A 44,548-nucleotide genomic window follows, 5' to 3' on the forward strand; every position below is an offset into this window, starting at 1 on the left:
TCCTCCTTTCCACGCAAGTGAGGCGAGTGATTCTCTATATAAAGCAAAACTAAATGTCGCTTCGTTCTTCTTAATTGGTACTTTCCTAGGAGTTATTTTCTTTATCGGTGCTGGCAGTGTTCTTTACTTCCGAATGTATACAGATTTAACAAATGAGCAAGAAAAGTATGTAACGATTACAAAAATTGGTTTAACAGAAGCCGAAATGAAACGATCTGCTACAATTCAACTTGCGATTCTATTCTTTGTCCCGTACATTATGGCATCAATTCATACGATGTTTGCGACAAAGATGCTGCAAGAAGTTTTACATCTCTCGTTCTTCGCTGAGATTACAGTCGTACTAATGATTTTTGGAACAGTTGAAATTTTATTTTTCCTTTTAATTCGTTCCTTCTATATGCAAAAATTATCACAACACATTAAGTTTTAAAATTAGAAAGGTGATTATTATGGAAGAAGTATTACACATAAAAAACGTCTCAAAAGTGTATGAGGGGAAAGTTCCTCATACTGCTTTAAAAAACATAAATTTACATGTAGATAAAGGTGAATTCGTTGCGATCATGGGACCATCTGGTAGCGGTAAATCTACATTTTTAAACGTTATCTCTACCATTGATTCTCCGACTGCTGGCGATGTCGTGATTAACGGAAAAAAACCGCACACATTTCGTAGAGAGAAGTTAGCTATTTTCCGCCGCCAAGAGTTAGGATTTGTTTTCCAAAACTTTAACTTACTAGATACATTAACAATCGGTGAAAATATCGTACTACCTTTAACATTAGATAATGTTCCTTTAAAAGAAATGGATGAAAAGCTTGATAACATTTCAAAAAAGCTTGGAATTGATCATATTTTAGACAAGCGTATCTTTGAAGTGTCAGGAGGACAAGCACAGCGTACCGCAGTAGCACGTGCTGTTATTCATCATCCTTCTCTTCTACTTGCCGATGAACCGACAGGAAACTTAGATTCAAAAGCGGCAATTGACGTAATGGAGCTATTTACGAAATTAAACAAAGAAGAAGATGCAACGATTTTAATGGTTACGCACGATCCGTTTGCAGCAAGTTATTGCAACCGCGTCATTTTCATTAAAGATGGCGAACTTTACAATGAACTACACCGCGGGCTATACCGAGAGAAATTTTATCAAGAAATATTAGATGTTCTAGCATTATTAGGAGGAAGACGTGGATGACATTTTGGCAATTCGCATTTAAAAATGTCTCGCGTAATTCGAAAGCATATTTCGCTTATTTTGTAAGTAGTGCGTTCTCTATCATGGTTTTCTTTTCATTTACTGTATACGCGTATCATCCACGCTTACAAATTATAAATAAATTACAGGAACAAGATCCGCTCATGAACTTGGCTGGCATGGCACAGTTTGTTATCGTTTTGTTCTCGTTCTTCTTTCTCTTATATTCTATTGGGACGTTTTTAAATGTACGGAAACAACAATTTGGCGTTTTAACTGTTCTCGGTATATCTCAAAAACAATTAAAACGTCTTTTGTTTACTGAAAATATGATTATTGGAATGCTAGCTATCTTTGCTGGTATTCAAGGCGGTCTTGTGTTCTCTAACTTTTTCTTACTCGTTACTTCTAAATTAACAAATGCAAAAGGTCTCTATTTATATTGGCCAACAGAAGCTATTATCGTAACAACAGTAACTTTTATTATTTTATTTTTCATCGTTTCTACATTTACACCGATGTTCATTCGTACTCGGAAAACAACACGATTAATTAAAAATAATAAAAATAAAAAAGATGAAAAAAGGCCATCTATACTCATTTCATTGTTTGCCTTAATTTGTTTAGGCCTGTGCTATTATATCGCTGGTTATCCGCAAGGCTACGTAACAGAAAAAAACGTACAAAATGGATCTGTATACCTTATCATGTTATCTATTTTACCGCTCGTAATAGTCGGAACATATTTATTCTTTTCACAGACGTTTCTCCTCTTTATCTTTATCTTAAAAAAGCGGAGAAAGTTTTATATGAAACAAATAAACATGTTATGGATTTCAGATTTAGCTAGCCGTACACGTAGTAATATTAATGTGCTCTTTATCGTTTCTATGTTGTCAGCACTGGCATTCACAATTATCATCGGGTTATTTGCCTCTAATAACAATACAAAAGCAGCGATAGTAGAACGATATCCTTTCCCCTTCACATACATATCTGAAGGAGAAAATGCATTAGAGCAAAAGCACATTGCTACAATTGAAACGGAACTTACAAATGCCAATTTTCAATACAATAAACATAAATTTACGGTGTTAAAAGACACAGCTTTAAAAGAAGACGTTGCTCTTATGAAAATGAGTGACTATAACGCACTCGCTAAACAATTAAAGAGGCCGAAAATAACTCTTGATTCTACACAAGTTTATATTATTTCTCGTTACTCTCCAGAACTTTTAAATCTTGTATCAAATCCATTTGCAAAGCAAAATACGATTATACTTGGCTCTAATAAAAAGGAATTTCATATTAAAGGTTTTATTAATAAAGGAATAGAACCATCCTTTGCATTACCTCATCTCATTATTATGGAAGATCATGCAATTGAAAATATGGTTCCTCATATTGAAACAATCACGATTTATAATTATTCTGTAGAGAACTGGGAAAACACGATTATTCCGACGAAAAAAATGTCGCGTACCATTAGTGATGATGCGCACAATTTTCAAGAAAAACATAAAGTAGAACCTATCAGGGTCCCTTTTTCCATTTATACAGCTGCTGATAATCTAAACTACAGTAAAGGGAATTCAATTGCCACTTTCTTTATTTGGACATTTCTCGGCTTTATTTTCTTTATCGGAGCAGCTAGTGTTTTATACTTCCGTATGTATAATGACTTAACAACTGAAAGACAAAAGTATATTACGATTACAAAACTCGGCTTAACAGAATCGGAAATGTTCCGTTCTGCAACGATTCAATTAGGAATTTTATTTTTCGTCCCTTACATCGTCGCTGGTGTTCACACGTTATTTGCGGTTAAGTTTTTACAAAGCATGCTCGCTTTTTCTTTACTAAAAGAGCTATTAATTGTACTCACTTTCTTTGGGATTATCGAGATTATTTTCTTCTTCTTAATCCGATCTCTGTACATTAATAAATTATCACAACACATAAAAATATGAATAAAATGGCCTTGTGCGTATTGCACAAGGCCATTTTCAATAGTTTTTAATTAGCAGCAATATCCGCCGTAGCCACCATATCCGTAGCCGCCGTAACCGCCATAACCACAACCGCCACCGCCGAAGCAGCTAGCACCGATGATAATTAATAAAATAAACAATACGATTAGAAGCGCAAAACCGCCTCCGCACCCATGTCTGCGGTTACAATCATCATGTCTGTGTTCACACTTTTCGCTCATTACTCTATTCCTCCTTTAGTATCATTCATAACAAGTTCACCTTGCTCTAAATGAGGGGATTCCATTTATATTATGTTTTCAGGGCGAATAGGAAGCTTGGCTTGCTTAAAAACGGGCTTGTTTTAGGAATTGGGCTTGATCAATAGGCGAATTACCCTTATCAAGATGTAAGCATAAAGCATTTGACATACTTCTAATTTCTTACTAAAATTTAATTGAACGACCAATCAATTTTTTGATTATACATTCAAATTATACAAATCAGGAGTTGAATAGCGTGACTGATTCTTTTATTGCAGAGGCTAGACGTGAACAAATTATTCTTGCATGTATTGATACATTAGAAGAAGTTGGATATAACAACTTAAGCTTAACGAAGGTAGCAAAAAAAGCTAAGATTAGCACTGGACTTATTTCTTATCATTTTAACGATAAGCTTTATCTTATGAATCGGACATTACAATTTTTAGTTGATAAACAACATGAATTTATTAGCAATCGAGTACTATTAGCCCAATCTGAAATAAACAAACTAGAGGCTTTTATTGAAGCACATTTGGCTTATCAAGAAACTCATTACAACAATAATATTGCCTTAATTGAGATTGTCTTTAATGCAAGAAATGAAGAGAATATTCCTTATTACAGAATCGAAGACGACGAAGAAGATGATGTTATTAGAACGATGTTATTAGATATTTTGAAGACTGGTCAACAAAATGGAGTCTTTTCTAACTCTTTCCAAATTGACACATTGGCTTCATTTATTTTAGGAGCAATCGAAGAAAGGATGCTAAAGGCGAATTCATCTATATCTATAGAAAATTACTCAGATGAGCTCATAAAAATGGTGAAGAAACTCACTATTTAAATGCCCTGATTTTGAAAAAATATATATTTAGAAAGGATGAACTACAAATGAAAAAGGTATCTGTTATTGGATTAGGTTTTTTAGAAAAATTACTTGCTATAGTAAGTCCAATCCTTTTAGGCGTTATTGGATATTTTTCACCTAAATTAATAGAGATTATAAAAAAGATTCCTCTCTTTTCTGATTCAAAAATTATAGAACTTTTACATTCTATTAACCCTTTCTGGCTTCCAATTATCCTCATGTCAATTGGCGCTATTGCAGGGATTTTATTTTCTTTAATTATTTATAGTGAAGCTTTAAAGATGAAAATCAATTCAGAAGGTATTCATATGAGTAAAGATGAGCAAGAAAAACAAATTACAAAGGCGAATGTAAAAGTCGTTTTTGTAGAGAATCGTCAAGTGGTGGTCATTGATCAAGAAGACCGAGAATGGCTACGTGAAACATCTGATATAAATCCACGTAAAATTAAAGATATTTTCTTGCTGCACGGTTTTCCATGGGTGGAACAAGATCCTTATAAACAGGACTATAGTCTATGGAAATTAGAGGATGGGCGATTTAGTAAAAGTGTAAATACAATTTTATATAAAAGACGAAATGCCCTTCGAGAAGGAAACTCGAAAAAAAAGAAGCATTTACGCAAAGATTTGAATGAGCTAGGAGTCTTTGTCAAAGACGATGGAGAAGATCAGTATGTCCGTTCCATTAAGTAATAGAGCGATAGAAAGCACAAAAAAACGAATAAAGCACGCAGAGAAATTACATTTTCTCTGTGTGCTCTATTTGTTTAAATCGGCTCTTCTAAATAAACATATTCAATAAAAGCGCAAAACCAAATGCAATAAATGATAACAATGTCTCGAGTACCGTCCACGTTTTAAACGTTTCCTTCACCGTCAAACCTAAATACTCTTTTACAAGCCAGAACCCTGCATCATTTACGTGAGAAAACATTAATGAACCTGCTCCGGTTGCAATAACAAGCAACTCTAAATTCACACCAGACATGTGCTGAATAACTGGTGAAACAATCCCTGCTGCTGTCGTTAATGCTACTGTCGCTGAACCTGTTGCAATTCGAATTAATCCAGCTACCATGAAAGCTAATACGATTGGTGATAACGATATATGTTCTGCCATTTGCGCGATCGCCGTTCCAACGCCGCTTTCAATTAATATTTGTTTAAATCCACCGCCTGCACCGATAATTAAAATAATGGAACCGACAGGTAATAAGCTTTCATCCGTTAATTTTTTAATCATCTTTTTATTAATTCCTTGTCTTATTCCAAGTAAATAAAATGCTGCGAAACATGAAATAAGTAAAGCGATTACTGGACTTCCAATAAATACAAAAAATTCAGTCATCTTTTCCGGTAATGAAATATATGGTGCAACGACCGATAAAATCATCAATACAACTGGTAATAAAATAATAAAGAATGAAACTTTACGACTCGGTAAATCAGTTGAGACAGTCGTAACTCGAATAAGCTCTGGTTCATTTTCAGGTATAACCCTTTTATGTACCCACTTTGCAAATATCGGTCCTGCGATAATGGCTGTTGGTAACGCGATAAGTAATGAATATAAAAGTACCTTTCCTAAGTTCGCGTTATAAATACCGATTGCTGTCATCGCCCCTGGATGTGGTGGCACGAGCCCGTGAACAATAGATAACCCAGCAATAACAGGTAAAGCAATTAATAATATGTTTTGCTTCGTTGTTTTTCGAATTGAAATAACAAGTGGTAATAAAATGACAATCCCTACTTCAAAAAAGACGGGAATCCCTATAACAAACCCTGCAAATAACATAGCCCAAGGTAATTTTTTTACGCCAAAAAATCGAATAAAGAAATCTGCCACTTGCATGCCGGCCCCTGAATCGGACATCATTTTTCCTAAAATTGTACCGAGAGCTAAAATACCAACTAAATGCCCTAGTACACTACCAACACCAGTTTCATAGGCAGTCACTATTTTCGTTAAATTCAATCCAGACATAATAGCTAAAAATAAACTCGCAACTGTTAAACTAATAAATGCATGCCACTTCCACCATGATACCCCTAAAATAACAATCGCAATTGCAAGTAACGTGACGATTAATAAGTATATATCCATCTCTCATTCCCCTTACTTTATAAAAAAAGAGGGCGAATACCCTCTTTTTATACGTCATAATTCACTACATAATGCTGCATTTCTGTATTGTAGTAGCCCTCGCTATATTCAATTACTTCGCCAACTTCATCGTAAGAATAGCGCATTCGTTTTAATAGCGCTGTCCCCTCTTTTTCACCTAACGCTTCTGCAACGAAATTAGGTGCAAGTCCAACAGCGAATTCATCTCTAAAGTTTTCTAAATGAATGCCTCGGTCTTCAACTAAATCATAAAGCGATTGCAAGTCAAAGTCCGATAAATCTGTACTTGCCATTTTCGCTGAGAAATAGTGCGTATAATGAATGTACGGTGCATCATTTAACGTATATAAACGTTCAATACGAAAACTCTCTTTACCGAATAATCGAAATGGCACTGTTCCTTCTTCATTCTGAACAATTTCTGCTTTTAGCAATTTTTTCTGTACTTTATATCCTTCTTCCACTAACACTTCAGTAAATTTCTTACCCTTTGACAGTTTTGTCGCAGAAGTGTTACGGATGACTTTCGTTCCTTTACCGCTTTTCTTTTCTAAATACCCTTCTTGAGCGAGTTCTTTAATCGCATTTCGTACTGTAATTTTACTCACTTTGAACTCTTCTTCTAACTGCGGTTCGGAAGGAATATTTGTATGAATTGCATATACACCATGCAATATTCGATCACGAATAATGTTTTTTATTTGTAAATATAATGGTCCTTTTTTCCTCGTTACGTTCACCGTTACACCCACTACCTTTCTACATCACCTACTGATGCCGTCATTGCCCGAAGTATATCCTTCTCTGATGACATTGGCGTATCACCGACGATTGTATGTGCAAGCATTCCAGCTGCTGACGCAAATGAAACAGCTTTCTCTGGTGCAAACTCTTCTATCTCGCCATGAATAATCCCGCTCGTATAAGCATCTCCAGCACCTATTCTATCATATACAGAAAACGTAAGTGTTTTTGCAAAAGTGAACGCACCATCTTTACATATAAATCCGCGAAGCGAGTGTGTATTATCGCTATTAATAGAGCGATGTGTACCAGCGATTGTAGCGATACTATACATTTCAGCTACCTTTGGAATAAGATCCATGAGCTGCGCCTCTCGCTCCGTTTCTTCTGTTTTCATTCCTAAAACAAACATTGCATCTTTTTCATTCATCATTACAATATCAGCTAGCCCTAACATTTCTTCATAATGCGGTTTCGCCTGCTCGTACCCATCTTTTCCCCAAAGTGATGGACGATAATTGCAATCAAAAACGACAGTGCCTCCGTTTTGTTTAACTGCTTTCGCTAAAGATTTCATATGATGGCGCACAGTATCATTCATCGCAAGTGTAATCCCGCAAAAATGAACGATATCAATTTCCTTCGCGATTTCTTCAAATTGATACATTTCTTCACATGCCGTATTAAAGCTACTTTCTAATCGATTCGAATATGTAACGCGGCTTGCACGTGCGCCAAATCCATTTTCTAAAAAGTACATGCCGACATATTTACCGCCTCTTGAAACAAGCGAGGTTTGCACGCCTAATTTTTGAATGTAAGATAATGCAGCATCTCCAACCGAGTTTTCCGGTAAAGTAGAAATAAGAAGCCCTTCATGCCCGAGATGAGAAAGTGCTGCAGCAACGTTCACACCTGTACCAGAAAATGAGTATTTTAATGTATTAGCTTGCGATAACAATTCATATCCTGGTACTTGCAGGCGCATCATTACTTCACCGAATGCTGCAATTTTCTTACGCATACTGATCAACTAACTTCTTCACGACTGCTAATAATTCACGAACATCTTCTACTTTCGTATTGCCAGTTTCTTTATCAATAATAGAAGAGTACACATGCGGGATCACTTGCTCTACATTTGCTTCAAGCGCAATACGTACAATTGTTTCAAAGTTTTCTTTATCGATTCCGCCCGTTGGCTCTAATGCGAATCCTTCTTCCGCACAAGCTTTCGCAACTGCGCGATATTCTTCTTCATGAGCTAGCCCTTTCATCGGGAAGTATTTCAATGAATTTCCGCCCATATCACGTACAAGTGCGATCGCTGTTTTAATTGGAACGATTGCTTTTTCTTCTCCAGCTGCACTAATTGGACCAGTAGAAATATTTACGTACCCTACTTTTCCTGTTGGCGATACTAAACTATTAATCCAGCTATCTTTTCCGCCAAGATTTGCACGTGTCGCTCCAACTGAAGGGAACACTTGGTTAATATGGCTACCTGGATAATGTTTCGCAATTTCAGCTACAACTGCTGCTTGGCGATTATCTCCTGCTCCCAGTCCGATCGATACAGCGTCATCAATTTCTTTTCCGTATGTTTTCATCGCTGTAACAGCTTCTTCTACTGTTGGATAATCTTTTGATAATACACCTACTACTACATAACCTTCTGCTGCTTCAAAAATATCTTTCGCATTTTCGATATTGTTCGCTAATACATTTAATGCTACGCGGCCTTTATAAAAACGTTTTTGAATGTTTGTCATTTTAGTTTCCCCCTACAATTTCTCTCAATTTTTCTTCAATCACATGTATGTCATCACCTTGAAGTGGACGTGGATCAATATCAAAGAATCCTTGTCTTACTCCGTAATCACGTGTATAAATCGCGATTTCCCCTTCGCGTAATGCTGTCACAACGTCTTTTGCCGATTTATTTAACTCTTTTTCGTTAATATGAATACGGGCTCTAAAGATTGCTCTTCCCGCTTCATCTTGAACGATCGTTACATTTACACCGTTTAATTCTTTTAGCGGCATAAGTACTTGTAACAACTCTTTTTCTTGCTCACTCTTATCTTCTTTTACTCCGTACTCATCAAGCGCTTGAAGTAAGCCAAATGTTGTTTCTTTCCCAACTTTCATACTTCTTCCGATGCAATGTAATTGCACTTTCAGCCACTCAATATATTTTCGTTTCCCGCCAACAATACCAGAAGTAGGCCCTTCAATTGCTTTTGAACCGCTATAAATGGCAAGGTCTGAATACTTCACATATTTTTGAATATCTTCTTCAGCTGCCGCATCGACGATAAGTGGTACATTATTTCGCTGCGCAACTTCCCATGCTTCTTCAACAGAAATCATATTTTTTTGCACGGCATGATGTGATTTTACATAAAGAATTGCTGCTGTATTTTCACCAATTGCATCTTCAATATGCTCTGCTTTCCCTTCATTTGCGTAGCCAACTTCTACAAGTTTTCCTCCGCCTAAGTAAATCATCGTTTCAACAGGAGCACCGTATTGAACGTTATGACCTTTTAACATAATCACTTCGTTTTTCGCGATGACCTCTTGATGAAGTCTTTCACTTTTACGGCGATTTCCTTCTGTCACAATTGCTGCGATAGAAAGCGCAATTCCGCTCGATGCTGAATTCACAACAACCGCTGCCTCTGCATCTAGAATTCTCGCAATATGATCTCCTGCTTTATCTACTAAATCAGCAATTTCCACATAATTTTGTCCCCCATGTTTCATTGCATCCATAACTGTATCTGTCGGAGCGGATACACCTAAAATACTCATTCTACCGCTCGCATTTATTACTCTTTTTAATCCGTACTTAGCATTCAATGAATAACCCATTGACTACAACCCCTTTCGTATCAATTCTTCTTTCAGCAATACGCTGATCCCCTTCTGAATCTATTAACGTAATCTTCTCATCTTTCACCGTAAATAAAGTTAAATTTGCAATATCCCCTTCTTGAATACGGCCAAGCTCAGGTTTCTTAAGCCATTCTGCCGCATGTTTCGTCACCGCATCAATCACTTCTTCTAGCGGATAACCTAAGTAAAGGAATTTCGAAAGAACATGAGCCATACTATACACTGGACCGTGCACGCGATTCTTCCGGTAAATATCTGTACTAATTGTATTAAAGGCAATATCGTGACGCTTTGCTGCCTCTGCTACTTTAAAAGAAAAACTAGCATTACCATGCCCAACATCTAAATGAACGCCGCGATTCACTGCTTCTAGTAACACAGGTAGCGGTTTACCTTCTTCATCAAACAAATTATTTTCTTTCCCGTTTAAGTAATGTGTAATAACATCATCTTTTTCTAAAAGAGGTACAACTTCCTCAATGCGAGGAGGCGCTGAACCGATATGTACCATAATCGGTAATGATGTTTCACGTGATAAAGAGCGCGCTACATGCAGCGGTTCAATTCCACTATCACAAACGACGCTTTTACTCATTCTCGCCTTTAACCCAACGATTACATCTTTATACTTTTCTACTGCTTCTATTACTTTCTCTTTATCGATCCATTCCATATTGGATAATTCATCAATTCGTTTCAAACCGATGCGAGAAATATTTAAAAAGGCAAATAAATTCGTTTTCGCCTGCTCTCTACTTTTTACTAAATCTGCAATGCGATCAGCTCCGCAGCTACCCGCATCAACAATTGTCGTTACCCCTTGTTTAACGCCAATTTCATCCACCTCATCGCCATACGGATCAAACTCTGGAAAAGCATGAACGTGCAAATCAATCCAGCCACTCGATACGTAAGTACCCGAGTAATCAAGAACCTTTCCACCCTCGCCAGCACCTGCTTTCGTCACCTGTGCGATTTTATTATTTTCAATTACAATGTCAATCTCTTCCCCGTTCACACGTTTCACATTACGTAGTACGAATCGTTCTGTCATTGTACTTCACCCTTTTCTATAAGAAGCCATAAGAATACGCTTACATTAAAATTTCATTTTATATATCTTTCACACGTTTAGCGTAACACAAAAAAAGAGAGAAGTAAATATAACGTTATAATGTTTAAAGGTAAATAAAAAAGATGCTCCTCAAAAAATTGATAGTACAGGAAATTATATCAACGATTTTTCGAATATATCTATCGTAACTCAAAATATATCAACGATTCCACAAGAAATATCGATCCCTTTCTTATATACGAAAAGGTTGCTCCAAAGCGGAACAACCCCTTTTTCTATTCCTGAACCGTCACAATAACCCCATCCATATTGTTTCCCGAAATTTCATACTGCTTATTCACCGGAACATTCACTTTCCTATTCCCGGAAACTTTATAATAAGAAACCGTATATTGCTTACCTTCCACATCGGTTGTGATTTCTTTTTGCTCTTTTAAGAAGTCTAAGTATTCCTCTAATGTAATTTTCTTTTTTTGCATAATTGCACTATGAGGTAGGCCGACATAACGGATGTGCCATGGCTCATAGTGAATGCCTGTAATGTTACTTTTATTTTTCGGATAGCGTAAAACAAATCCGTGCTTCCATACGTTCTCTTCAATCCATTTTCCTTCAGGCGCTTTTTCCATTTTCTTTTGCGTTGAACCAACGTCCAGTGATAACCCTAAATTATGTTCACTATATCCTGCTGGGAGTGCATAATCAGATCCCATTTTTTCATATAGCTGTCTTTGCTCTTGGAAATCTCGATAGCCGCTATTCATTAAGAAATGTTGTACGCCATCTTTTCCAGCCGCATCGACAACGTTCAAAAACTTTTTTACAACATCCTTTGATAAACGAAGATTTCTATCAAATATTACGTAGCCTCTCACTAATTCACTATTATGATTTACATTTATAATATCAGACCTAATGCTATCTTTTTTTAGTGGATAATCTTTGTTAACTAATAATAGATTCCCTTTATAAATTTCTTCTTTTGTAATCTCTATCTTTTCCATATTTGCATTCTTTATTGCGCTATTTTCCTCGCCGATTTTCACATCAATTTCTTTTTGAAATAACGGTGATATATATAAGCCTACACAGATTGTGCATGCGATAAAAAGAGAAATAAATACCCACTTTTTCATTTCTAGTTCCTCCTTAACATAACTTACGTATAGAATAGAAAAAACTATTAAAATAAAAAGTGGGGTAAAGTTTAAATTTTTATTAAATTGTAACGTTCTCGTCTTTTGGCAATCGCACTTCAAACATTGTTCTAACTACATTACTTTCAGCAGAAATCGTCCCGTTATGCTGTTCAACAATATTTTTCGCAATAAATAGCCCAAGGCCTGTCCCGCCACGGTTTTCTGACCTCGATTTATCACCTGTATAAAACATATCAAAAAGATACGGTAAGTCCTCTTCTGGAATGCTATCTCCGTAATTCATAACTTGTACGACAACTTCTTCATTATCGATATACCCATTCAAATCAACAAATTGCCCATCATATCCGTAACGAACAGCATTTGTTAACAAGTTTTCAAATACTCTAGCTAACAATTTCCCATCACCGTTAATCGGCAAATGAGGATCAACATTCAATCTAGCTTCTAAATGATGTTTTTCTAATAACGGATACAATTCCTCATCTAGCTGTATAAGCAGCTCACTTATATCAATCGGCTTTTTATCCAGCTTTAGCATGCCATAATTCATACGTGTAATTTCAAATAACTCATCAATTAAACTTTCGAGCCTTTGCGATTTCGTATATGCAATTGTAGAGAAATGTTTAATTTGTTCTTTTGTTAAATTTTCATCTTTAAGAATTAAATCTAAATAGCCTAAAACAGATGTTAACGGCGTTCTTAAATCATGAGCTAAATTTACAACGAGCTGATCTTTACTACTCTCAGCAAAGTCTCCTCTTTCCACCGCTTCTTTTAACTTTTCACTCGCAACATTTATTTCACGCGCGATGTCTCCAAATTCATCATTTGATGAAACTTGAACTCTATTCGTAAAGTTACCGTTCGCAAGATGATGAATCCCGTTAGAAATCTCACTAAAATACTTTAAATACGGTTTTGTCAAAAAGAAGAAAAAGATAATAGACAACGGGATAAAGAAAATTAAAAAGAAGTTAATGTCTCCAAATTCCCTTACGATTGACCTAAATTGTGCTAAAGGCTCTTCATAGCGAACCATCGTTTTATAATACAACTGCAATCCTTTATAAATTATATAAGTTACAGTTGCAGCGAGCACCATACTTAACGCAAATAAGGCAATCATTTTAAATCGAAAGCTTTTCATCATGTTATCCATTGAAAGTATACCCTACTCCCCACACTGTTTTTATTAGCTTATCTTTTCTTTTATCTTCCCCAAGTTTTTTCCGCAACGTACGAATATGTACCATAACTGTATTTCCGCCTTCATAATAATCATCTGCCCATACTTGCTGAAAAATATTTTCCACATTGTATACTTTCTTCGGGTGACTCGCTAATAAATATAAAATATCAAACTCTTTCGGTGTTAATTCAACTTGTTCTCCGTACACATTTACTGTTCTTCGCTCAGGATCAATCACGACCCCGCCTACCTCTAAAGCAGATTTATTCTCCGCTACTTTCGGCTGATTTAACGTAAGAAACCTACGTAATTGTGCATTTACACGTGCAACTAATTCAATCGGTGTAAAAGGTTTCGTCATATAATCATCTGCACCTAATACAAGACCTGTCACCTTATCAAAATCAGACGTTTTCGCACTTAAGAAAATGATTGGCATATGATGCTTCGCACGAATTTGGCGCGTCACTTCATACCCATCCATTTTCGGCATCATAATATCTAAAACCACTAAATCGATTGGCTGCGTTTCAATAATATGAATTGCCTCTTCTCCATCAGCTGCTTTCACGACGTGGTACCCTTCTTTTTCTAAATGTATCTCAATTAAATCAGCAATTTCTGCCTCATCATCCGCTATTAAAATGGAAATGCGCTTCATTTTACTCCCCCTTTATACGCTCGATTGTAAACTAGTCTATCCAATTTGTACAATAAGAAAAGGCTACTCGCGGGAGTAACCTTAGTAAATGAAATTATATCGACGATTTTCCAAATATATCGAACACAACTTGAATTATATCGACGATTTTTTTAATATATCGACGTTTCGACAAGGAATATCGACTTACCGACAATTAACGACGAAATTCGCCCACTATTTTAAAGACTCAACCTACCGCTCAAACACAATCCGCTGCTTCGTGATTTCCGCCAGCCTTCCGCGATCTACTTCATACTCAGTATCAACGCTTTGCGGCACCATCACTTTCCCTCCCTCAAGCATCACTTGCGGTGAAATAATATCCTTCTCCCAATGTCTACTAGAAGCGGATATATCGCCTGGAATCGTAAAGTTAGGCAGTGAGGCAAGGGCAACATTTTGTGCTCTTGAAATCCCCATCTCTACCATACCGCCGCACCAAACTGGTATGTTATGCTCCATACAATAATTATGGATTTGGATTGATTCTGTTAATCCGCCCACTCGCCCTGGTTTAATGTTAACGATTTGACAACTGCCAAGTGTAATCGCAACACGCGCATCTTCTAAACTATGGATACTTTCGTCCAAACAAATTGGCGTTTCTATTTTCTTTTGCAACTGTGCATGATCAAGAAAATCGTAATCCGCTAGCGGTTGCTCAATCATCATCAATTGGAATTCATCTAGTCGTTTCAGACTCTCCGTATCCGCTAATGTATACGCTGAATTCGCATCAGCCATTAACGGGATATGCGGAAACTCTTTACGAATTTCTTTCAATAACTCATAATCATGCTCTGGCTTTATTTTCACTTTAAAACGCTCGTATCCTTCTTCCGCGTACTTCTCGATTTGTTTTAACATAACCGGAATCGTATTAAGCCCAATTACAACACCAACTTCAATTTCAGCTTTCGTTCCGCCAAGCAATGTCGCTAATGATTTCTTTTGACGCTTCGCATATAAATCCCAAACAGCCCCTTCAATTCCGGCCTTTGCCATTCGGTTTCTTTTTATATGCTGGAACAAACTTGGCACTTCATTCGGATGAGAAATTTCAGCCTTTAATAAATCCGGTAATAAAAAGTCTTGCAGTACATGCAGCGCCGTCTTCACTGTTTCTTCCGTATACCACGGTTCAGAAAAAGCAACGACTTCCCCAAATCCAATGTACCCGTCCGTATCTTCTAATTCAATGACGATACTCTCACGCTTTTCATACGTTCCGTAGCTTGCAGCAAACGGGATGACGAGTGGCATTTCCGTTATATGAAGTGTCGCTTTTTTTATCTCCACTTACATCTCCTCCACTAATTGTCTTAACTCTCGTCTTAACAATTTTTTCGAAGCATTTCGTGGTAATTCCTCTAAGAACCACGCTTTTTTCGGCACTTTATATTTCGCTAATTTCTCCTCGCAAAAGTGAAGAATTTCTTCTTCTGTTACCTCTCCACTTTTTACAATAAAAGCAGCGGGTACTTGTCCCCATTTATCATCAGTCATACCGACAACACCAGCTTCCGCTACCGCCGGATGAGAAAGCAACACTTCTTCAATTTGAGCTGGATATATATTCTCTCCGCCAGAAATAATTAAATCACTGCGGCGATCTAATACGTATAAAAATCCTTCTTCATCTAAATAACCGAGGTCACCAGTATGAAGCCATCCGTTTTGAATTGTCTCACGCGTCGCATCTTCACGGTTAAAGTAACCACCTGTTACGTTCGGTCCTTTTACTACGATCTCGCCTTCTGTAAACGCCGGCACTACTACGCCATCTTTTTCAATACGCAGTTGGCACTGAAATAGTGGTTTTCCAGCTGACCCTACTTTCGTTAACATATAATCTGCGGATAACGTACAAATTTGCGAAGACGTTTCTGTCATACCGTACGTTTGATATACAGGAATCCCTTTATCAACACACGTTTCTAATAACGGTTTCGGCGCTGGTCCTCCGCCAAGTAACATACATCGTAAAGAAGATGGATATGTCTCTGCCCCAAGTCGCTCTAATAAATCAGTTAACATTTTAGAAACGACAGAAATAATCGTTACACCTCTCGTTTGAAGTGCTTTATGAATAAAATCAGCATCATATTTCGGAACGAGTAAAATGCGCATGCCGTACATAATATTTTTCATTAAAAGAGATAGCCCGCCAACGTGGAACATCGGCATACAAGCTAACCAGCAATCATCATCACGAAGTCCTAAATTAAGCGAAGAACCAACCGCGCTTGCCCAATGATTGCCGTACGTTAAAATAACGCCTTTCGGTTTTCCAGTCGTCCCTGACGTATAAATAATTGTCATCGCTTCTTTTAAAGAGAATTCTTCTTGTATAGAGGCTTCCTCTTTTGGTCCATTCATTATGTCGGTGAATGAATACACAGGAATATCTTTAGCCTCAAAATCTTGATCTGTCACTAAACAAATAACTTCAGCATCATCCATTTGCCAAAGTAGCTCTTCTCTTGAAAGACGCGTATTTAAAAGCACAGCTACTGCACCTACGTACGATAGGGCGTGAATAACTGTAATCATCTTCATACCATTTTTCATCAGAACAGCCACCTTTTGCCCACGCTTCACTCCTATATGTGTGAGGTGTTCACAAACAGATACTACTTTTTCATGCAGCTGCATAAAAGTAACTTTCTCTTCCTCTATTTCAATTGCAGTGCGATCTGGTGTTAAAAATGCACGTTGCATTAACCAATTTGGCATCGTCTCCATCATTCATTCTCCTTTCATGAAAGAAAGAGACTTGATATGACATCAAGTCTCTTAGTTGTTTTGTTTCCGGTTTGACCTTATCCAGCTGCGCCTCCTAGCCCCTTCCGTCTAAGAACCTTCCGCACAAGAAAGTAAAAAACACTTTCTGTGCGAAAGAACCTTAGCCAACGGGGCTAAACAGTCGGCTCCGCTTTTAAAACATCCAGCTACAGCGGCTAGAACAGTCGGTCGTTTCACGCCTTCCTACGAGGCAAAAAGCGCCTCTACGTCAGGAGTTCCAACGCCCTCGTGTTCTAAGTGAGCCGCTTTCGCTTTTGATCTCATCCAGCTACAGCAGCTAGAATGTTCGGTGGCTTCACTTCTTCCTACGAGGCAAAAAGCGCCTCTACGTCAGAAGCTCCATCCCCCTCACATTCTGAACGAGCTGCTTCCGCTTTTGGTTTGATCACGGGAAACGAGGGAATTGACCGAAGTCTGGACGGCGTTTTTCTTTGAACGCGTCGCGACCTTCTTTTGCTTCGTCAGTTGTGTAGTACAATAACGTTGCATCTCCAGCTAGTTGTTGAATACCAGCTAGACCGTCTGTGTCTGCGTTGAATGCAGCTTTTAGGAAACGAAGTGCCATTGGGCTGTTTGCTAAAATTTCTTCTGCCCATTGTACTGTTTCTGCTTCAAGTTGTTCTAATGGTACTACTGTATTTACTAAGCCCATATCAAGCGCTTCTTGCGCGTTGTATTGACGGCATAGGTACCAAATTTCGCGAGCTTTCTTGTGGCCTACCATACGAGCTAAGTAACCAGCTCCGTATCCACCGTCAAAGCTTCCTACTTTAGGACCTGTTTGTCCGAATACAGCGTTGTCTGCAGCGATTGTTAAGTCACATACGATATGAAGTACGTGCCCACCACCGATTGCATAACCTGCTACCATTGCAATAACTGGTTTAGGAATTGCGCGAATTAGACGTTGTAAGTCTAATACGTTTAGACGTGGGATTTGGTCGTCACCTACATATCCACCATGACCGCGAACTTTTTGGTCGCCGCCAGAACAGAATGCACGTCCACCTTCACCTGTTAAAATGATAACGCCAACATTTGCATCATCACGAGCATGTGCAAAAGCGTCGATTAACTCCATTACCGTTTTAGGACGGAATGCGTTATGTACTTCAGGGCGGTTAATCGAAATCTTTGCGATACCATTGTATGTTGAATAAATAATATCTTCGTAATTGCCTTCTTTTACCCATTCAATAGCCATTACAACTACCTCCTTGTATATTTCTGATCTCCTCTATAAGTGTAACTTCATTCTTAACTGAAAAAAGCATCACTGCATAGTTTTTAGAAATCCCTTTACTATTGTATCAAACTTTTCCGGTTGTTCCACATGAATTGCATGACCAGCACCATCAATTTTGACAAATTTCGCGTCAGAGACGCATTTTTCGATATTTTTTAATATGCAAAAGAACTTTTCATCATACTCTCCATTCATTAAAAGAACAGGCATTTTTAAGTTTTGCAGCTCATTCCACCATGAAGGCTGAGCCCCTGTTCCCATGCCGCGCAAGCTATTTGCGAGCCCTTTTGAATTGTTAGCAAGTCGTTCTTTTCGCACTGCTTCTTGTACGTTTTGTGCTAAACGTTTTTGCGTTTCAAACAACGGAATATTTTCCCACATCGATACAAAACTTTCGATGCCTTCTCGCTCAATTTTTTGAGCAAGTCGCTCATCTTTTTCACAGCGTTCTTTTCGCTCATCTTCCCTTTCAAGCCCAGCTGTACAATTTTCTAATAAAAGAGAGCGTACATATTCTGGATATAGACACGCCATTGTAATCGCCAGTCTACCGCCCATTGAATAGCCAAGTATGTGCGCCTTTTCAATATGAAGGTAATCTAGTAGTTCTTTCATTTGCAACGCTACATTTCGAATATCATAATGCGTCACATCTTCAGGACTTTCCGTTTTTCCGTGCCCAACAATATCTACTAAAATGACTTGAAATTGCTCACTCCAAGAAGGAACGAAGGAACGCCACGTCTCCATGCTTCCCGTAAAACCATGAAGAAGTAGAAGTGGTTCCCCGCTTCCGACTACTTCATATTCATACGATACACCTTGCAGCGTTACGTTCATTTTGATTCACCTTGCAACGATGTAGTAATTACGTCCTGTGTTTTTGCCCATAACGTACGGTGCAACGTTAAGTTTTCATCACGGTTCGTACAAATTTCCACAACGTGTAAACCTTCTGTCGTTGTTCCTTTTTGTACTTCTTCTCGGAATTGCTCCCAGCCATTTACACGGCTAAATGAACCACCGTACATGTTGACAACATGCTCATAATCAAGACCAATCGGTGTTCCAAATAACGATTCGAAATGTTCCTTTTTCTCATACTGTGGTAAGAATGAGAAAATACCGCCACCGTCATTATTTACAACGACAATCGTTATGTTTAATTCATGTAATTTTGCGGCTAGTAGTCCATTTAAATCGTGATAGAATGATAAATCACCAATCACTAATACAAGTGGATCGCAAATCATGCTCGCTCCTAAAGCTGTCGAAATGATCCCATCAATCCCATTTACACCGCGATTTGCCATTACTTGAATGTCTTTATCCGATGTGAAGAAGAAAGAATCTGTATCACGAATTGGCATACTATTACTTGCAAATAACGTTGCCCCTTCTGGTAATACGCGGACAATATCTGTAATGACTCTTCCTTCAAATGCCGTATCATATGTTTCCATTTCACGAAGCGTTTCCTTCGTTTTTTCGTTTATATGTTGCCACATTTGGGACCAATCATTCTTTTTCATAACTGGCATTTTTTCTATTAGTGCACTGCAAAATGCAATATCACTCGCTTGGACAACTTCTGTTGCAACGAGAGCCGGATCTCTCCATTGTCCAGATTCGTCAACAACGATATGAACGGCTTTCGTCTGTTTTTTAATGAATTGCGTTAATGCTTTCGAAACAGGCATACCACCGAAGCGAATTAAAACGTCCGGCTTCCACGTTTCTTTTAACAATTCATTTCGTAAAAATGTATCGTAACAGTCAATTACCATCGTTTTGTCGTGGTGCCCGCTACGAATGTTAGAAAGTGGATCCGCTAATATTGGATATCCCGTTTTTTCAGCTAGTTGCGTTGCAAACGTTGCGATTTCTGAATGACTATCATCTCCACAAATAATAAGCCCCTTTTCCATATGTGAAAGGCGCCCTACAAGAGAATCTACATATTCACTCGGCATCACCGCGTTCCCTTGCTGAACTACTCCTGTATATTCTCCGCGTCCTTTATCCCATAAACTTTCTAATGAGAAGTCCGGGATAAGCGGTTCGCGAACCGGAAAATTAAGATGAACAGGTCCTTGCGGTGCTAAAAGCGCGCTTGCTATCGTGCGCTGCGTTGTCATGCGAGCGTAATGATACATCGCCTCATTCGCTTCTGGAAGTGCCATCTCTGTAAATTGCTTCACAAACGTGCCGTATAAATTAATTTGATTCATCGCTTGTGGTGCACCGACATCTCTTAATTCATGCGGTCTATCTGCCGTTAAGACGATAAGCGGCACTCGAGAATGAAAAGCTTCACATACAGCTGGATAGTAGTTCGCTGCAGCCGTTCCTGACGTACATAATAATGCAACAGGACGTTTTTTCGCTTTTGCAATACCGAGCGCAAAAAATCCTGCAGATCTTTCATCTACATGTAAATATGTGTTCATTCCTTCATGTTGTTCCATTAGTAGAGCAATCGGCGTTGACCGTGAGCCTGGACTAATGACAACATCACATACATTTAGACGCGTCAGTTCATCCACGAACGCGCCTAAATAATATGATAATGCTTCTATATGATTGTTCATTTCATTAATTCCTCCAAAGCACCAAGCATCGGTCTAAACTTCAAACTTGTTTCTTCATATTCAAGTTGTGGTACCGAATCAATTACAATCCCGCAACCGGCAAATAAGGATGCTTTCTCTCCATTTAATAATCCGCAGCGAAGTGCAACCGCAAATTCACCATTTCCTTCATCATCTATCCAGCCAATCGGTGCACCATATAATCCTCTGTCTAACAATTCAACATCACGAATTAGTTTCATCGCTTCTAAACGAGGTGTCCCGCCAAGAGCTGGTGTTGGATGTAATTCTTCTACCATCGTTAAAAGACTCGCGTCGCCTTTTGCCTCTACAGGCGTATATAAATGAATTAAGTTTTTCGTTGTTAATAGACCGGGACTTTCCGGAATATTAACGGATTCGCAGTGCTCATTTAATACTCCTCGAATCATGTTCACAACATAACCGTGTTCAGCTAAATTCTTTTCATCATGAAGAAGCGCATCACTATTTCGCTTACTTTCTTCTATAGATTGACCATGACCAGTTGAACCAGCAAGACACATTGAAGTAAACTTCTCATCTTCTTTGCGAATTAATCTCTCTGGCGTCGCTCCTAAGAAGCATGCTCCTTTATAATCAAAAGAAAATACGTAACAATCTGGTTGCCCAATGCGAAGTGCTTCTAAAACAAGCGCAGAATCAATATGATGATCCATCTCTACTTTTAGCTCCCTCGCTAATACAACCTTCTGCACGTTCCCCTGCTTCATCTCATCTTGCACTTTCTCAATGGACTTCATCCAGCCTTTCGGATCCACTTCTACTTTAGAAGTAACTGTTAATTTCGATCCTTCTAGTGCACATTTACTCTCCTCAAAAATTTTCTCTTCTAAAGAAACAATTTCGTTATAAAGAGTTTCTGCACAATCTGTTGCTGAAACGAATGTATTCATTGTTAACCATGCTTTTTCATTTTTTACAGTTAATAAAAATGCCGGTAGTGAAAATGTCGTATCATCAAATTCTTTCCATAAATCTGTTTTCTCTTTTTCTTGGTCAAATGAAAATCCACCAAATAAAAGAGGACCTGTTCCAAATTCGTATCTTTCTCTTTGTACAAATGCTTTCTCTTTTACTTTATCCCACTCGTCACGAGCAGTTTGAAAGCGTTTGTGAGAAGCAGTTGCTATAGTGAAAACAGAACCAATTCCAGCAAATATTACATGCTGAGCTGGGTCTGCAAAATAACATCTATTTTCGAATGAGATCCTTTTTCCTGCTGCATAAAACAGAAGTGGATCCATCCAGTCTATTTTTTTTACAAAACTAACCAATATTTTTTCATCAGTTGCATGCTTAATGGCTGCACTTAGAACTTCCTGCAAGCCTTTTTGTTTCGTTTGAATCACAATTGTCTCCCCCCTATGGGCGAAAAATAGTCATAATTACGCTTGATTTTAAGATACACCTCAAACGAAAGGCCTGTCAACGTTTAGCATTTCTGAGAAATTCACCTTCTCTTCCTAGAAAATAAACGTTGACACTAAATGATGCTTTTTCTACACTTAGTTGTGTACAATATGTGACCAAAGGAGGATTCAACATGGAAATGAACGTCGAAACGAATTCCTCTCCTACGGCGCCAAAGCCAAGCAAGCAAACAGGCTGGCGCATTTGGTGGAGTTTACTACGTCCCCATACATTAACAGCAGCTTTCGTTCCTGTTTTCATCGGAACAGCCTATGCAATGCAGGTCGGAGGTATAAATCAAATACATCTCCCTCTTTTCCTTATAATGCTTCTTGCTTGTCTTCTCATTCAGGCAGCAACAAACATGTTTAATGAATATTTTGATTACAAAAGAGGACTTGATCACGAAGGTTCAGTTGGTATCGGCGGCGCTATCGTTCGCGATGGCATTCAGCCAAAAACAGTGCTTAACTTAGCATTTGGATTTTTCGGCATCGCAATACTATTAGGTGTTTATATTTGTATGAATTCTAGCTGGTGGCTTGCTGCAATCGGTCTTGTTTGTATGGCCGTTGCTTATCTTTATACAGGCGGTCCACTTCCAATTGCCTATACACCATTTGGAGAGTTAACAGCCGGATTATTTATGGGTGTCATTATTATCGGGATTTCATTCTTTATTCAAACTGGAACTGTAACATCAGAAGTCGTTTTACTATCTATTCCAAGCTCCATTTTAATTGGTGCCATTTTACTAGCTAATAACATCCGTGACTTAGATGGCGATAAAGAAAACGGTCGTAAAACGTTAGCCATTCTCGTTGGACGCGAGCGAGCGGTCGGTGTACTTGCTTCTATGTTCATCGTTTCCTACATTTGGACAATTGCTTTAATTATCGTGGGCATTGTATCACCATGGATGCTTATCGTATTTTTAAGTGCACCGAAAGCATTTAAAGCGACGAAAGGCTTTATCGGCAAAAGCATTCCAATGGAAATGGTACCTGCGATGATAGCAACAGCAAAAACAAATACAATCTTCGGTCTCCTCATGGGAATCGGATTATTACTTGGATATTTCCTTTAAAAGGAGCTGCTAATGCGGCTCCTTTTTCATATACCAATTTCAGCTCATAATTCCTACTCGCAACGCTCATACTATGTAAAGAAACTGAATTGTAGGAAGGTGGACGACTATGTTAACTCCACAACAAATAAATCAATTTAAATCCGTTTTAGAAAAACAAAAACAAGAACTAGAGCAAACGATACAAACACACGAAAATGAAGATCGTGCATCTGAACGTGAATCTGTTGGAGAATTATCTAGCTACGATAACCATCCGGCTGATATGGCAACAGAGCTATATGAACGTGAAAAAGACTTCGGGCTTATTGAACTTTGGCATAAACAGCTAGAGGATACGAAACATGCCCTGCAAAAAATAGAAGCGGGTACTTACGGCATTTGCGAAGTATCTGGTGAAGAAATTCCATTTGAAAGATTAGAAGCAATGCCGACTGCTACAACATGCATCCAGCACGCGACAAATAAGTTAAATATGAATACACGACCAGTCGAAGAAGAAGTGTTATCTCCTTCTTTCCACAAACATGATGAAGATCGTTCTGTTGAATATGATGCAGAAGATGCATGGCAAGATGTTGCCAATTACGGAACATCTGAAACACCATCTGATTTAGAAAGACAAGATTCGAAAAACTATAACGGCATGTACGTAAATAGTGAAGAAAACGTAGGCTACGTAGAGGATTTTGAAAACTTTATCGGTACAGATATGTATGGAAAAAATCCGCAAGTTTTCGCTACGGAAGAACATGAAGAATATGAGCAAATGCTTGATGACTTTGAAGAGCGTACCTTTAAGGGCGAATTATCTTCAAATGAGTCGAGTTCCAAAGAATAAAAAAAAGCATTCCGAAAATCGGAATGCTTTTTATCGCTAGCTAATTAGTTTTTTGTAACGTTAGCAGCTTGTGGTCCACGGTTACCTTCAACGATTTCGAAAGAAACTTCTTGACCTTCTTCTAAAGTTTTGAATCCGTCACCTTGGATAGCTGAGAAGTGAACGAATACATCGTCTCCACCTTCAACTTCGATGAAACCGAAACCTTTTTCGCTGTTGAACCATTTAACTTTACCTGTTTGCATGTCATGTACCTCCTAAATAAAAATGAAACTATGAATCCACATGAAAAGGTGGATATAAAGGACATGAATGTATAACAAGCTTACAGCCTTTAATTCAACGTGCTTTATTTCCGTACCACATTATGTAGCTCAATAGTGACTTCACTATATCACGCTATATCCAAAACGTCAAATGAGAACACTTTCATTCCATTATTTTTTTATAATTTTAATATAATGTTGAACTTCCATATTCATATTTTATTGGAAAATTAACAAAACTATAGTGTTCTAATTCTAATAATTTCTGTACAATATAATTACTACATATTTATGAGGTGAAAAAAATGCAAGCACATGAAATCGAGTATAAATTATACGGCGATGATATGCAGTTTGTTGAAATTGAGTTAGACCCAGAAGAAAGCGTTATTGCAGAAGCTGGCGCAATGATGATGATGGAAGATTACATCGAAATGGAAACAATCTTCGGTGATGGTTCTGGACCATCTGGAGGTTTATTCGGAAAGTTAATGGGCGCTGGTAAGCGTCTCGTTACAGGGGAAAGCATGTTTATGACTGTATTTACAAATACAGGTCACGGCAAGCGTCACGTATCCTTTGCTGCTCCTTATCCGGGTAAAATTATTCCTGTAGATTTAACAGAATATCAAGGGAAAGTAGTTTGTCAAAAAGATGCGTTTCTTTGTGCCGCAAAAGGCGTTTCTATCGGCATTGAGTTTACGAAAAAAATAGGAACTGGTTTCTTCGGTGGTGAAGGTTTCATCATGCAAAAACTTGAAGGTGATGGACTTGCTTTCATGCATGCAGGCGGAACTGTATACAAACGTGAATTAAAGCCTGGCGAAAAACTTCGCATTGATACAGGTTGTCTCGTTGCCATGACAAAAGACGTTAATTACGATGTCGAGTTCGTTGGAAAAGTAAAAACAGCTCTATTTGGCGGCGAAGGTTTATTCTTCGCAACGTTAGAAGGCCCTGGAACAGTTTGGATCCAGTCCTTAACACTTAGCCGCTTAGCAGCACGCCTGACAAGCCCAGCAGCACAAAGCACTGGTGAAGGTAGTGTTTTAGGTGGACTTGGTCGTTTATTAGATGGAAAAGAGTAAATAGGGCCCTTATAGGGCTCTTTTTATTTAGGTGGACTATACAAACCACTTCGAATCATATAATACTCCATCACTTCGTTAAGCCACGCCTCTTCTCCTTGAAAACTCACCAATTGGATAGCCTTCTCTTTTGCTTATCTTACACTCCTCCTAACAGTATGTTTACAAAAATCATACTCCCTCACGTAACTGTAGTTTCAAGGTTTTTTTCTAAAAGAATGAATCAAGTCCCTCACTGCATATATTGAACTATACCTTTTCTTAAGGAGGCTCCCTTAATGCGTACTCCTTTATCCTTTGATAAAGATACTGCCATACTGTTAGCTTCTTGTTGTGAGTTAACATATGAACAATATAAACAAAATGGGATTTTTGAAATACCAGATGGTTTTCAATATGTACAAGGCTTTCAAGGAAAAACCATTCAAACGACAGAATGGTTCGGATTCATACTAGAATCTGAGGATACCGTTATTGTAGCTTTTCGCGGGACACAAACAGATACAGACTGGATTATCGATTCACTCGTTAACCAAAAACCATACCCATATGCTTTAAATAGCGGAAATGTCCATAACGGCTTTCTTTCCATTTATGAATCTTGCCGAGATTCTATTATGGATATGCTCGTATCATTACCAGCCCATAAGAAACTTCTTGCAACAGGTCATAGTTTAGGCGGCGCACTCGCTACACTACATATACTCGATGCGCGTATAAACACTGCCTTCGCACAGTACGGTCTGTATACATTTGCCTCCCCAAAAGTGGGAGATATCGCCTTTCGGAATTATTATAAACTGCAAGTAGCTAGTAGCTTTCGTTTCGTCAATTTATTTGATGTCGTTCCACTTCTTCCTCCTCGAAACATAAATTTTAATGACCAAGACTGGGAATATGCACACGTTCATCACAACATGACTTTTACAAAAAACACAAAATCTATTACAAATAATCATGCCATGACAACATACAAAACATGTCTGACTTCTCATTTTTAACCAGTAAACAATTGGAAATTAAATATCCTTATACTATAATAATATATGAATTTACTTTTGGATGAGGGGACCTTACATGCTAAAATTTATCTTTGCACTTTTTCTCATTGTAATTTTTACGTTTACAGGTTTCTTTACATTTTCATACTTTGCGACAGGAGAATATGATGGAACAGGTATCATATATACTGCGATCCCATTTCTTTCTTAAGCAAAAAAAGAAAACCGAGCTTAATAAGTTTAAGCTCGGTTTATTTATCAGTGTCATTTTTTGTCGGTAAATCGATATATCTTAAAAATCGCTGATATATTTTAAGTATCGGTCGATAAAATGTGAAAACCGCCGATAAAAGTTAAGAATCGCTGATATATCTTAAAAATCGCCGATATAAATTTCATATAATCTTTTCCAACGTAGCAATCTCTTTAAATTTGCGTAACTGTATTACCAATACCCCAAATCTCATTACTATACTGTAAAATCGTTCGATCGCTCGCAAAATGACCAGATTGTGCAATATTTAAAATCGACATTTCGAGCCACTTCGTTCGGTTCTCATAAGCTCTACCAACAGCTTCTTGCTTTTCCGCATATGGGCCAAAATCTCGCAGAACGAAATATTCATCATTTTGAATAACGAGAGAATCGTAAATTGCTTCAAATTCAGCTCCCGACTGTGCAAAGAAACCATTCGTTAGCTGATCTACTACCTTTTTAATGTGCCCATTGTGGTGATAATAATCACTTGCACGATATCCACCATTTTGATTGTAATGAAGAACTTCTTCGGCCGTTAAGCCGAAAATGAAACAGTTATCATCACCGACTCTATCTTTTATTTCAATATTCGCTCCGTCTAACGTGCCGAGCGTAATCGCACCATTCATCATAAATTTCATATTGCCTGTTCCAGATGCTTCTTTACTCGCTGTTGAAATTTGTTCACTTACATCGGCCGCTGGGAATATATCTTCCGCTACAGACACTCGATAGTTTTCTAGAAAGATAACTTTCATATATTGGCTTACGTACGGATCGTTATTCACTTTCCTTGCAAGTTCATTTATTAATTTAATAATTTTTTTCGCATAGTAATAGCCAGGTGATGCTTTCGCTCCAAAAATAAAAGTACGCGGATAAAATGTAAAACTAGCATCCTCTTTCAAACGGTTATACAAATATAAAATATGAAGAACATTTAATAATTGTCGCTTGTAAGCATGTAGCCTTTTTACTTGCACATCAAAAATAGAATTAGGATCAATTGTAATCCCCATTGTATGATGAATGCGCGCTGCTAAAATCTCTTTACGCTCTTGTTTTACCTCTGCAAATTTCTCTTGGAAACTCGCATCGTATTGAACTAATTGTAGCTCTTGAAGCTTAATCGGTTCTTTCTTCCACTCTGTTCCAATCGCCTCTGAAATAAGGTTCGTCAGCTGCGGATTCGCCTTCATTAACCAGCGTCTATGAGCGATTCCATTCGTTTTATTATTAAACTTATCTGGATAAAACTCATAAAACAATCGCATTTCACGCTGTTTTAAAATCTCCGTATGAATTTTTGCTACACCGTTTACACTATGGCTACCGACAATTGCTAAATGAGCCATTTTCACGAGATCATGCGCAATAATCGCCATCTCTTCAATACGATGCCATTCATACGGATAACGTTCCCAAAGTTCATGACAGAAACGTTCATTAATCTCTTCAATAATCATATAAATTCTCGGTAATAACGGTTTAAAAATGTGAATTGGCCACTTTTCAAGTGCTTCTGATAACGTCGTATGATTCGTATAAGAAATCGTTTGCGTCGTTATGTGCCAAGCTTCTTCCCATGCTAGTTTTTCTTCATCTAATAAAATACGCATCAGTTCTGGAATCGCCAAAACTGGATGGGTATCATTAATATGAATCGCAATTTTCTCATGTAATTGACGAAGGTCACCATATCTTTCTCTATGCATACGAACGATATTTTGCAAGCTTGCTGATACGAGGAAATACTGTTGTTTCAAACGAAGTATTTTCCCCTCATCATGCGTATCATCTGGATATAAAAACTCCGATACCGCCTCTGTTTCACGCTTATATTTCAAAATATCTTTGCAATTTTGTGGGAAAGGAACTGGTTCCGCATTCCAAAGTCTAAGTGTATTTACAGTACTCGTCTCATAACCTACTACTGGAACGTCATATGGTACGGCCATAATTACTTCTGCATTTGTATGCCTGAATTCTAAACGCCCATCAATGTAGAGCGGTTCAACATTGCCGAAATAACTTACTTCTACAGCTTGATCATGCCTTCTTACTTCCCATACATTTTCATGAAGAAGCCACTGTTCTGGAAATTCAACTTGATAACCATCAACAATTTTTTGATCAAATAAGCCGTGTTTGTAACGAATTCCGCACCCATGACCTGGTAAGTTTAAAGATGCAAGTGAATCAAGGAAACAGGCTGCTAACCGTCCAAGTCCACCATTTCCAAGACCTGCATCTGCTTCCACCTCTTCTAATTGTTGCAACGAAATTCCAAGCTCAGAAAGCCCTTGCTCACATACATCCTTGATGCCTAAATTTAATATGTTACTTCCAAGCAAACGCCCAAGTAAAAACTCAATGGATAAGTAATACATTTGCTTTCGCTCTCCAGACCGATAACTTTCATTCGTTGCAATCCATTGACTATTCATATACTCACGTACCATGTACCCAAGCGTATTGTATTGATCACGAGTTGTAGATTCTTTGAAACTTTTACCATACATCGTCTCTAACTTTTCTAGAAAAGCTGATTTGAAACTTTCAACATGAGTAAACATCTCTTCACCACCTACATGTTATTCCATGAGACTTTTATACAATTTTTTATAAGCAAGGGCTGATTTTTCCCAGCTATAATCTTCAGTCATTGCTTGTTTTACAAGCTGCTCCCATACCGGTTTATCATGATAAAATTCAATTGCACGACGAACAGTGTGTAACATGTCATGTGCATTAAAGTTCGTGAAACTGAAACCATTTCCTTCTCCAGTTTCTTCGTCATAAGATTGTACCGTATCATTTAATCCGCCTGTCTCTCTTACAATTGGAATCGTACCGTACGCTAATGCGATAAGTTGTCCAAGTCCACACGGTTCAAACAGTGATGGCATTAAGAATAAATCACTTCCCGCATATACTTGGTGAGCTAATTCTTCATTAAAACCGATGTACACTTTTACCTTCTCAGGATACTCATATGCCATCCACTCGAAGAATTGTTCATATTCCGAATCACCTGATCCTAAAATAATACATTGTACATCTTCTTCCATTATTTCACGGAATACAGTACGTACTAAATCAAGACCTTTTTGCTTCGTTAATCTCGTTACCATTGAAATAATCGGCGTATCTTCTTTTTCCGGCAAACCAAAATAACGCTGCAACGCGCGTTTATTTTCATTCTTTTCATATAATGAATCTGCATCGTACTGAGCAGTAATATACGAATCCGTTTCTGGATTATACACGCTCGTATCAATTCCATTTACAATGCCACTAAGCTTACCATTATATTTTCGCAACAATCCATCTAACTTCTCACCGAAAAATTCATATTGAATTTCTTCTTTATATGTCGGGCTAACTGCTGTAATTTGATCAGAAGCGATAATACCGCCCTTCATAAAGTTCACATTTCCATAAAACTCTAACTGCTCACTATGAAAATATTCATCACCAAGTTCTAGCAAGTCGTACATCACTTCAGGAGGAAATACACCTTGGAACTGCAAGTTATGAATCGTATATACTGTTTTAATATGCTCATATAATGGGTTATCTTGATACTTTTCACGTAGTAAGAAATTGACCATAGCTGTATGCCAATCGTGGCTATGAAGAACATCCACTTCAAAATCAAGATGAGGAATACACTCTAAAACTGCTTTCGAAAAATAAGAAAAACGCTCTCCGTCATCATAATGACCATACAGAGAATCCCTCTTAAAATAATATTCATTATCTATTAAGTAATACGTAATCCCGTCTTGCTCACCTTTTAAAATTCCGCAATATTGATTTCTCCAGCCAAGCGGGACGTTAATTACTTTATGTAGCGTACATCCGTCCCTTAATTTTTGCGGAATAAGACTATAATTCGGGAGTATAATGCGAACTTCCACACCTAATTTTTTTAGCTCTTTTGGGAGCGCACCTGCTACATCAGCTAATCCTCCCGATTTAACAAATGGTACACATTCTGATACTGCAAATAAAATATTCACTTGTTGTCCCACTGCACGAAAAGCTTATACTACTTCCCTTGCAGCTTCCTCCCTTCGAGTTTTCATTTAAATTAAAACTTGAATCAGTGGAGGAAAAACCCCCACTGATTTCTTAAGAATAACTATTAATCGTACTGTTTTGAATGCTTCCTTTTTCTACAACGTATGGCTCATCGGCGTTTCCTTTTAAGACAACACCGTCACCAATTTTCACATCTTTATCAATAATAACACCGTCTATTATACAATTATCTCCAATTTGGCTCTTTTGCATAATAATGCTATTACGAACAATTGAACCTTTTCCAATTTTAACAGAACGGGAGACAACGCTATTTTCTACTTCACCTTCAATAATACTGCCGTTTGCAATCATTGTGTTTTTCACAGCTGCACCCTTTACATAACGAGTTGGTGGTTCATCTTTTACTTTCGTAAAGATCGGTGCTTCTTTCTTAAATAGTTGCTTCCAAATAGCAGGTTGCAAAATTTCTAAGCTATGTTTATAGTAACTTTCAATCGAATCAATAATAGCTACATATCCTGTATGCTCATATGTAGCAATATGTAGTGATTTTCCGCGCTTTTCTCTCACTACATCGAATAAGCTATATTGCTCCACATCTTTATATGACTCAAATAAATCTAACAATAATTGTTTCTTTAACACGTATGTTTGAAGCGAAACCCCTTCATGGCAAACTTCCGTAATATCAGCTGCCGTATGTATATGTCGCTCTAACACTGCTTGAAAATTTAATGCTGTTACGAGATGGCTATTCGTAATCACGACGTACTCTTCTCTGCTTCTTAGAAAATAATCAATATGTCTTCTAAAATGTGCAAAAGATCCAAATTCATCTTGATCACATTGGCAATTTGGCGGGAATAAAAACAGTCCGTCTCGTTTTCTATCTAAATCCCACTGTTTGCCTGAACCAACGTGATCCATTAGTGAACGGTTTTTATGGCTTGTAAAAACTGCCACACTATGAATATTAGAATTCACCATATTTGAAAGCATGAAATCAATGAGTCGATAACGGCCCCCAAACGGTAACGCCGCTAGTGAACGATGCCCTGTTACTTTCTTTAAGGAAGGAAAACTTCCCGTTGCATTAATAATTCCTAACATTTTTTCTCCCATTCATTTCATCCCCCTTTTCTATTTCCCTTCAGCAATGAGTACTACATCGTCAACATTTTTTTCCGGACGAATAATTGTTCCATCTTCAATAACCATTTCCGATCCAACAATTGCCCTTTCAATCACAACATTTTTGCCAATCTTCGCTCCTGGCATAACGACAGAATCAATAACCATACTACCTTCTTCCACCGTCACCCCTTGGAATAATACAGAATGCTTCACGTCCCCTTCGATGACGCATCCTTCGTTAATAAGTGATTCTTCTACTCTTGCCTTTTCAGCAATATATTGAGGCGGTTCGTTTGGATTAACAGAATAAATACGCCAGTCACGGTCGTTTAAATTCAGTGATGTTTCATCGCGCAGTAAATCCATATTCGCTTCCCATAAGCTCTTCACTGTACCAACATCTTTCCAATATCCTTCAAACGGATACGCCATTAGCTTCTTCCCTTCATCTAATAAAAGCGGAAGCACATCTTTTCCGAAATCATTACTAGATTCAGGGTTTCTTGCATCCATTTCTAAATACTCTTTCAAAATCGCCCAGTTAAAAATATAAATTCCCATTGATGCAAGATTACTTCTTGGAAATTGCGGTTTCTCCTCAAATTCAACAATCTCCATCTCTTCGTTCGTATTCATAATGCCAAAGCGACTCGCTTCATCCCAAGGCACTTCAATAACAGAAATGGAAACGTCCGCTTCTTTCTCAATATGGTAATCTAGCATTTTACTGTAATCCATTTTATAAATATGGTCACCTGATAAAATGAGAACATACTCTGGTTCATATTGACTTAAATAGTTTAAGTTTTGATAAATGGCACTTGCCGTACCTGTGTACCACTTCACACCCGAAGACTCCGCATAAGGAGGTAATACTGTGACTCCACCGCTTACTCGGTCTAAATCCCACGCATTGCCAATTCCGATATAATTATGAAGTTCTAGCGGTTGATATTGCGTTAAAATCCCAACCGTTTCAATACCAGAATTCGCGCAGTTACTTAGCGTAAAATCAATAATGCGATATTTACCACCAAATGGAACAGCTGGCTTGGCTAAATTTTTTGTTAATGCACTTAATCGACTACCTTTTCCCCCTGCTAGTAACATTGCTACGCACTTTTGTTTTTGAGCCATCTTGTTTTTTGCTCCCCTTTCTCGTCTTCACTGGTCGTAATATGGATACGCCAAATGGTGGAATTGTAATTTCTACATGTGCTGCTTGATTATGAAACGGTTCTTGAATCGCCTTCAGACGTTTCTTATTTACTTGCCCTGATCCGCCATATTGCTCAGCATCACTGTTTAAAATCTCGTTATAATACTCAAAATCTGGTACACCTACTTTATAGTTTTCATATGTAGCTTTCGTAAAATTACATACGACAACTAACGCATCTTCTTGTTTATCCCCTTGGCGGATAAAAGAGAAAATACTTTGCTCATTATTATTAGCATCAATCCACTGAAAACCTTCAGGCGAATGATCAAGCTGCCAAAGTGGTTTGGAGCGCTTATACAATGCTATGAGCTCTTTAAAGTAATCATGCATATAACGATGCATTTCAAAATCATGTAAATTCCAATCTAAATCTTCAAGGTCTTTCCACTCATCAAACTGCCCGAATTCTCCTCCCATGAAAAGTAATTTCTTTCCTGGGTGAGTAAAGAAATATCCATATAATAAACGAAGTTGAGCAAACTTATCCCAGTAGTCTCCTGGCATTTTATTTAATAACGACTTTTTCCCATGAACGACTTCATCATGAGAAAGCGGTAATATGAAATTTTCAGAGTAAGCATATAGTAAAGAGAACGTCATTTTATCATGAATATATTTTCTATACTCTGGCGCACATTCCATATATTTCAGCACGTCATTCATCCAGCCCATATTCCATTTGTAATTGAATCCAAGCCCACCTTCATACGTTGGAGCTGTTACAAGTGGCCAAGCTGTTGAATCCTCTGCTGTCATAAGAAAATCTTCATCCTCTGCAAACACAGCTTCATTTAACTCTCGTAAAAATGAAACAGCGTGCTCATTACTTTGCTCTTGTCCTTCTTTATTCCAGTACAGCATGTTCGCAACTGCATCTACCCTGAAACCATCAATATGGAAATATCTCATCCAAAATAACGCATTTGAAATTAAGAAATTACGTACTTCCCTCTTTCCTAAATCAAAGTTGACAGTTCCCCATACTGGATTTTCTTGCACATCTTTATCTTTATATTCATAAGTCGGTGTCCCATCAAACAAATATAAACCGTGAGCATCTTTACAAAAATGCCCCGGCACCCAATCTAAAATGACACCGATTCCATATTTATGACATTCATCGACAAAATGCATCAAATCATGTGGTGTGCCGAATCTACTCGTTGCTGCATAATATCCCGTTCCTTGATATCCCCAAGAACGATCATATGGATGCTCAACAAGCGGCATAATTTCAATATGTGTAAATTGATGTTCCACCACATAAGGAATGAGTTCTTCTGCCATTTCCCTGTAAGAGTACAGTGTTCCATCTTCTTTCTTTTTCCAAGAACCGAAATGTAATTCATAAACTGTCATCGCTTCTTTATAAACCGATTTTTTCTTTTTCTTACGACTCCAGTTTTTATCATTCCATTCGTATCCCTTTATATCAAAAACTACAGATGCCGTATTCGGTCTTACTTCTGCATACACAGCATACGGATCTGCCTTAAGAATGACATCACCAGCCATCGTTTCAATCGCATATTTATATATTTCTCTTTCTTCTATATGCGGTATAAATAGGGACCAAATTCCCTCTTCTGTCACTTGCAGCATCTTATGTTGCTCATAATCCCATTCATTAAAATCTCCAACAACACTCATTGCTTTCGCATGAGGAGCCCATACTGTAAATCGTACACCTCGCATCTCATCTTCCGTCACAATATGTGCGCCAAAGATGTTATAACTGTCATAATACTTTTCTGTATGAAACTCATCTCGTTTCACTTCTTCACAATTTATTACACTCAATATGCTCACCTCACTAAGATGACAGAATTTTTTATACTTTACCAATTCTGCGAAAAACTGAAATATCCTTGTTAATTTATAAAAAATATACGTTTTTTTCTTAAAAATGTTGAATTTTTTTCACATTTCTATATAAAATATCGAATTTTGACGAATATTCATTGAAACGCTTCATTTTTCACTAGTCTTTCATCTTACTATTTATTTCTCAACCTCTATTTTATTAGCTTCATCCTCTTTTTCATCCTATTTTACACTTAAAATCGTAACAAAATAATCTGTCATAAAAAAATGTTTCTCAACATTTTTCGTCACAATTGTATTGAAATGGAAAATTGATAAGCATATACTTGTTCTCAATAAAGAACAAAGACTTTTCGTAACTACAATTCATAGCGGACTACTATGTTTACTTATTTATCCTTGTTACGAACAGTCGCTATAAAAATTTAATTAGGGGGCTTTCTTATGTCATTAAAACAAAAGGTTGGAATGGGAGTTGTCACAGCAACGCTTGGCTTATCCCTTACATTCGGCGGTGTATTCGCCTACTTCAGTAATTCAGAAACATCTAGTAACTCATTTCAAGCTGGAACACTAGACCTTTCTATTAATCCAAGTGTAATTGTTAATGTGAAAGATTTAAAACCAGGCGACTTTATTGAAAAAAATTTCACGCTTGAAAATAAAGGGTCATTGGATATTGCAAAAGTAGCACTTGAAACATCCTATGAAATTACAGATGCAAAGAAAAATAATGATGGTGAAGATTTAGGCGATCACATCATCGTCAAATTTTTAGTGAATGATGGAAAGCCATCTAATCCAAACGATGATCATGAAATTTTGTGGGAAACAAAACTATCAGAATTAAAAACTATGAAACCTGAAGATGTGGCTACTTCTCTAGAACGTCATAACTTAATAGACGGTATTAAATCTGGTGAAACAGATTATTTACACGTGCTCTTCTCCTTCGAAGACAACGAACAAGATCAAAATAAATTCCAGGGTGATTCCTTACAGCTAAACTGGACATTCCATGCAGAGCAAACACCAGGCACGGAAAAATAATTTTTAAAATATAAATTATCGGAGGCTTATACATGAAAAAGAAAAATCGTTTTGTTACCGGAATTGTAACGGCTGGCGTTCTGCTTTCAACTGCCCTTCCGTTCAATGTACTTGCTGAAAATCCTATTAACCAAATTGACTCTTCAAACGCCCAGTCTTTACTATCAAAACTTTCTAAAGAACAGCGTCAGGCATTACAAACGTTAGATGCCAACCCTGGTTTTACTATCTCTCCAGATATTAATACAAGTAGTTCTGAACCAGTAAATATCATTGTAGAATTTCAAACAGCTCCAGTAAAGATTAATGAATTAAAACAAAAAGAAAAAGGATTACAAGCTGCTCCTGAAAATATAAAAGCGCGTATTGATCAAGAGCATGAGGAATTTCAAAAAGGACTAAAACGCCTTTATCAATTTAGCCCATCAGTAAAGTCAGGGAACTTCCAGTCTGTACAAATTAAACGTTCTTATAAACATGCGATAAATGGTGTTGCGCTGACGTTACCTGCAAATACAGTAGAAGAATTGTTACGAATTGGCGTTGTAAAGCGTATTTGGAAAGATTATGAAGTGAAACTAAATTTACCAAAACAAGCAGAGCAGAAAGCACCTCAAAAACTAACAGATAGTATTCCGCAAATTGGGGTCGATAAGTTACATAGCGAAGGCATTACCGGAAAAGGAATTAAAGTTGGTGTATTAGATACAGGTATTGATTACAATCATCCTGACCTAAAAGACGTGTATAAGGGCTATCGCGCAAAACCTGGCGAAGACTCTAGCAAGGTAGATCCAAACTCAGTAAAAGGTTGGGACTTTATTAATAACGATGCAGATCCGATGGAAACAACTTATACAGAGTGGCAACAATCTGGCGCTCCTGAATTTGATGATCGTGGCTCTTCCTTCTACACAGCCCACGGTACTCACGTAGCAGGTATCGTTTCTGCGCAAAAGAAAAACAAATCAGATTCCGCAGTAAAAGGTGTTGCACCTGACATTGAACTGTATAACTATCGTGTACTCGGTCCATACGGAAGTGGCGATAGTTCAGGTATTATTGCTGCAATCGATAAATCTATTTCTGACGGTATGAACGTTATTAACTTATCGTTAGGTGACGAGAGCAACAATCCGCTTGATCCAACGTCTATCGCTGTTAACAACGCAATGCTTTCCGGTGTTGTTACAGTCGTTGCCGCTGGAAACTCTGGTCCAAATCCAGCGACACTCGGATCACCAGGTGCTTCTCCATTTGCAATTACGGTTGGAGCAAGTGATAGCTCTATTTCCTTACCGAAACTATCAAGTCATGCTGGACAAGTACAATTCCCTAACTTGATTTTATTTGGCAAAAACTTCACTGATAAAATAGAAGATTTCAAGGGACAAACGTTATCTATCGAATCGGTAGGAATCGGTACGCCTGACGAGTTTAGTAAAAAAGATGTAAAAGGAAAAATCGCTCTCGTTGCACGCGGTACACTGTCATTTGATGAAAAAATTGCGAATGCAAAACAAGCTGGTGCAAAAGCCGTTATTATTTATAACAATGTGGACGGAGAAATTCCTTTCTACGTTGGCGAAAGTACAAAATACATTCCCGCATTCCGCCTAACGAAAGAAGATGGTGAGAAACTAAAAGCTCAAATCGAACAAGGTAATACATCCTTTACCTTTGACGAACTTAGTTATATTCAAACAGAAGGCGATCATCTTGCAGACTTTAGCTCACGCGGCCCTGTTACATCAAATGATGATATTAAACCAGATATTACAGCGCCTGGTGTTGCTGTACTTTCAACAGTACCTGAATATATTAACGACCCACAAGAGGGCGAAAACTATGACGTTTCCTACGAGCGTATGCAAGGAACATCTATGGCTTCTCCTCATATCGCGGGCGTTGCTGCTCTTATTTTACAAGAACACCCAGAATACTCTCCATTCGATGTAAAGGCGTCTCTTATGAACACAGCTGATGATTTAAAAGAAAAGTATTCCGTATATGAAGTTGGAGCTGGACGAGTAGATGCGTACAACGCCGTTCATACGGAAACTAGTTTTAAAGTGCTAGATACAACAAAAACAGTTGTAAATGATGAAGTAATTGAAGTCCCTGAAGAAACTGGATCCATTGCATTCGGGAAGTTCTATCAAAAAGACGGTGAAGCTCTTGAACAAAAACGAAATATAAAAGTGGAAAACCATAATAAACAAGAGAAAAAAGAATTTAAAACAGAAATTTCTTATACACCAGCATCTTCTTCTATTAACGATGCTACCGCAAACGGTGTAAAAGTTTCTGTTCCAGAAACAATTACACTTGATGCTGGGAAAGCAGATGAAATTGAAGCAAAAATTAATGTTCCAGCCGGTGTAAAACAAGGCCGATATGAAGGATATATTCATATTACAAATACGAAAAATAAAGAAGAAACGTACCAAATTCCGTTCTCTATTCGTGTATCAGAACCTGGTATTGAAAATGCAATATTATCAAGAAAAGCAATTTCCACTGATACATCAAAGTTTAATCCATATGGTGAATCATATGTTCACGGGGCATTCCAATTAAATAGCGAACTTGAAACGTTAGACCTTATCGTGAAAGATTCAAAAACAAATAAAGCACTCGGCTTCATTGGGACATTAAACACGACTGGACTAAAAACGGATGTGTATTACTACTTAGATTCATTCTTTAACGGAAAAGTGTATCCTTTCACAAATGACCCTGCAAAACCAATTGGTGATGAGAAAATCAACTTACCAGAAGGAGACTATACAATAGAGTTTGTTGGCTATGATAAAGCTGGGAAAGCGCGTGTGAAAGGTGATTATGTCGTAATTGATAATACACCGCCAGAAGTAAAATTAACTGGATTAAAACCTGGTATTTATGAATTAAATGAAGAAAATTACACAGTAGAAGATGGTAAAAAAGCGTTATGGATTAAAGGAAATGTGTATGATTCGAACGTTGACTACTTAAAAGGAAAAGGATTAAACATTACGCAAGAAGCAAATGGAGTTATGTATTATGACTATTCTCCATACTTGCATAAGTTTTTACCTATTAATGCAAATGGTGACTTTAAAGTTGGCATTACTCCTGAATCCTTTAAAGTGGAAGGTCCAATGAACACAGGTGTATATATTTTCGATTATGCAACTGCAGGTCCTGACTATCCAAGCGGTGTAAATAATTATTGGTTTATCCCGCAAGGAGCTCAATATGCAAAGGCTAGTTATGATAAAAAAGAAGTATATAAAGGGGACGAGTTCACAGTAACCCTAAACGCGAAACACGTAAAACAATTCGTTGCTGGGGCATTTAACGTAAAATTCCTAGAGAAGAACTTCAAATTTGCAAATGTGAAATTGAATCCTGCTTTTGAAAAACTCCTTTCTGAAAAAGGGGTAACCGCAAAAATAAATGAATCAAAACTAGAAGAAGGTTCTGTTACAGTAGGCGGGGCTATTGATGATAAAAACTTCGCTGGATTAGATGGTGACTTCCCGTTCATTGATATAACTTTTAAGGTAGAAAATGATGAATTTTATGAAGCAAATGCTCAATTAGATTTATCAGTGTTCGCTTACTGGAAACAAGGTGAATCAGAGCCAAATAGAATGCGTGTCCTTCAAGATCAAACATTCTCAGTTATGTCTTTAAACTCACTAGTAGAAGGAAATATTAAACCTGGTGCATTCTTAAATGAACGTGGCTATTTAGATGAGAAATTCGATTATACAAAGCTTGGCGTAAAAGTATATGCAACAGATTCTTACCGTCATAAGTTTGAAGGCTCACTAGATAAATACGGATACTTCAAACTAAATGGACTTCCTGTTAATAAACGCGACTATAACTTATATGTAGAAGTACCAGGGCATTTAACAAGCCGACTAACAACGAAACTTGGTACTGAAAAAGACGGTAAGCTAATTGGCCAATATTATTATGCACGCCTTGATGAAAACCTTGCAGGTGATGTAAATGGCGATAAAGTAATTGATATAAAAGATGCTGAAATTATCGCTAGCAACTATGGTAAAAAAGGAGTATCTGTGAAAGACGGTGACCTAAATAAAGATGGTATTGTTGACGAAAAAGATATTCGCTTCGTTGAAAAGAACTTCTTGAAAAAAGGTCCCGATGCATCTAAATCACAAACACCTATTGAAAAATCAAAAAGCGGTACACTGGCAGATATTTTAAAGAAATTGGGATTAACGCCTAAAAAATGATAATAGAAAAGAGCACTCTACGCAAAGTAGAGTGCTCTTTTCTATAAACGACCCTGATCCAGCAAAAGGGGTATATTGGGGATATACAAGGGAAACCGGAAAAGGAATTTATATTAAATTATATATAAATCCAGAAGTAAGAAGTAGTTCCCCACTTCTGGATTATTTAGCAATTATTATTATAGTACTGGTGCCATTGTTTCTTTTAATACTTTTACAGAATGAGCAAATTTCGCTTTTTCATCCTCATTTAACTCAAGCTCTACGATTTCACGTACACCTTCACGGTTAATTACAGCTGGAACACCTACGTAAGCATCTTTCTCACCGTATTGACCTTCAAGGTATGCAGATACAGTTAATACGCTGTTCTCGTTGTTTAAGATTGCTTTAGTTACACGAAGTAGTGACATACCGATTCCGTAATAAGTTGCACCTTTACGCTCGATGATATGGTAAGCTGCATCACGTACGTTTTCGAAGATTTTGTCTAAGTCTTCTTGTTTGTACTGTTCGTTGTTAGCTAAGATTGTTTCTAGTTTTTGTACACCGATAGTAGCGTGACTCCATACTGGAAGTTCAGTGTCACCGTGTTCACCAACGATGTAAGCATGAACGTTACGTGGATCTACATCTAAGTAGTCACCTAACATGTAACGGAAACGAGCAGAGTCTAAAGTAGTACCAGAACCAATTACACGCTCTTTTGGTAGACCAGATTCTTTCCAAGTTACGTAAGTTAAAATATCAACTGGGTTAGTTGCGATTAAGAAGATTCCATCGAATCCGCTATCCATAATACCGCGAACGATTTGTTTAAAGATTTTTGTATTTTTCTCAACTAAGTCTAAACGAGTTTCACCTGGCTTTTGTGGTAATCCAGCAGTGATAACTACTAAATCTGCATCTTTACAATCTGCATAGCTACCGCTCCAAACTTTTGTTGGTGATGGAGAGAATGGTACCGCATGGCTTAAGTCCATTGCTTCCCCTTCTGCTTTTGCTTCATTAACATCTACTAATACGAATTCTTCAGCTACACCTTGGTTAATCATTGAGTAAGCGTAACTACAACCTACAGCTCCTGTTCCTACTAATACTACACGATTGATACCTTTTTTCATGGTAATTTCCCCTCTCTATTGTTCACATATATTTTTTATGATTGTTTAAGTAATTAATTAAAATACTAATTTAATGTTGTTTAACTTCTTTACACTCATATTGTAGCACGTATTATTGTGAATTACTTCACAAATTATGACCTATTTGTGAACTTTTTCACATAGAGTGTAAAGTTATTGGAATAGGTGTGGAATCCATTTCAATGGAGGCGTTTTCTTTAGATTGTGAAAGGGATTTTCTTATGTTTTTGTCGGTAAGTGAAATTATATCGGCGATTTTTAGAATATATCGACTGTAACTCCAAATATATCAGCGATTATTGAAATTTATCGACCGTAACTCAAATTATATCGGCGATTTTTGCAATATATCGACTTACCGACAAAACTCGACAACGTTAGCATCATAAAAAAGCTGTCTCCAGTAGATCACCTATTGAAAGACAGCTTCTTCTATTTATACTATTTGTTTTCTGTGGTAGCGCCTAATACAGAAATTTCAATATTAAAAAGCTCAATTAAAGCATCCTTTAGTTGAGCGACCCATATTTCAATTTTTATTATTCAACTGTATCTAATAACTCTACAACTAATTCCTTAGGATTTTTCCAGCTATGATATATTTCTAAGTGCCATTTCGTTAATGACCTTGAGTATCTCTTTTTCTATCCAAAGTCCACTTTTACACAACAAAAAAGAGATAGCAGATTATGCTATCTCTTTTAATATGACCCGTACGGGATTCGAACCCGTGTTACCGCCGTGAAAGGGCGGTGTCTTAACCACTTGACCAACGGGCCAGTTCTGGCAGAGAAGAAGGGATTCGAACCCTCGCACCGCGTTCGCGATCTACTCCCTTAGCAGGGGAGCCCCTTGAGCCACTTGGGTACTTCTCTATAAATATGGCTCCGCAGGTAGGACTCGAACCTACGACCGATCGGTTAACAGCCGATAGCTCTACCACTGAGCTACTGCGGAACAATTATGGTGGGCCTAAATGGACTCGAACCATCGACCTCACGCTTATCAGGCGTGCGCTCTAACCAGCTGAGCTATAGGCCCATAATTGAAAAGCGGGTGAAGAGAATCGAACTCTCGACCAGAGCTTGGAAGGCTCTTGTTTTACCACTAAACTACACCCGCATTAAATTGTAAATGGTGAGCCATGAAGGACTCGAACCTTCGACCCTCTGATTAAAAGTCAGATGCTCTACCAACTGAGCTAATGGCTCATTTTGAAAGTGGTGCCGGCTAGAGGACTTGAACCCCCAACCTACTGATTACAAGTCAGTTGCTCTACCAATTGAGCTAAGCCGGCTTGCGACTTCAAAATGGTGGCTCGGGACGGAATCGAACCGCCGACACGAGGATTTTCAGTCCTCTGCTCTACCGACTGAGCTACCGAGCCTTTATGTAAAAATGGCGGTCCCGACCGGGGTCGAACCGGCGATCTCCTGCGTGACAGGCAGGCATGTTAACCACTACACCACGGGACCTTGGTTGCGGGGACAGGATTTGAACCTGCGACCTTCGGGTTATGAGCCCGACGAGCTACCAGACTGCTCCACCCCGCGACGATAAAATATTTAATTAAGAAAAAATGGAGGAGGTAGAGGGATTCGAACCCCCGCGCGACTCTCGCCGCCTGTCGGTTTTCAAGACCGATCCCTTCAGCCGAACTTGGGTATACCTCCGAGATATAAACTTCTAATGGTGGACCTTGTAGGACTCGAACCTACGACCGGACGGTTATGAGCCGTCTGCTCTAACCAGCTGAGCTAAAGGTCCTTTATGGTAGCGGCGGAGGGGATCGAACCCCCGACCTCACGGGTATGAACCGTACGCTCTAGCCAGCTGAGCTACACCGCCATAAATGATATTAAAATAAGTGGAGCCTAGCGGGATCGAACCGCTGACCTCCTGCGTGCAAGGCAGGCGCTCTCCCAGCTGAGCTAAGGCCCCATGTTTTTTGGGAATATCGGGAAGACAGGATTTGAACCTGCGACCCCCTGGTCCCAAACCAGGTGCTCTACCAAGCTGAGCCACTTCCCGTTAATAAAAGCGCGCCCGAGAGGAGTCGAACCCCTAACCTCTTGATCCGTAGTCAAACGCTCTATCCAATTGAGCTACGGGCGCATATGGTGCCGAGGGCGGGGGTCGAACCCGCACGGTGGTCACCCACCGCAGGATTTTAAGTCCTGTGCGTCTGCCTGTTCCGCCACCCCGGCATGTCATATTGAAAATTGGAGCGGAAGACGGGATTCGAACCCGCGACCCCAACCTTGGCAAGGTTGTATTCTACCACTGAACTACTTCCGCAAGACATGTATGAGCTATTTAATTAAAAGTGCGGGTGAAGGGAGTCGAACCCCCACGCCAAAGGCGCCAGATCCTAAGTCTGGTGCGTCTGCCAATTCCGCCACACCCGCATATTAATTTATTTAAGAAAAATGGGGCGACTGATGGGAATCGAACCCACGAATGCCGGAGCCACAATCCGGTGCGTTAACCACTTCGCCACAACCGCCATGATTTCTGGTGCCGACTAGAGGACTTGAACCCCCAACCTACTGATTACAAGTCAGTTGCTCTACCAATTGAGCTAAGTCGGCTAAATGGTGGAGGATGACGGGATCGAACCGCCGACCCCCTGCTTGTAAGGCAGGTGCTCTCCCAGCTGAGCTAATCCTCCATTTGCCTGGCAACGTCCTACTCTCACAGGGACAAGGTCCCAACTACCATCGGCGCTAGAGAGCTTAACTTCCGTGTTCGGTATGGGAACGGGTGTGACCTCTCTGCCATCATTACCAGACTGTATTCATTTAAGACAAGAATTATTGTAACTTATTTCACTTTGAAAGTCAACAAGTTTTTTATATTCTTTCAAAACTAGATAACATTGCTTCATATTATATGGTTAAGTCCTCGATCTATTAGTATTCGTCAGCTCCACATGTCACCATGCTTCCACCTCGAACCTATCAACCTGATCATCTTTCAGGGATCTTACTAGCTTACGCTATGGGAAATCT

35 protein-coding genes, 22 tRNA genes and 2 rRNA genes (1 of these 59 cut by a window edge) are annotated in these 44,548 nt (G+C 38.2%); 12 read left to right on the forward strand and 47 right to left on the reverse strand.

Annotated elements, in window-relative coordinates:
* The 3 genes in view from PQF83_RS15015 to PQF83_RS15025 are tightly spaced (at most 19 nt apart) and all read left to right on the forward strand, a layout consistent with a single transcriptional unit that may run on beyond the window.
* Positions 1-433, forward strand: the 3' portion of a protein-coding gene (locus PQF83_RS15015) for an ABC transporter permease (RefSeq protein WP_000144975.1). The gene continues 1,523 nt to the left of window position 1, outside the view; 433 of the gene's 1,956 nt are visible here — the last part of the coding sequence; the start codon falls outside the window, past its left edge; it ends in the stop codon at positions 431-433.
* Positions 434-452: 19 nt separating this feature from the next.
* Positions 453-1,205 carry an ABC transporter ATP-binding protein gene (locus PQF83_RS15020; RefSeq protein ID WP_000393244.1) on the forward strand — a complete coding sequence of 251 codons (753 nt, stop codon included), beginning with the start codon at positions 453-455 and terminating at the stop codon, positions 1,203-1,205.
* Positions 1,202-3,175, forward strand: a complete 1,974-nt coding sequence (locus PQF83_RS15025) for an FtsX-like permease family protein (RefSeq protein WP_000144905.1) — start codon at positions 1,202-1,204, stop codon at positions 3,173-3,175. Before PQF83_RS15020 ends, PQF83_RS15025 begins: the two co-directional genes overlap by 4 nt.
* Before the next feature lie 50 nt (positions 3,176-3,225).
* Here PQF83_RS15025 and PQF83_RS15030 read toward each other — a convergent pair whose 3' ends face one another.
* Complete coding sequence (locus tag PQF83_RS15030) at positions 3,226-3,417, reverse strand: YjcZ family sporulation protein (RefSeq protein WP_001290390.1); 192 nt, start codon at positions 3,415-3,417, stop codon at positions 3,226-3,228.
* 277 nt (positions 3,418-3,694) lie between these two features.
* Between PQF83_RS15030 and PQF83_RS15035 the strand changes: the two genes are divergently transcribed.
* A complete protein-coding gene (locus tag PQF83_RS15035) occupies positions 3,695-4,288 on the forward strand; it encodes a TetR/AcrR family transcriptional regulator (RefSeq protein ID WP_000132252.1) in 594 nt (197 codons plus the stop codon).
* 47 nt (positions 4,289-4,335) lie between these two features.
* On the forward strand, positions 4,336-5,007 hold the full coding sequence (locus tag PQF83_RS15040; RefSeq protein ID WP_000757937.1) for a YqeB family protein: 672 nt from the start codon (positions 4,336-4,338) through the stop codon (positions 5,005-5,007).
* Positions 5,008-5,095: 88 nt separating this feature from the next.
* Here PQF83_RS15040 and gntP read toward each other — a convergent pair whose 3' ends face one another.
* The 15 genes from gntP to PQF83_RS15115 form a co-directional block, all read right to left on the reverse strand.
* Positions 5,096-6,421, reverse strand: a complete 1,326-nt coding sequence (gene gntP / locus PQF83_RS15045) for a gluconate permease GntP (RefSeq protein WP_000356176.1) — start codon at positions 6,419-6,421, stop codon at positions 5,096-5,098.
* A gap of 47 nt (positions 6,422-6,468) precedes the next feature.
* Complete coding sequence (locus PQF83_RS15050; RefSeq protein WP_000539281.1) at positions 6,469-7,194, reverse strand: GntR family transcriptional regulator; 726 nt, start codon at positions 7,192-7,194, stop codon at positions 6,469-6,471.
* Positions 7,194-8,210 carry a sugar kinase gene (locus PQF83_RS15055; RefSeq protein WP_001227481.1) on the reverse strand — a complete coding sequence of 339 codons (1,017 nt, stop codon included), beginning with the start codon at positions 8,208-8,210 and terminating at the stop codon, positions 7,194-7,196. Before PQF83_RS15055 ends, PQF83_RS15050 begins: the two co-directional genes overlap by 1 nt.
* Positions 8,203-8,958 carry a 2-dehydro-3-deoxy-phosphogluconate aldolase gene (gene dagF / locus PQF83_RS15060; protein ID WP_000181930.1) on the reverse strand — a complete coding sequence of 252 codons (756 nt, stop codon included), beginning with the start codon at positions 8,956-8,958 and terminating at the stop codon, positions 8,203-8,205. The genes PQF83_RS15055 and dagF overlap by 8 nt, the downstream gene beginning before the upstream one ends.
* 1 nt (position 8,959) lies before the next feature.
* Complete coding sequence (locus PQF83_RS15065) at positions 8,960-10,063, reverse strand: DgaE family pyridoxal phosphate-dependent ammonia lyase (RefSeq protein ID WP_000542376.1); 1,104 nt, start codon at positions 10,061-10,063, stop codon at positions 8,960-8,962.
* On the reverse strand, positions 10,041-11,141 hold the full coding sequence (locus tag PQF83_RS15070; RefSeq protein WP_000139955.1) for an amidohydrolase/deacetylase family metallohydrolase: 1,101 nt from the start codon (positions 11,139-11,141) through the stop codon (positions 10,041-10,043). The genes PQF83_RS15065 and PQF83_RS15070 overlap by 23 nt, the downstream gene beginning before the upstream one ends.
* A gap of 296 nt (positions 11,142-11,437) precedes the next feature.
* Positions 11,438-12,298, reverse strand: coding sequence for a D-Ala-D-Ala carboxypeptidase VanY (locus tag PQF83_RS15075; protein ID WP_000759412.1), 861 nt, complete (start codon positions 12,296-12,298; stop codon positions 11,438-11,440).
* Between the two features lie 82 nt (positions 12,299-12,380).
* The gene (locus PQF83_RS15080; RefSeq protein ID WP_000369658.1) at positions 12,381-13,487 is read right to left on the reverse strand and encodes a HAMP domain-containing sensor histidine kinase; all 1,107 of its coding nucleotides are present in this window, start codon (positions 13,485-13,487) and stop codon (positions 12,381-12,383) included.
* Positions 13,480-14,178, reverse strand: a complete 699-nt coding sequence (locus tag PQF83_RS15085; RefSeq protein WP_000822491.1) for a response regulator transcription factor — start codon at positions 14,176-14,178, stop codon at positions 13,480-13,482. Before PQF83_RS15085 ends, PQF83_RS15080 begins: the two co-directional genes overlap by 8 nt.
* A gap of 234 nt (positions 14,179-14,412) precedes the next feature.
* Positions 14,413-15,519 carry an o-succinylbenzoate synthase gene (gene menC, locus PQF83_RS15090; RefSeq protein WP_000403291.1) on the reverse strand — a complete coding sequence of 369 codons (1,107 nt, stop codon included), beginning with the start codon at positions 15,517-15,519 and terminating at the stop codon, positions 14,413-14,415.
* Positions 15,520-16,965: an o-succinylbenzoate--CoA ligase gene (locus PQF83_RS15095; RefSeq protein WP_000449582.1), complete on the reverse strand. Its 1,446-nt coding sequence runs from the start codon at positions 16,963-16,965 to the stop codon at positions 15,520-15,522.
* A gap of 445 nt (positions 16,966-17,410) precedes the next feature.
* A complete protein-coding gene (gene menB / locus PQF83_RS15100) occupies positions 17,411-18,229 on the reverse strand; it encodes a 1,4-dihydroxy-2-naphthoyl-CoA synthase (RefSeq protein WP_000963874.1) in 819 nt (272 codons plus the stop codon).
* A gap of 69 nt (positions 18,230-18,298) precedes the next feature.
* The gene (gene menH, locus PQF83_RS15105; RefSeq protein WP_001103376.1) at positions 18,299-19,111 is read right to left on the reverse strand and encodes a 2-succinyl-6-hydroxy-2,4-cyclohexadiene-1-carboxylate synthase; all 813 of its coding nucleotides are present in this window, start codon (positions 19,109-19,111) and stop codon (positions 18,299-18,301) included.
* The gene (menD, locus tag PQF83_RS15110) at positions 19,108-20,862 is read right to left on the reverse strand and encodes a 2-succinyl-5-enolpyruvyl-6-hydroxy-3-cyclohexene-1-carboxylic-acid synthase (protein WP_001059237.1); all 1,755 of its coding nucleotides are present in this window, start codon (positions 20,860-20,862) and stop codon (positions 19,108-19,110) included. The genes menH and menD overlap by 4 nt, the downstream gene beginning before the upstream one ends.
* Positions 20,859-22,253 carry an isochorismate synthase gene (locus tag PQF83_RS15115; protein WP_000616745.1) on the reverse strand — a complete coding sequence of 465 codons (1,395 nt, stop codon included), beginning with the start codon at positions 22,251-22,253 and terminating at the stop codon, positions 20,859-20,861. Before PQF83_RS15115 ends, menD begins: the two co-directional genes overlap by 4 nt.
* Before the next feature lie 194 nt (positions 22,254-22,447).
* Here PQF83_RS15115 and PQF83_RS15120 point away from each other — a divergent pair, with 194 nt between their 5' ends.
* Entirely contained in the window at positions 22,448-23,401 is a 954-nt protein-coding gene (locus PQF83_RS15120; protein ID WP_000425747.1) for a 1,4-dihydroxy-2-naphthoate polyprenyltransferase, read from the forward strand.
* A 109-nt stretch (positions 23,402-23,510) separates the two neighbouring features.
* Positions 23,511-24,242 carry a yteA family sporulation protein gene (locus tag PQF83_RS15125; protein ID WP_000957376.1) on the forward strand — a complete coding sequence of 244 codons (732 nt, stop codon included), beginning with the start codon at positions 23,511-23,513 and terminating at the stop codon, positions 24,240-24,242.
* Between the two features lie 44 nt (positions 24,243-24,286).
* Here PQF83_RS15125 and cspD read toward each other — a convergent pair whose 3' ends face one another.
* Positions 24,287-24,487, reverse strand: a complete 201-nt coding sequence (cspD, locus tag PQF83_RS15130; protein WP_001193054.1) for a cold-shock protein CspD — start codon at positions 24,485-24,487, stop codon at positions 24,287-24,289.
* 326 nt (positions 24,488-24,813) lie between these two features.
* Here cspD and PQF83_RS15135 point away from each other — a divergent pair, with 326 nt between their 5' ends.
* From PQF83_RS15135 to PQF83_RS15145, 3 genes are all read left to right on the forward strand, one after another.
* The gene (locus tag PQF83_RS15135) at positions 24,814-25,596 is read left to right on the forward strand and encodes a TIGR00266 family protein (RefSeq protein WP_001147837.1); all 783 of its coding nucleotides are present in this window, start codon (positions 24,814-24,816) and stop codon (positions 25,594-25,596) included.
* 278 nt (positions 25,597-25,874) lie between these two features.
* Positions 25,875-26,597 carry a lipase family protein gene (locus PQF83_RS15140; RefSeq protein ID WP_001260123.1) on the forward strand — a complete coding sequence of 241 codons (723 nt, stop codon included), beginning with the start codon at positions 25,875-25,877 and terminating at the stop codon, positions 26,595-26,597.
* A 76-nt stretch (positions 26,598-26,673) separates the two neighbouring features.
* Positions 26,674-26,808 (forward strand): hypothetical protein, encoded by a 135-nt coding sequence (locus tag PQF83_RS15145; RefSeq protein ID WP_000911070.1) that lies wholly within the window; start codon positions 26,674-26,676, stop codon positions 26,806-26,808.
* Between the two features lie 215 nt (positions 26,809-27,023).
* Here PQF83_RS15145 and glgP read toward each other — a convergent pair whose 3' ends face one another.
* The 5 genes from glgP to glgB all read right to left on the reverse strand — a co-directional run bounded on the left by glgP (position 27,024) and on the right by glgB (position 35,062).
* Positions 27,024-29,432 (reverse strand): glycogen phosphorylase, encoded by a 2,409-nt coding sequence (gene glgP, locus PQF83_RS15150; RefSeq protein ID WP_000494087.1) that lies wholly within the window; start codon positions 29,430-29,432, stop codon positions 27,024-27,026.
* Between the two features lie 18 nt (positions 29,433-29,450).
* Entirely contained in the window at positions 29,451-30,881 is a 1,431-nt protein-coding gene (gene glgA, locus PQF83_RS15155; RefSeq protein WP_002163487.1) for a glycogen synthase GlgA, read from the reverse strand.
* Positions 30,882-30,993: 112 nt separating this feature from the next.
* Entirely contained in the window at positions 30,994-32,028 is a 1,035-nt protein-coding gene (glgD, locus tag PQF83_RS15160; protein ID WP_000504156.1) for a glucose-1-phosphate adenylyltransferase subunit GlgD, read from the reverse strand.
* 18 nt (positions 32,029-32,046) lie between these two features.
* Positions 32,047-33,177: a glucose-1-phosphate adenylyltransferase gene (glgC, locus tag PQF83_RS15165; protein ID WP_000057612.1), complete on the reverse strand. Its 1,131-nt coding sequence runs from the start codon at positions 33,175-33,177 to the stop codon at positions 32,047-32,049.
* A complete protein-coding gene (glgB, locus tag PQF83_RS15170; RefSeq protein WP_000111372.1) occupies positions 33,125-35,062 on the reverse strand; it encodes a 1,4-alpha-glucan branching protein GlgB in 1,938 nt (645 codons plus the stop codon). The genes glgC and glgB overlap by 53 nt, the downstream gene beginning before the upstream one ends.
* A gap of 468 nt (positions 35,063-35,530) precedes the next feature.
* Between glgB and PQF83_RS15175 the strand changes: the two genes are divergently transcribed.
* On the forward strand, positions 35,531-36,136 hold the full coding sequence (locus tag PQF83_RS15175) for a CalY family protein (protein ID WP_000053957.1): 606 nt from the start codon (positions 35,531-35,533) through the stop codon (positions 36,134-36,136).
* Positions 36,137-36,168: 32 nt separating this feature from the next.
* Positions 36,169-40,392 carry a S8 family serine peptidase gene (locus PQF83_RS15180; protein WP_000728882.1) on the forward strand — a complete coding sequence of 1,408 codons (4,224 nt, stop codon included), beginning with the start codon at positions 36,169-36,171 and terminating at the stop codon, positions 40,390-40,392.
* 179 nt (positions 40,393-40,571) lie between these two features.
* Here PQF83_RS15180 and PQF83_RS15185 read toward each other — a convergent pair whose 3' ends face one another.
* The 25 genes from PQF83_RS15185 to PQF83_RS15305 all read right to left on the reverse strand — a co-directional run.
* Positions 40,572-41,516: an L-lactate dehydrogenase gene (locus tag PQF83_RS15185; RefSeq protein WP_000715338.1), complete on the reverse strand. Its 945-nt coding sequence runs from the start codon at positions 41,514-41,516 to the stop codon at positions 40,572-40,574.
* 728 nt (positions 41,517-42,244) lie between these two features.
* Positions 42,245-42,316 (reverse strand) — tRNA-Glu (locus PQF83_RS15190).
* A 5-nt stretch (positions 42,317-42,321) separates the two neighbouring features.
* Positions 42,322-42,412, reverse strand: a tRNA-Ser gene (locus PQF83_RS15195).
* A 7-nt stretch (positions 42,413-42,419) separates the two neighbouring features.
* Positions 42,420-42,494 (reverse strand) — tRNA-Asn (locus PQF83_RS15200).
* Positions 42,495-42,501: 7 nt separating this feature from the next.
* Positions 42,502-42,578, reverse strand: a tRNA-Ile gene (locus PQF83_RS15205).
* Between the two features lie 10 nt (positions 42,579-42,588).
* A tRNA-Gly gene (locus PQF83_RS15210) sits at positions 42,589-42,659 on the reverse strand.
* Between the two features lie 13 nt (positions 42,660-42,672).
* Positions 42,673-42,748, reverse strand: a tRNA-Lys gene (locus PQF83_RS15215).
* A gap of 10 nt (positions 42,749-42,758) precedes the next feature.
* A tRNA-Thr gene (locus PQF83_RS15220) sits at positions 42,759-42,834 on the reverse strand.
* 14 nt (positions 42,835-42,848) lie between these two features.
* A tRNA-Phe gene (locus tag PQF83_RS15225) sits at positions 42,849-42,924 on the reverse strand.
* 12 nt (positions 42,925-42,936) lie between these two features.
* Positions 42,937-43,012: transfer RNA gene (locus tag PQF83_RS15230), tRNA-Asp, on the reverse strand.
* Between the two features lies 1 nt (position 43,013).
* A tRNA-Met gene (locus tag PQF83_RS15235) sits at positions 43,014-43,090 on the reverse strand.
* A gap of 27 nt (positions 43,091-43,117) precedes the next feature.
* Positions 43,118-43,210: transfer RNA gene (locus PQF83_RS15240), tRNA-Ser, on the reverse strand.
* Positions 43,211-43,227: 17 nt separating this feature from the next.
* Positions 43,228-43,304, reverse strand: a tRNA-Ile gene (locus tag PQF83_RS15245).
* Between the two features lie 4 nt (positions 43,305-43,308).
* Positions 43,309-43,385, reverse strand: a tRNA-Met gene (locus tag PQF83_RS15250).
* Between the two features lie 20 nt (positions 43,386-43,405).
* Positions 43,406-43,478, reverse strand: a tRNA-Ala gene (locus PQF83_RS15255).
* Between the two features lie 16 nt (positions 43,479-43,494).
* A tRNA-Pro gene (locus PQF83_RS15260) sits at positions 43,495-43,568 on the reverse strand.
* 10 nt (positions 43,569-43,578) lie between these two features.
* Positions 43,579-43,652, reverse strand: a tRNA-Arg gene (locus PQF83_RS15265).
* A gap of 3 nt (positions 43,653-43,655) precedes the next feature.
* A tRNA-Leu gene (locus PQF83_RS15270) sits at positions 43,656-43,744 on the reverse strand.
* A 16-nt stretch (positions 43,745-43,760) separates the two neighbouring features.
* Positions 43,761-43,835: transfer RNA gene (locus tag PQF83_RS15275), tRNA-Gly, on the reverse strand.
* A 29-nt stretch (positions 43,836-43,864) separates the two neighbouring features.
* Positions 43,865-43,945 (reverse strand) — tRNA-Leu (locus tag PQF83_RS15280).
* Positions 43,946-43,967: 22 nt separating this feature from the next.
* Positions 43,968-44,043 (reverse strand) — tRNA-His (locus tag PQF83_RS15285).
* A 9-nt stretch (positions 44,044-44,052) separates the two neighbouring features.
* Positions 44,053-44,128, reverse strand: a tRNA-Thr gene (locus PQF83_RS15290).
* Positions 44,129-44,132: 4 nt separating this feature from the next.
* Positions 44,133-44,208 (reverse strand) — tRNA-Val (locus tag PQF83_RS15295).
* 4 nt (positions 44,209-44,212) lie between these two features.
* Positions 44,213-44,328 (reverse strand): 5S ribosomal RNA (rrf, locus tag PQF83_RS15300).
* Positions 44,329-44,429: 101 nt separating this feature from the next.
* Positions 44,430-44,548 (reverse strand): 23S ribosomal RNA (locus PQF83_RS15305); the annotation flags it as partial.

This window comes from Bacillus sp. FF-1, from assembly GCF_028548245.1.
GTDB lineage: Bacteria > Bacillota > Bacilli > Bacillales > Bacillaceae_G > Bacillus_A > Bacillus_A paranthracis.

Bases quoted from the DNA above. Each gene is read 5' to 3' on its own strand.
- PQF83_RS15020 (WP_000393244.1), top strand. From the start codon at position 453: ATGGAAGAAGTATTACACATAAAAAACGTCTCAAAAGTGTATGAGGGG.
- PQF83_RS15025 (WP_000144905.1), top strand. From the start codon at position 1,202: ATGACATTTTGGCAATTCGCATTTAAAAATGTCTCGCGTAATTCGAAA.
- PQF83_RS15030 (WP_001290390.1), bottom strand. From the start codon at position 3,417: ATGAGCGAAAAGTGTGAACACAGACATGATGATTGTAACCGCAGACAT.
- PQF83_RS15040 (WP_000757937.1), top strand. From the start codon at position 4,336: ATGAAAAAGGTATCTGTTATTGGATTAGGTTTTTTAGAAAAATTACTT.
- gntP (WP_000356176.1), bottom strand. From the start codon at position 6,421: ATGGATATATACTTATTAATCGTCACGTTACTTGCAATTGCGATTGTT.
- PQF83_RS15055 (WP_001227481.1), bottom strand. From the start codon at position 8,210: ATGCGTAAGAAAATTGCAGCATTCGGTGAAGTAATGATGCGCCTGCAA.
- dagF (WP_000181930.1), bottom strand. From the start codon at position 8,958: ATGACAAACATTCAAAAACGTTTTTATAAAGGCCGCGTAGCATTAAAT.
- PQF83_RS15065 (WP_000542376.1), bottom strand. From the start codon at position 10,063: ATGGGTTATTCATTGAATGCTAAGTACGGATTAAAAAGAGTAATAAAT.
- PQF83_RS15070 (WP_000139955.1), bottom strand. From the start codon at position 11,141: ATGACAGAACGATTCGTACTACGTAATGTGAAACGTGTGAACGGGGAA.
- PQF83_RS15075 (WP_000759412.1), bottom strand. From the start codon at position 12,298: ATGAAAAAGTGGGTATTTATTTCTCTTTTTATCGCATGCACAATCTGT.
- PQF83_RS15080 (WP_000369658.1), bottom strand. From the start codon at position 13,487: ATGGATAACATGATGAAAAGCTTTCGATTTAAAATGATTGCCTTATTT.
- PQF83_RS15085 (WP_000822491.1), bottom strand. From the start codon at position 14,178: ATGAAGCGCATTTCCATTTTAATAGCGGATGATGAGGCAGAAATTGCT.
- PQF83_RS15095 (WP_000449582.1), bottom strand. From the start codon at position 16,965: ATGGAGACGATGCCAAATTGGTTAATGCAACGTGCATTTTTAACACCA.
- menB (WP_000963874.1), bottom strand. From the start codon at position 18,229: ATGGCTATTGAATGGGTAAAAGAAGGCAATTACGAAGATATTATTTAT.
- menH (WP_001103376.1), bottom strand. From the start codon at position 19,111: ATGAACGTAACGCTGCAAGGTGTATCGTATGAATATGAAGTAGTCGGA.
- menD (WP_001059237.1), bottom strand. From the start codon at position 20,862: ATGAACAATCATATAGAAGCATTATCATATTATTTAGGCGCGTTCGTG.
- PQF83_RS15120 (WP_000425747.1), top strand. From the start codon at position 22,448: ATGGAAATGAACGTCGAAACGAATTCCTCTCCTACGGCGCCAAAGCCA.
- PQF83_RS15125 (WP_000957376.1), top strand. From the start codon at position 23,511: ATGTTAACTCCACAACAAATAAATCAATTTAAATCCGTTTTAGAAAAA.
- cspD (WP_001193054.1), bottom strand. From the start codon at position 24,487: ATGCAAACAGGTAAAGTTAAATGGTTCAACAGCGAAAAAGGTTTCGGT.
- PQF83_RS15135 (WP_001147837.1), top strand. From the start codon at position 24,814: ATGCAAGCACATGAAATCGAGTATAAATTATACGGCGATGATATGCAG.
- PQF83_RS15140 (WP_001260123.1), top strand. From the start codon at position 25,875: ATGCGTACTCCTTTATCCTTTGATAAAGATACTGCCATACTGTTAGCT.
- PQF83_RS15145 (WP_000911070.1), top strand. From the start codon at position 26,674: ATGCTAAAATTTATCTTTGCACTTTTTCTCATTGTAATTTTTACGTTT.
- glgP (WP_000494087.1), bottom strand. From the start codon at position 29,432: ATGTTTACTCATGTTGAAAGTTTCAAATCAGCTTTTCTAGAAAAGTTA.
- glgD (WP_000504156.1), bottom strand. From the start codon at position 32,028: ATGGGAGAAAAAATGTTAGGAATTATTAATGCAACGGGAAGTTTTCCT.
- glgC (WP_000057612.1), bottom strand. From the start codon at position 33,177: ATGGCTCAAAAACAAAAGTGCGTAGCAATGTTACTAGCAGGGGGAAAA.
- PQF83_RS15175 (WP_000053957.1), top strand. From the start codon at position 35,531: ATGTCATTAAAACAAAAGGTTGGAATGGGAGTTGTCACAGCAACGCTT.
- PQF83_RS15180 (WP_000728882.1), top strand. From the start codon at position 36,169: ATGAAAAAGAAAAATCGTTTTGTTACCGGAATTGTAACGGCTGGCGTT.
- PQF83_RS15185 (WP_000715338.1), bottom strand. From the start codon at position 41,516: ATGAAAAAAGGTATCAATCGTGTAGTATTAGTAGGAACAGGAGCTGTA.